Here is a 52,399-nt window from a genome sequence, read left to right as displayed (position 1 = left end):
ACTCCGCCTGCATCATCCCGCCGGTGACCATCACCAAGGAAAACCTCGCGACCATCAAGGATTATACCCGCAAGATTGCCGAAGCTCTCCACGTTTGCGGCCTCATGAACATGCAGTACGCTATCGAAGACGGCAAGGTGTTCGTCCTCGAAGCTAACCCGCGCGCAAGCCGCACGGTGCCTCTGGTCTCCAAGGTTTGTAACACGCAGATGGCCCGCCTCGCTACCCGCCTCATGCTCGGCGCGAAGCTCGAAGACCTCAAGCTCAAGGACAAGAAGTTCAACCACCACGGCGCCAAGGAAGCCGTGTTCCCCTTCGACAAGTTCCCGAAGGTGGACCCGGTTCTCGGCCCCGAAATGCGTTCCACCGGCGAAGTGCTCGGCCTCTCCGACGACTACGCCCTCGCTTACTACAAGAGCCAGGAAGCCGCAGGTTCCTTCCTCCCGAACGAAGGTGCCGTGCTGATTAGCCTCTCCGATAAGGTTAACTTGTCTGAACAGGCGATTGAAATCGGTAAGGAATTCCAGAAGCTCGGCTTCAAGATCTACGCCACCGAAGGAACCGCCAAGTTCTACGAGAAGGCCGGCGTCAAGTGCGAAGTGGTGAACAAGATTGCCGAAGGCCGCCCGAACGTCCTCGACATCATCCTGAACAAGCAGGTGAACCTCATCATCAACACGCCGTGGGCAAAGCGCGACGCCATCAAGGACGAAAGCGCCATCCGCAAGGCCGCCATCAAGTACAAGGTGCCTTACATCACGACCCTCGCCGGTGCCTACAACACCGTGAAGGGCATCGCCGCCGCTCGCAACGGCCACGGTGCTGTTAAATCTCTTCAGGAATATCACGCTTCTATTGAAGAGATTTAACTGAAGAGTCTGCAGGAGTAGCGTGCAAGGCGAATGCCGCGACAGAGAGCTTGCTCTCTGGCATGGCTGAGCCGAAGCCGCTGACGCCGTAGGCGTCAATATCACGCGAGCATCGAAGAGATTTAACTGAATTCCAGACTGACATTGGATATTTAAAAAGGTATTCCCCCGTGGAGTACCTTTTATCAATGGTGCGGATATAATTTTATTGGTATATTTGCCTTGTATGAAGAAAACATTGAAAGAAACTGAGCCTTTCAGTTTTGTTGTCGATGTGGGCAACTCCCACACGGTACTCGGTATTTTCAAGGGAGACAAGGTTGTTGACCATTGGCGACTGACCACCCGCAAGGAAACGACTAGCGACGAGGTGATGAACCGCATTGGCGGTCTCGTACGCTTCTCCGAAATCAAGCCCTCGGCGATTACGCACGTGGGTCTCTCGACTGTGGTTCCCGCGCTCGAACGTCCGTGGATCAAGGCCCTCCAGACATTGCTCAAGCGCCCGGTGCAGGTGGTGAGTTCCAAGAACTGCCTGGGATGCCCGATTGCCTACCCGAACCCGGCGACCCTGGGCGCCGACCGTCTCTGCAACGTGATAGCGCTGCGCGACCGCGGCTACAAGGATGCCATCGTAGTGGACATGGGTACGGCTACGACTTTTGACGTGATGAAGGACGGCGGATTTGCCGGCGGTATAATCATCCCCGGAATCAGTGCTAGCCTGGACGTGCTGACGGAGAAGGCGGCACGCCTGATGCCGGTAAGCATCGAATGGCCGGACCATGTCATTGCGAACAATACCGATGACGCTATCCGTGCGGGCCTTTTGTACGGGTTCATGGCGGAACTCGAAACCCTTGTCGGGAAAATCAAGGCCGAGATGGGCAAGAAGAAGGTTCCCGTTTTTGCAACGGGCGGTTGGGGCCGGATGGTCATGGGACACAGCAAGGTGATTGATACCTACGACCCGTACTTGACCTTGAACGGGGTCCGTCTAGTGGCTCTCCGCGGTAACGGTGCCGCCGAACTGGAGAAGGACTCGGATGAATAAAGCTATTCTTTCGTCTAGGAGGAACCGATGCGTTGCTTAGTTACTGGTGGTGCAGGATTTCTGGGAAGTCACCTGTGTGAACGTCTGCTGAACGACGGCCACGAAGTGATTTGCCTCGACAACTATTTTACGGGCCGCATGGCGAACGTTGCGCACCTGCGTGACAACAAGAGCTTCGAATTGATTCGCCACGACGTGACGGAACCGATTCTGTTGGAAGTGGATCGCATCTTCAACCTCGCATGCCCCGCAAGCCCCATCCATTACCAGTTCAACCCGGTAAAGACCATCAAGACGAGCGTGATGGGCGCTATCAACATGCTCGGCATGGCGAAACGCGTGAAGGCCCGCATATTGCAGGCGTCTACGAGCGAGGTCTACGGCGACCCGGCAGTGCACCCGCAAACGGAAGACTACTGGGGAAACGTGAACCCGATCGGTATCCGCAGCTGCTATGACGAAGGCAAGCGCGTCGCCGAGACGCTCTTCATGGATTACCACAGACAAAATAACGTGGATATCCGTATCGTGCGTATTTTCAATACGTACGGTCCGCGCATGTTGCCCAACGACGGCCGCGTGGTCAGCAACTTTATTGTGCAGGCGCTCAAGGGTGAAGACCTCACGATTTACGGTGACGGCAGCCAGACGCGCAGTTTCTGCTATGTGGACGACCTCATCGAAGGTTTCGTGCGCATGATGAACCAGGACAAGATTATCGGCCCCGTGAACATCGGGAACCCCGGTGAATTCACGATGCTTGAACTTGCGAAGGAAGTTTTAGACCTGACGGGTTCCAAGAGCAAGATCGTGTACAAGCCGCTGCCCGGTGATGACCCGAAGATGCGTCGCCCGAATATCGACCTCGCCAAGTCTGCACTCGGCTGGGAACCGACAATCCCGCTGCGCCAGGGTCTCGAGAAGACGATTGTCTACTTCGAGGAACTGCTCAAGGGCAACGACTAGCGCCCCGCGACGCTGCAAATCGGACATTCCTCGGGCTTGTGCCCGCGGGCCTTGCAGTATGTGCGCCCGAAGTAGATAATCTGCAGGTGGCGTTTTTCCCATTCGTTTTCGGGGAAGATTTTTTTCAGGTCCTTCTCCGTCTGCTCCACGGAACTGCCGTCGCTTAGTCCCCAGCGCATTGCGAGCCTGTGGATGTGCGTGTCGACGGGGAAGGCGGGAATCTTGAAGATATGGCTCATTACGACACTGGCCGTCTTGTGTCCCACGCCGGGCAATGCTTCAAGTTCTTCGAACGTTTGCGGAACATTGCCGTCGAACTTTTCGACGAGTTCCCTTGAAAGGTTGTAGATGTTCACGCTTTTGGTGTTGAAGAATCCGCACGGCTTGATGATTTCGGCGATGCGGTCTACGCCGAGCTTGACCATCTTTTTCGGGGTGTCTGCCTTCTTGAACAGAACCTTGGTCACCTGGTTTACGCGGATGTCGGTACATTGTGCGCTGAGGACAACGGCCACGAGCATCGTATAGGCGCTGGTGTAGTCCAGCGGTATGGGCGGGTTCGGGAAAAGTTCGTCCAGCTTTTCGCCGATAAACTTGATTTTTTCAGTTTTTTTCATGTCTGCGCCTCCTTTCGTCTTTCGTCTGTAGCGAGCCGCATTGCGGCGCAGCGTTCTTTCGTCTGTTCTAGTCGCAGTCGCGCGTGAAGTCCTGCTGCATGTTGAAACTCGGCGTTTCGTCGGTCGGGTGGCCGACTTCGACGGCGGGGACGCCCGCATACGTCGTGTGCGGAGGCACGTCGCCGAGCACTACGGCTCCTGCGCCAATCTTGGCGCAGTCTCCGATATGGATGTTGCCGAGCAGCTGGGCGTGTGCACCGAGCATCACGCCGTTGCCGATTTTCGGGTGACGGTCGCCGACTTCGTTGCCGGTACCGCCGAGTGTCACGCCGTGCAAGAAGCTCACGTTGTTCCCCACGACGGCCGTTTCACCGATGACGATGTTCGTCGCATGGTCGATCAGGAGCCCGTGACCGATTTTTGCGGCCGGATGGATGTCCATGCCGAACTTGCGGCTGATGATGCTCTGGAGCATCTTGGCGGGGAAGGACCGCCCTTCTTCCCATAGGATATGGGCGGCACGGTAGGCCTGCAGTCCCTGGAAGCCCTTGAAGAACAGGAGCGGTTCGAGGTGGCTGGTGCAGGCGGCGTCGCGGAGCACCGTCGCCTTGAGGTCCTTGGCGGCCCAGAGCAAAAGGTCTGGGTACTTCTTGTAGATTTCGCGGAACATCTTTTCAAGTTCTTCGCGGTTGATAATCTCTCCGGCCAGCTGACAGGCGAGGGTAACGCCGAGCATATCCGCAAAATCCTTGCGGTTGAGTACCTGTTCCTCGAGCATCAGCTTGGAGAGCGGTTCTTTTTCGACTTGGGCTTTCGCCTCGTCGCGGAGCAACTTTTCCATTTCTTCGACTGTCATAGCGGCTGCAAATATAGAAATTTGTGGTGTCGGCGGCCTAGCCGGCGTATTCGAGGAGCGCTGTCGCCGGGATGCGGAACCACCCGGGCCTGAATTCGAGTTCGTAGCAGGCTTCGTAGACCGCCTTGGCGATGGCGTAGGGGGCGCAGGCTTTCTGCAGTTCGGCCACGGTGGTTCCGGAGCGCCGCGCGTAGCCTTCCAGGAAGGCGCTCTCGCAGCCGCCGTAGCTGTCGCTTGCCCCGTTGGCGGAACCGGCTACGCGGCAGGCGCTCGCGTAGCTGAAGCTACGCAGCATCCCGGCGACGTCGACGAGAGGCGAACGCTTTGCCCTGCGGTAGTCGAGCGTACGGGATGGCTCGCCTTCGAAATCGAGAATCTTGAATGCCGGCGCACTATCTGCGGCGTTTGCGAACGGGGATACCAAAACTTGTCCCAGGTGATAGTCCCCGTGGACGCGCTGCGGTGCGAACAGGTCCGTTGCGGCGTTGTCGAAGGCTTTTGACGCAAGTGCGCGGAGGGATGTCAATTTCGATGCGATTTTTTCCATGAGTTCGCGGGTGGAATCGTCTGCCGCCGGGTGGCGCAGCAGGTTTTCCAGCTTGTCGAAGGGGATTTCTACGGAGTGGCCGCATGTTCCGGGCATGTCTTTCAGGGCGGCATGCATCCTTGCCGTGGCTTCTCCCAGGGCTTTTGCGGTTTGCACGGGCGAATATGCCGGTTCCCCTTGAGTGAATACCTTCCACGCGTCACGGGCGCCCTGTACATGGCCTTCGAGGATTCCCAACGTGTATTGTTCGCCGGAGTCGGCGACATAGCGGCATGAGCCGTAGTATTCCGGGATGTCCCCGAATCCCGCATTCTTCAGGTGCGAAAGGATCTCCGCTTCGGGATGGATTCCCGCTTGCAGACGGCGGTAAAGCTTGAAGAAGAACTTTCCGGGATTGACGAACGAGGAATTGCTCTGTTCCGCATCGACAGGCGCTATGGAACGCAGCGCGTTTGCGAAGGGATTTTGCCCGTTCGGGGCGGGAGACTCGAAAACGAATTGCCCTTTTTGGCCGCGGAACATAACTGTCCCGGATTCGCTCCCGAATCCGGCTTCGAGAATTTGGCCGATGCCGTTTTCGCTTTCGACTGTGGCATAAAGTTCGGGGGCGTGGCCGTCGGCGAAGGAAACCTGGATTACGGAAAGGGTGTTGCCCGCGATTTTGGAGCGGTCGAAATCCTCGATATGGGCAATCGGGAGGTCCTTGCCCATGAACCAGCGTTTTTGGGCGATATCCTGCATGCTTTCCATGTAGAGAATATTAGCTATTTTCGCGCAGACAGTGCGGAAAAATACCCCTGCTTGCGCAGGGTGGCGAGAACCTTGAGCTTGTTTTCCAGGGGCTCGCTGCCGATGCCGTCCAGTACGAATTGCGGAACGCGCTTGACGGGTCTGAATTGCGGGGGAACGTCGGAGTAGTCGGCGAGTTGCCAGGCGACGAGCATCTTGGAAATGAAATCATCCCATGGGAAGATGTCCTTGGGCTCGAGATAGAAGCGGGCGGGCTTTTGGCCGTCACGGGCATCGAGCAGGAGCGAACCGTCCTTGAAACATGAAAAAAGCGCGGCCTGCCGTTTCTTCATTTTCGTGGCAGACTGCGCTGGGATATCTAGAATGAGTTGCACTTGAACTACGCCTTACGCAGCGAGAAGTTCACGCTGGATTTGCGCATACTGGTAATGAGAAATCGCGGTGATTCTCAGAATAAGATCCTGCGTAATGCCGGCTCTGATGAGAGCTCTAGCGTAGTTGAGCTTGTTCATGTCCGGTGTCGTCATGGTAACCCCTTATACTTGACTTTAATACTCCCTTCTTTTATAAAAAGTAGATTTTTTTTTGTGCAAAAGCATGTTTTTTTTTAACATAGCTGTTAAGTGTTGAGTTGCTCACAAAGGGATATTTTGTGGATAAGTAGTTATTTTGTTGATGAATATAGTTTTACGCATAAAAGCGGAAAAAGCATATGGATTGACTCCAAAAATGCGTGTGATTAATATCACTCGATTGGAAGGTTTACTGGCGGAATAACGGAAAATCCGATCGACACTTGTTCACGGAATTGATGTCGATTTCTCCGCTTACGACGTATTCCTTGCCTGCGTCAGCTTGTACAATTACGTTGCCGAGCGGGTCTATAATCCGGGAATCTCCGGTATACAGGCCGTCTGTGCTGACGCAGTTGACTGCGGCGACGTACGCTTGATTCTCAATGGCCCGCGCCTTGAGTAGGGCTTCCCAGTGGTCCTTGCGCTTGGCGGGCCATGCGGCATGCACCGTAAAGAGCTGCGCTCCCTGCAGTGTTGCATCGCGGTACTGTTCCGGGAACCTCAAGTCGAAACAGATGGTTGTTGAAACGCAAAAATCCCTGATTTTGAACAGACTAATTTCACGGCCTGCAGTGAAGGTCTCCAGCTCCGGGAAGAAAAGATGGTTCTTGTCGTAGCCCGCTGTTTCGCACGTCTTGCCGGGAGCGTATATGCCGACGTGGTTCGTCACTCCCGCCTCTTGACGGCGCATGCCGCCTCCGCATACGAAACAGTTCGTGTCGTCAGAAAGTTTCTGCAGGAACTCCGGAGTATCCGGCCGCGCGTTTTCCTGGCTCAGCTGTTTTGCCAGCTGGGGAACGTATCCGGTATCGAACATTTCCGGGAGCAGTACGAGGGATTGCGGAGCAGGGGAGGCCTCAAGGACCATTTCCCGAGCCTTGGAGAAATTTTTTTCTTTTTCTCCCGCGAGCGAACCCATCTGTACCAGGTATACTTTTAGCATGGTTTAAATCTAGTATATTCTTTTTGAAGCGTTAGTTTTCTAAATTATTGTATATGAGTTCCCGTATTTTATGGTTTGTGGCATTGTTTGCTTTGTCGGCTTTTGCGGCGACGCCTACGGATATTGTGGGTGTCGTGCTGGAATCGGAGTCCGATTTGCCCCTGGATGGGGCGACGATTACGTACCGTTCCGGCAAGGCTCTTGGAAAGACGAATGCAGACGGCCGTTTTGAACTGACTGTGGAATCGAAGAACGCCGTCCTGGTTTTCTACAAGGAAGGCTTTGACAGCGTTGTCGTGGAACTTCAGGATTTTGCCGATTTGCGTGATATGGTGGTGACCCTTTCCAGCAACCTGCGTGATTTGGGTTCCAGCACGGTTATCGGAGGTGGCGAGCCCGAAAAATGGGTGCCGGAACGCACGGTTTCCGTGGACAAGCTGGAAGATGCTGCCGGCATGCGTTTCGACTTGACGGAACACCTGAGCCAGATGCCCGGTATTTCGGGACAGAAGGATTTTAGCAGCGCTCTTTACTACGAAGGCTCCCGAGCGGGGGATGTGGCGTACCACCTGGGTCGCTTGCGTATCCCGAACATGCGCCACCTGGATGTAGGATTTCCCGGAAACCTCTCCGTGGTCAATCCGCATATCTTGAGCGGTATCGAGATTCACGACCATTACGGCAACGGCCCTATCGGGCAGGGACTTGCCACCTCGGTTCAGTACATCCCGGAACAGACGGACGGCAAATGGGGCCTGAAGGGCGCCGCGGGCCTTACGGTGCAAGAAGTTGTGCTGGACGCCCCGTTCTTTATCTGGGATAGTTTCCGTTTTGCGTTCCGCAGGCTTGACGAAGAAATGCTCAAGAACCTGGGCGAGAAGTTCTTTACGGAATTCAAGAAACGCGATGGCGACTGCACGGAAGATTGCCGTGTGAAATCCTCCGACCCGTTCGACCTTTCTGCGTTCGATGTCTATGCCCAGCTGAACGGTTCGGATTCCATGGGCAACACGTGGGCGTTGAGGACTTTGTACAGCTCCGACGAATATTCCATCAAGCAGGATACATCCACCTCTTATGACCAGGTGAATTCCATCGATATCATTGAAGGCGAACAGACGTACCTGGTGGTTGGCGCCGAATATGCGAGCAAGTTCGGGACAAGCGCCCATGCGGGATTTGTCCGTGAACACCAGGGAGATACGCTTCGCGACACGACCGGGTTCCGCAATACGGCAAGCACCAAGGAAGGCGCGGCCTTTATTGACGGTTACGATTACACGCATACGACGATTAGCGGTGGCCTCGACAAGGATTTCAAGGGGAGTATTCTCGGATCTAGGCTGAGCGGTGCCATCTTGTACGAACAGCATTTCGTGGAACGCGACTATCCTGAATTCGGCGGGACGATTTCGGACGACTACAAGACGGGCGTCCTTTCCGGAACGGGCCGCTTTGACTGGAAGCAGGATTATTCCGAATACATCCTTTCTGTGGGTGGCGTGGCCGACGCTGTCGATCACAAGGCCCAGCCGACGGCTTCCGTGGATATGGAACGCAATCTTTCCAAGAAGGATTCCGCCTACTGGAGACTTTTCGGAAACATCGCCTACCGCAGCGACTGGAAACCGTTCTATGACGCCGGCGACCTGACCGGCCGTCTCGAAACGGGAACCTCGGGCAAGGCGGGTTTCGGTTACCGTTCCAAGTATTTTGACGGACAGGCTAGCGGCTTCGGACGCTACTACTTCGATCCGCTTTTGCCTATGCCCAAGGCCTATGCCCAATACAAAGACGTGACGGGCGTGGACTATGCGTGGGTGATGGGCGCGAACGCCAAGATGGAATGGAAAACGTCGCACCATTTCTCGATGTCTACGAACGTGAGTTCTGTCTACGGTGAATACGAACTGGACGGCTCCGGCTCGTTGCCGTGGGAAGCGAATTCCCGGCTGGACGTGATTTCCCATTTCCGCTACTACCCGCGCAAGGATTCCCTGATTTCGGTAATTCTCACGCACCATGCGGCCTGGCATCGTCCCCTGTATTATTACCAGATTATGCCGTCGGTTCCTTCGACGCAAGAAAACGGGACGCGCTGCCTTAGGGATTACAACGAGTTCACGGACCTGTTCCGTACGGATATCCGCGTGAATCTGGACCTGCACCGTGACAAGGGCTTGTTCCGCGATGCCCGATTCTACCTGGAACTTGACAACTTCCTCGCGAAACTGGATGTAGACGCGCTGAAGTTCCTCGGTTCGCAGAATGCCCGTGAACGCTCCTGGGTGTCCGAGGATAACGACGGGAAGTCCGACAACGGGTTCAACCTGGTTCCCTTCATGGCGAAGGGCATGGGACTCTACCTGCAGTTCGGTGTCGAAGTCCAGCTAGGACTTTAATTAGACGAAAGACGAGAGACGAAAGACGAAAGATGAGAGAAAATATTCTGATGGACATCCCCGCTGTGGAGCGGGGTTCTTTCTTGTTCTTGTCGTAAGCCTATTGACGTCGTCTTTGGCGCAGGGGACAGATTCCCTTTTCGTCCCTCCGAAGCCGGCGAAACCGTTGCGGTTCTGCTTGGCGGCAAAGCAGTGGATCGATTATGCGAGTCACGATTCCAGCTTGGTCGAGATCACGCGTATGCATGGACTCCGCATGGACCTGCGCTACGGTACGTTCAATAACGTCACCGGTCATGATCTGTATTGCGGTATCCAGCGGGCTTTCTTGCATAGGGATGCCCTGCCCAAGCTCAAACGCGCCCTGGCGCTGCTTGCCAAGGAACTGCCCGGCTACAGCATTGTCGTCTTTGACGCGGCTCGGCCGATGTATGCGCAGGCCGCCCTCAAACGTACGGTGGCGGGGACTCCGTATACGAACTACGTATCTTCCGGGACGACCGGCGGGCTGCACAATTACGGCCTGGCTCTCGACATCGGCCTCGCCGACAGTGCAGGCGTCTTGCTCGACATGGGAACGGACTTTGACTCGTTCGAGAAATGCGCGGGCGAGGTGGGCGAGGCAGCCGCGCTTGAAACCGGACGCCTCACGCAGCAGCAGATTGACAACCGCAACCTGTTCCGCAATATCATGAAACGTGCGGGCTGGGTGACCCTCCCGAGCGAATGGTGGCATTTCAACGCCTATACGCGTGCGTATACCAAGGAACACTACCCGCTGTTCCCGATGTGAAGTGGGAAGTAGGAGGTAGGCAGTAGGAAGTCGGAAGTCGGAAGAGTCTTCCTTGGCTATGCGTTCGTAATAGCCGCTCGGTAACCGCGACCATCATCCCACACTTCACGTTCCCCCCATACCCCAAAGGCGCACGCGCCGAGCCCATACCCCAAGTACATCTACAAGAGTGATGGATGGGGCAATGCCCCAACCTTTGCGGCTCGGCTATAGCCATGCGAGCATGGCTTGCAGCGCTCGCCTTGCAAGGTTGTCCCCTCCGCACTGCTCGGGGGATGACTCGGTAACCACTTTTTTACGGCAGCGTCTTGATGCTGGCGCGCTTGAGGCGGTCGTTCAGGGCGATGCCGATTCCCTTGTTGGGTATCGGGTCCACGAGAATCAAGTCGTAATCGGGCGTATCCAGGTCGTGCATGTAGGCGTATAGCCTTGCGGTCGCCTCGGTCATGTCACCCGTTGCAGACAAGTTTACTGTGGCAGGAATCGCTCCGGCTTGGTTCCCGAACGCGATGCGTGCGGTATGCTCCGGCAGTTTGTAACCTGCGGGCACTTCTCCGAAGTACAGCGGCACCTGCGGGCGGTAATGCGTGTCGCACTGGCCCGGCGCCTGCATAGCCTGCCCAGGCTTGCTCGTGGATTCCTTGATGGCGACTTCGCCGAGCACCGCCTTGAACATCTCGGGCGTAATCGCCCCCGGGCGGAGCACTGTCGGCACGTCCCCGGCAAGCGAGATGATGGCGCTTTCGACTCCTACGGAGCACGGCCCGCCATCGACGATTCCCGCGATGCGGTCCGCAAGCTGTGCGGCCACGTGCTCTGCGGTCGTTGGGCTCACGTGCTTGAACAGGTTTGCGCTCGGGGCTGCAAGCGGGAGTCCCGATTCCTTGATAATCGTCTGCGCTACGGGGTGGCTCGGGAACCTTACCGCCACCGAGGGCAGCCCGCTCGTACACAGGTCGGGAATGCAGTCCTTCTTCGGGAGGATGATGGTCATCGGGCCCGGCCAGAAGGCTTCCGCCAGCCGGTATGCAGCATCGGGAATATCGCGGGCGACATTCTCCAGTTCCGCGATGTCGGCAATATGCACGATAAGCGGGTCAAACGTCGGGCGCTCCTTGGCGGCAAAAATCTTCGCGAGCGCTTCGGGGTTGTACGCGTTCCCCGCAAGCCCATAGACGGTCTCTGTCGGGATGGCGACGACCTCGCCTTCCTTGAGGAGCCTTGCGGCTTCCGAAACGCTTGTCCAAGGAGGGAATTTCATTATGGCACAAAAATAAAAAAAAGGGATAGAAATTTCTATCCCTTTAAATGCGATGCCGTGCGCAGCGCTTTATGCTTCGGCGGCAGGTTCCTTCTGTTCGTCCTTGCGGCCGAAAGCGAAAACCTTGTCGCAGGCTCCATTGAAGCGCTTCCAGATCTTGTCGGACTGGTCACGCGGAACGGCTCCGACTTCTTTCCACAGGCGACGCAGGTGCTTGACCTTGTTCATGGCTCCGCCGACAGTGGCTTCGCTCAGGTCGCTGAGGAGGTCTTCGGCCTGTTCGCAGAGCAGCACCTTCTTCTGCAGGTTGTTCTGGCGGGCCTGTTCCTGGATGTCGAGCTGGTCGCGACGGCGCGTAAAGAAGTCGTCGCAGACTTCGCGGAAGTTCTTGTACAGCAGCAGGTCGTCGACACCGCAAGAGCCGAGCGTGCGCCAATCCTTCTGGAGGTCGCGTACGGCGTCGGCCAGCTGGTTGGAGCCGGCGCTTTCTGCAAACTGCTTGACCTTCTCAATAATGTCCTGCTTCTGCTTCTTGATTTTTTCAAGCTGCTTGCGGAGGTTCTCGTCGATTTCGGCGCAGCGTCCCAGGAACTGGTTGATCGTTTCGCTGAAGCGGTCGTTGATGGCGTCGACGGATTCCTTCGGAACCATGCCGATGGTCTTCCATTCGGCTTCGATGCCCTTGACGGCTTCGATCAGTTCTGCAGTGACGTTGTTGATGTCGAGAGCTTCGAGCTTTTCGCAGAGGCTGGTCTTCTTGGCGAGATTTTCCTTTTTCGCTTCGTCCATTTCTTCGAAATGGCTACGCTTCTTTTCGAAGAAGGAGTCGCAGGCCGTGCGGAAACGCGTCCAGATTTCGTCGGACTTGCTCTTGGGGACCGAACCGACCGATTTCCATGCGTCTTGCAGCTGCTTCAGCTTGTTCGACGTAGAATTCCATTCGGTAGAATTGGAAAGCGCCTCGGCTTCTTCGCACAGCTTCACCTTCTTTTCGTAGTTGGCTTCGCGGTTGGCGTCTTCTTTCTTCTGGTTCTCTTTATGCTGGGCATAGAAGGCGTTTGTAGCCGCCTTGAAGCGGTCCATCAGGGCGGTGATGTTTTCCTTGGGAACCATGCCGATGCTCTTCCACTGTTCCTGGATTTCTTGCATGGCCTTGAACTTGTCCTTCCAGAACAGTTCAGTGTTGGCAACGAGGTCTTCGATTTTCTTGCAGAGCTCTTCCTTGCTTTCGAGGTTCTTCTTGCGTTCGGCAAGCTGTTCTTCGATAAAGGGAGCGCAGTTCTGCTTGATCTGTTCGAACAGCGTCTGGAATTTTTCCCTGAATTCGGTAAACTTGGCGGCAGATGTGGGGCCACAGTTCTTCCACTTGTTGCTGAGGTCCTTGAGCTTGTTGAGAGCGTCTTGGCTACCCGGTTCCTTTGCGAGAGCTTCCATCTCGGTGAGGATTTCGGCGCGGTCGTTCTCGTTGTGCCAGGATTCCCACTGGCGCATTTCCTGGAAGCGTTCCGTGGCGGACTTGTATTCGAGCCAAAGGTCGTGGTACTTGAACTTCTGTTCGCCGACGATGTTCTTCCATTCGTTGTAGGCGTTGCGCAGCTTGATGCTGAGTTCCTTGAAGTCCTCGTTTTCGTCGAAACCCTTGACGCGTTCGATGAGCGCCTTGAGCTTTTCGGAATTGGCTTCGAAGATCTGCTGCGCCTTGTCGTTGAACGCGCTGATTTTTTCGCTCAGCTTGTTGCGGAGGGCGTTGTAGGCCTGGAGCTGGGGGTCTTCGCCTTCGAGCAACGGCAATTTTTCCCATTCGCGTACAATCGTGTGCAGGTGCTTGGACGTCGTCTCGTTCGCGTCGGTGTCGGCGAGGGCCTGAAGGCGTTCCAGCAGTTCAGGACGGACGGATTCGTCGGAGGGATCCTTGTTTTCTTCGTCGGTGACAGGAGCTTCCTTTTTCTTGAAATCCTGGGCCTTGAAGAAAGCCTGGTTGAAACGCTTGATTTCGGCGGCGTCCATGATGGACTTGTTTTCGGCCCATTCGCCGATAATGGCGTCAATGCGTTCGGAACTGGATTCGGCTTCGCCGCTAATCAGGATGCCTTCGAGTTCGTCGAGAATTTCCGTGAGATGGCGCTTGCGGTCCTGTTTTTCGACTTCGGCCTTTTCTGCCGCGATGCGGTTGGATTCCGTCTCGTCGCAGAACTTCTTGAAGCTCTCGTAGATTTCTTCGAGCGTTGTCTGGGCAGGGCCCATGCCGAGTTCGGAGGCTTCTTTCATGAGGGCCTCGAAGCGGGGCTTCGTGGCGATGGGGTCCTTCTGGGCTGCCAGATGGTGGGCTTGCTGAATAAGGGCTTCGCGCTTGCTGATAAGGAGGGCTGCGGCCTTCTTGCCGCCGTCGGCGGCTTCTTTCTGTGCGCGGATTTTTTCGGCGGCAATCTTTCTTGCCGAAGTATGCTTGGAATTCTTGGCGATGTCGGCGAGCAACGATTCGGAGTCAATACGGTTGACGGCTTCCTTGGCGATGTCTTCCTTGGCGTCCCTGGTGGCGGCCAGGGCGAGTACGTTCGCCTTGCTGGTCCTCTTCACGAGTTCCTGGCGGAGTTCCGAGCTGGGCATCGACTTGATGAGCTCTTCGGCGTAGCGCGTATCCTTGATGGTATCGATATAGGTGATTACATCGTCGTTGGCGGGTTCGCGGAAATTCTTGAGAGTCTTGGCAATTTCTTCGAAATAGCGGTTCTCGGCGAGACGGCGGATGCCCGCTTCGCTGTCATTCTTGGAAATCTGGAGCAGTACTGGTATTTGCGTCAGTTTTTTGACGGCGGCCGTTCTCACGTCGCCACTCTCATCGGAAAGGGCAATGCGTTCGAGAGTGTCTTGCGCTTCCAGTTCCTCGATGGCCTCGAGGCGCTTTTCGGGGTTGGAATTTTGCCATTTCGGTCTAAATGTATCCAGTAAGCTCATAAGTATCTCCAAATAGGTAGACGTCCCTTGCGGGAGCGTATAACATAATCTAACTAAAAAGATTTGGAATCGTTTCGAAAAATACCGGATTATTACCTATCTTTACCCTGAAAATGGCAAAACGGATACCCAAAACGGCCGCTCCCGAGCAGATTCGGGCCAAGTTCAAGGCGGAAAGTCTTGAAACGTTTTGCGAAGTATACATCCCGCAGGCCCCATCCGAGTACACTTACGGCATTCCCGTGGATCTCCCGGAGGGTGTCGAAATCCGTCGGGGTAGCGTGGTTTGGGTTCAGTTTGCGACCCGGAAAAAGCCTGCCTTGGCTGTTGTTTCGAAGATTGTCGAACGTCCCGGCTTCGACGTGCGTTGTGTCTATCCGCATGCTTCGGGGTATGTCTTTTCCGAACGTTACATGGAAATGCTGGAATGGGTGGCCCGCTATTATGTGAGTACGCCCATGAAGGCGCTGGACGTTTTTTGGCCGTCGGATTTCGAAAAATACCTGGACGCCCTGGTTGCAAACAGGAACAGCGCCGAGCCAGGCGAGAAGAAAAGTCCGGAAACCATAAGGACTCCGGGAATCGAAATGCCGCCCCTGACAGAAGAACAGCGGGTGGCTCTCGACTCCCTCGTAGAAGACTTGACGAAGGACGGGTTCCGCGGAACGCTTTTGCACGGCGTGACCGGATCGGGCAAGACCCGCGTGTACCAGGAACTGGTCCGCGAGGCGCTGCGCCTCGGGAAGAAGGTGCTGATCCTTGTGCCGGAAATCGGGCTTACTCCGCAGACATCCAAGCGGTTCGAGGATTTTTTGCAGGAAAGCGTGCAGGTTATCCATTCTGCGCTTTCGGCGCCGAAACGCCGCGAAGCCTATGTCGCCGTATTGGAAGGCCGTGCCCGTGTCGTGTTGGGTACGCGGAGCGCCATATTGGCCCCGTTCGATTTTGACGTGGTTATCTTGGACGAAGAGCATGATTCTTCTTTCAAGCAGCAGGATCCTGCACCGCGTTACCATACCCGCGAACTGGCGTTCCATTTGGCGTACAAGCATGGAGCGTTGGTTGTTTTGGGAAGCGCGACCCCGTGCCTGGAGACGTTCTACAATGCGGGTGCGAACAAGTTAAAGACCCTGAAACTGGAAAAACGTGCTACGGCGGTCCCGCTGCCGTCGGTAAAGATCGTGAACATGACGACGGTCCGGCAACAGAAGGGAATCCTGATGTCGCCGGATTTGCGCGAAGCCCTTGTGGAATGCATTGCATCGGGCGAGCAGGCGATTGTCCTGATGAACCGCCGCGGGTATTCCAAGATCCGCGTTTGCGGAGAATGTGGAGAAACACTTTATTGCAAGCATTGCCATGTCCCGTTAGTTTATCATAAACAATACAAGTCGTTACTGTGCCATTATTGCGGAATGCTTTATCCTGTCGATACGCCTTGCCATGCCTGTGGTGCTGGAACATATGATTTTGTCGGTGGCGCTATCGAGAAGCTTGAAGAAGAAATCGCGGAATGGGTGCCCAATGCAAAAATTGTCCGCATGGACCGCGATACCACGCAGAACGTCGGCTCGGTAGAAAAAATCCTCGATGCCTTCCGCAATCGCGAATACAACATTTTGCTCGGAACGCAGATGGTGGCGAAGGGCCATGATTTCCCGGGAGTCCGCCTTGTCGGAATCGTGGGTGCCGATTCCGGTCTTGGGATGCCCGATTTCCGCAATACGGAAAGGCTGTTCCAGCTGCTGAGCCAGACGGCGGGCCGTGCCGGTCGTGCCCAGGGCGGTGGCAAGGTGATCATACAGACGCAAAAGCCGGATGAACCCGTGATGCAGTTTGCCCTGCACCATGATTTTGCCGGTTTTGCCGCCAGGGAACTGCAGGACCGCAGGGAAGCTTTCTACCCGCCTTTCTGCAAACTGGTGGAGGTTTCCTTTGGCAGCAAGAGCGAATCCTTGCTGACCGATGCGATAAAGCGGGTGGAATCGATTTGCCGTGCAGAAAAGACGTTGATGGTCCTGGGACCGGTCGATGCGTTCGTGCCTGTGGTACAAAACGTCCATTGGGCCAAGCTTTACCTGAAAACGAACGAGCTGGCTGTTGTCCGCCGTATCCTGGCGCCAATCGTAAATAGCCCGAAACCATGGGTTCCGGGCGTAGAAATCAAGATAGAGATAGAGTAGGTTATTTCTGCTTCAAGATGGAGCGGAGTTCGTCGGCGGCCTTTTGCAGGTCGTCGTTTACGATGACGTATTCGTACTTGCCCTTCGTCTTTGCAAATTCCATTTCTTTCTTGGCGTTGGCGAGGCGCAGCTGGATAACCTCCTCGGGGTCGGTGCCGCGTCCACGCAGGCGCTGTTCCAGGACTTCTTCGCTAGGCGGGAGGATTAGGATGCCTGTCGCTTCGGGATAGACCTTGTCGAAATTCACCTTGCCGAAAACGTCGAGGTCGAACAGGACCCGGTTCCCTTGTGCGAGCGTGTCTTCTACGAAACTCTTCGGGGTCCCGTAGTAGTTGCCGTGGACCAGGTTGTATTCGACCAGGGCGTCGTCCTTGATCATCTGTTCGAACTCTTCCTTGGTCTTGAAAAAGTAGTGGACTCCGTTCACTTCGCCTTCGCGCGGGGCGCGGGTCGTAGCCGAAATGGAATACTTGATATCCGGGAAATCCTTGATGACCAGGTCCTTGAGGGTGGTTTTGCCGGCGCCGCTGGCGGCACTCATGACGAAAAGCTTGTTTTTCATGGGACGAAATGTAGTAAAAGTGCTATCTTTGTGCCCATGAAAAAAATTTCCCTTACGGGCATCAAGCCCACCGGCACGCCGCATTTAGGCAACTACCTGGGCGCTATCCGCCCGGCCCTTGAACTTTCCAAGACCTACGATACGGTCTACTTTATCGCCGACTACCACGCCCTTACCACCGTGCAGAACGGTGCAGAGATGCGCGCGAACATCTACAAGATTGCGGCGACGTGGCTTGCGCTGGGACTCAACCCCGAAGAGGGCCTGTTCTACAAGCAGAGCGACATTCCCGAAATTTTCGAACTCAGCTGGGCACTCAGCTGCTTTACGCCGAAGGGATTCATGAACCGCGCCCACGCCTACAAGGACAAGGTCGCGAAGAACGAAGCCGCCGGCGAGGACCCGGATGCGAACGTGAACATGGGCCTCTACTGCTACCCGTGCCTGATGGACGCCGACATCCTGATGTTCAGCGCCGACATCGTGCCTGTGGGCAAGGACCAGAAACAGCACGTGGAATTCGCCCGCGATATCGCCATCAAGTTCAACAAGCACTTCGGTGAAGACGTGTTCACCATCCCGGAACCGGTGTTCCAGGAAACGACGGGTATCATCCCGGGTCTCGATGGCCGCAAGATGAGCAAGTCGTACGACAACGTCATCGACATCTTCCTCGAGAGCAAGGCCCTCAAGAAGAAAATCGGCAAGATCGTCACGAACTCCCAGGGCATCGAGGAACCGAAGGATCCCGAGACCTGCAACGTGTTCAAGCTGTACAAGCTGTTTGCCACTCCGGAACAGACCGAGGCGCTCGCCGCCCGCTACCGCGCCGGTGGAATGGGTTGGGGCCACGCCAAGCAGGAACTCCAGAACGTTCTCGAAGAACACCTGGGTGCCGCCCGCGAAAAGTACTTCTACCTGCTGAACCATACCGAAGAAATCGACAAGATTCTCGCGTACGGCAAGGAGAAGGCCCGCGTGAAGTCGAAGGCCATGATGGAGAAGGTCCGTTCCTTATTGGGAACGTATTAAAGGCCGAGAGCTTTTTTGAAGGCTTCGGTGCTGAACATCCTGTTCGTGACGAAGTTGTCCGCAAGGATGTTCAGGTTTTCTTCGCTATACTCAATCTGCTTGGAAAGCAGCTTGATGGCCGCGATTCGCGAATTGGCGTGCGTCGAGTCGGCGGAGAGTTCCTTGCCGAAACGTTTCAGGGTAAGCCAGAAGAAAATGGCGAGCTGCACTTTGCCCAGGCTGTCTCCGTCGAACAGGGACTTTGCGTAGTAACGGAAGAGCATGTAGGCGACAATGCGCGCCCCGTCTTCGTCAGAAAAAATGGCAGGGATGTTTTCTTGCTCGCCATGGATAATCCTGTCTAGCGCCTTGTCCCAGGCGGTCCCGAAACTTTCTCCCTTTCTCAATATGGCCGTCCACGCGTCTGTCAGGGCTTTTGGGGAAATGCCTGTGATGTCGGCGGGCTCGGCTCCGGCAACGTCTTGTACGTAGTCCAGCAGGGCGGCCAGTCGCGTGTTTAAGGGAACGCCGCTTTCGGCAAGGATACGGAACATGTTCTCGCGTTCTTGGAATATGGCGTCGCGGGCTTCACGGACTTCTTCTGGCAGGGCGTCTTCCGGATCGTCGGTCTCGCTTTCCACGAGGTTCAGGATGGGGGAGGCGTTCTCTTCGAGCAGCAGGCGGGCCGCTTCTTCGCAGCAGAGTCCGAGTCCGCGTTCTTCGATATCTCCGTAGACTTCTACAAAGCGCGGGTGCTGCGTGCAGATGGCGCACAGCGATTTTTCTCCCAGTTGCCTGTATATTTCGCAGAGTCCCCGGTTGTCCAGGAACGGGCAATGGTCTCCGGGGCCGAGTACAAAATGTCCGTCCTCAATGTTTGCATGGAGCTTCTCGCCGAATGTTCCCGTGACGGCCGCGTATCTTGCTTGTGTCTGTTCGTCGATGTCTATTTCCCATCCGATGCAGCAGGTATCGGTGCATTTGCCTGCGGTGCAGTGGAATTTTGCATAGAAATCGGGTGTACGGAGTAGCATGCGACAAAGCTAGTTATTTATATTGTGAATGTGAAAAAGGCCGTTTTATGGATTTGCTGTATGGTGCTGTCGGCGTTTGCGGCCGAAGCGTCCGAATCCGTACAGTCCCCGGATTCTTCGCAGAAGGCGGATAAGGAAGTGCAGAGCATTGCGCTCCCGCGTCAGTCCGCGTATCTGGGAAAGGGTATTTCCGTGGGTATCGCGGGCGGCGTTTTCAAGCCGTCGGGCGACTGCGACTGCCTAGGCGTATGGCAGGGACAGCTCGAGTATTATTATTCGCCATGGATCAGTGGCGGTATTGATGTCCGCTTTTTTGGAGGCGACCTGGATTCCGACGTGATGGTGCTCTATCAGCGCTACAGGATGGATGTGCGCGGACACTTCCAGTACAAGTCGTTCGACGTTTTCCTCGCACCGGTACTCGGCCTCGAGACTACCGACCTCCAGGAGTTCCGCGAGGAGTGGGACAACCGCCAGGATGAATGGTGGAAGCCGGGGATGGACCTGGATTCGGTGGTCTACCAGAAGGACTGCGAGAAGATGTTTTCGCTCGACGGGTTCTCGGGCGGTGTGGAACTCGGCGTGGGCTGGAAGTTCACACGGCTTTTCGGCGTCACGGGAGACTTCTTGTACGAATACAACTTCTCGGGAGCGCACCTGCTTACGCTTACGCCGGGTTTGGCCTTCAGCCTCAAGGATGTGTGGCCCTGGGCAAACCGCACTCTCGCCTCGCTGTGGATTTCGGTGGAGGCTTCGTTCCAGCGCTACTTCAACAGGGGGGTGCCCGACTGGGCGTCCACTGGGTTCCTGGGGCTGCAGGTCGGCATTTGAAATACTATATTTGTACCGTCTAAAATTTTCCTAAAGGACATTCAAAATGGCTAAGAAAGAATCCAAGAAAAAAGTGGTCCTCGCCTATAGCGGTGGACTCGATACCAGCATCATCATTCCCTGGCTCAAGGAAAACTACGATTGCGAAGTGATCGCTTTCGCCGCCGACCTCGGTCAGAACGACTTCCCGGACGCCAAGGCCCTCGAAGACAAGGCCCTCAAGACTGGCGCTTCCAAGTGCTACGTTCTCGACCTCAAGAAGGAATTCCTCGAAGACTACGTCTGGCCGACCGTCCGTGCCGGTGCAAAGTACGAAAGCACCTACCTCCTGGGCACCTCTTTCGCCCGTCCGCTCATCGCCAAGTACCAGGTGAAGATCGCCGAAAAGGAAGGCGCCTACGCAGTTGCCCACGGTGCTACCGGTAAGGGTAACGACCAGGTCCGTTTCGAACTGACCTACGCCGCCCTGAACCCGAAGCTCCAGATCATCGCTCCGTGGAAGGACCCGAAGTGGCACTTCCACAGCCGCGAAGACGCTATCGACTACGCTGCCGCCCACAAGATTCCGCTCAACGGCATCAGCAAGAAGAAGATTTACTCCGAAGACGGTAACCTGTGGCACCTTTCCCACGAAGGTGGCGTCCTGGAATTCCCGGAACAGGAACACAAGTACGAATTCCTCAAGCATACCGCCACGTACGAGAAGGCCCCGAACAAGGCCGACCACGTGACCATCGGCTTCGAGAAGGGCAACCCGGTTTCCATCAACGGCAAGAAGATGGGCGCCGTGGAACTCCTCGAATTCCTGAACAAGATCGGCGGCAAGAACGCTTGCGGCCTCCTCGACATCGTCGAAAACCGCCTCGTCGGCCTCAAGAGCCGCGGCGTGTACGAAACTCCGGGTGGCACGCTCCTGTACAAGGCTCACGAATGCCTTGAGCAGCTCGTGCTCGACAAGGAAACCTTGTTCGAAGCCCAGAAGATGTCTATGACCTACGCGAACCTCGTGTACAATGGCCAGTGGTTCACTCCGCTCCGCCAGGCCATGGACGCCTTCTTCGCTGAAGTCAACAAGGTCGTGACCGGTGAAGTGACGCTCAAGCTCTACAAGGGCAACATCATTCCGGCCGGCATCAAGAGCCCGTACAGCCTCTACGACATGGGCCTCGGTGGATTCACCGACGTCGACATGTACGACCAGAAGGATGCCACTGGCTTCATCCGCTGCTTTGGCCTGCCGCTCAAGACGCGCGCCCTGTTGCTCGGCAACAAGACGAACGTGGACTTCGGCAAGCCGGTCGTGCTCCCGAAGAAGTAATGAGACCGCTCGCGAAAATCTTTCAATAAAAAATCCTCGGTTCAACCGAGGATTTTTTCATTCCATACCCGACACCCCTCATCATCAATTATCAATCATCCATTATCAATTAATCAAAACTCCACCATATACCCGGCGCGCCAGTTGATGGTCGGGGCATCGTGATCCATGAAGTGGTAAATGGGGTAGCCAATCTGGGTGAAAAATCCGAACAAATGAACACGGATTTCTGCGGAGATGTCCAACACTTCGACATAATTGTACGGGTAGAGGATTATGGCCCCGTTGGCATCGTTTACGGCCTGGTGCATTTTGTTGGGGGCTTCCGCATATTCATAGCCGCCGCTGAATCCCAGGTCAATGGAAAAAGGGTGTTTCCAGAAAAACGTCCAGTCGAGACCTCCCCTTGCACCGCACCAGAAATCGTTCGGACCATTGTGCGCCCCCAGGCCTTCGACATGTAACAGGATGGATTTGTACCCTATCCCGGCGACAAGCGCCATGGGGGTGGGATTGCCGACAGAAACGCCCGTGCTGAATCTCCAGGGGGACTTTCCTGAGTCGTTGCTTTCGCTTGCGAATACGGTCGCTGCACAGCAGAAAAGGAAAACAAATAGGAATTTTAGGGGAGAAAACCGTAGCATAGGCATAATTATAGCTTTTTTTGTTATATTATTTGGCATAATTTACAACCGTGCTTATGGTTTGGACATAGGCCGCAAAGAGAGGAAAAATGATGAAAATCAAATCCGTGATCATGGCTTGCACAGCCGCTTGTGCTTTTGCCGCTCCCGCAATGGCGGAAGGTGGCATGTTCGAGGGTGCGCTTCCCGAAAACTGGACGGCTGACGTAGTTGCCGCCGTCAAGTATAACTTCTACAATTTCCACAACTGGCAGAAGGACGGAACCTCCAACTACACCTGGTTGGTGACATACGATGCCGACGTGCAGGGCAAGTGGAAAGTCGCCAACTGGCGTAACCTGGTTGATATCGACCTCGGCCAGACCTGGGTCGAGGGCTTCGGCAAGCGCAAGTCCGCCGACAGGCTCTTCTGGGAATCCATGCTCGACTTCAACATGACCGAAGTACTCAAGCCCTATGTCGGCAACCGCTTCGAAACCCAGATGATGGCGGGTTACGAATATGTCGAAGACGAAGTGACCGGCGAAGAAATCAAGATTCCGGTTTCCAGCTTCATGGACCCGGCCTACGAAACGCAGGTTGCCGGTCTTGCCTACATCCCGAACGACATGTTCAGCCAGCGCCTCGGCTTTGCTAACCGCATGACCATTTCCAATGGCTACGGCTACGCCGATGACAAGGATACCGAAAAGTTCGAGAAGTTCAAGGATGAACCGGGTCTTGAATCCATTACGGAATTCAAGTACGCGTTCTCCGACATCGTGTCCTTCAAGACCCGCCTGTGGGCTTTCTGCAACTTCGAAGGCGTCGAAAAGATTGATGGACTTTGGGAAAACCTGCTCTCCGTCATGATCGCCCCGCTTATCGAACTCCAGGTCGGCTACGACATGGCCTACGACTACGACCTCGACGAAGATGCCCAGTACAAGACGATGGTGCTCTTCGGCATTACCTGGCGCTGGTTCTAAAGAGACCGCTCGTGCTAGAATTCGAATGACAAGTACAGGGCTGGCACTCGCTCTCGCCTGCGACGACTCGTTAATACGAGTCGCCTACGGCTCACGGGAGACCGCTCTTGGATGACAACAGTCCGCAAGTGTAACGATAGCCTCCGCTTCGGCGGGGGCTTCTTTTATTCCGGCTGGCTGGCGTCGAAGGCGAGCAGGTCTGCGAGCCAGGCTTCTTTTTGTTTGCGGAGGATTTCCAGGGATTTCTCGTCGGCGCCACTGGCATCGCAGGCCTTGGCGAGCTCAGCGTATTTTTCGCGGAGCGAGGATGCTTTGGGATAGTGCGGTTCCAGGGCGGCAAGGGCGCTGTCGATGGCCTTGTCGGAATAGAGCCTGGACACCCCTTCCAGGACAAGCTTGTTGGCGGCGTTGTCGTCCCCTTCGCTGCGCTTCTTTTCTGCCTCTGCAAATTCTAGGGGAAGCGTCTTGTCGATGAACTCGCATTCTTCCACGTATAGCTTGTCGCATTCGACGTAGTTCGCCATTCTCTTGGCGAGCTCCAGCTGCCTTCCGATAAACGGACGGTATCCTTCCGCATCGAACGCGATGTTTTCCGATTCGCAGAACTCCTTGATATTCAACAAGTTACATTCGGCCGGATTGTTCAGCAGGCATTCCTTGAGAACGGCCAGTTTGTCTTTCGGGAGCAGCTTCTGGAACGAGGCCGTCTTGGCGTTGTTGGCCTTGATGCGAAGGTGGAAAATACGCAGGAGAAGGGCGAGTACGGCAATGGAAAAAAGGACGGTTGTCATCATGCGTAAAATGTACCCAAAAAAGAGTTGGACTATGCCCCCAGGTCGGCCTATTTTATTGCGTTTTATCACCTAAAAACTGCAAATACCGCTTTTGGGGGGCTTTTTTGAAAAAAGGAGTTTTGGTTTTCAGATTTTTGGTTTATATTTAGGTTGTAACCTATTATATATATAGGTCGGAGATTGGATTATATGAAACTAAAAATGATATTGGCTGCCGGAATGGCTCTTGGCTCAACTGCTGTATTTGCGGGTACTGTGAATTGCACGTCGGACCCCACTAAGCAGTGTGCGGAACTTGATATTATCGTCCGCGATTTCCAGGTGACACACCCGGACTTTGAGAACTTCCAGGAAGAAGCGTTTAACAGTATTAACAACAAGCATAATTTCCAGACTTGGACATATCCCGGTTATGTGGACAACCCTGCTTGGCAAGCTCGCCGTAATGACTACGCTACCTGGGGTTGCGGAAACTCCCAGACTCCGTCATACGGTATTCCTATCGGTACCGATGGCTATCCCAAGAGCATGTTGACCGCAACCAATGTCCATTCATCGTTGCCGGATTATTTGATGTTGATGACCTCTAAGAGAGGTTATACATGGTACGGAGAATTCAAGGATTGTAAATACGATGCCCAGAAGAACCCGAAGAGCTTGAAGGTGATGCGCGGCTATGCCCACGAACTTTGCACGAGCGAGGCGGTGACCAGTACCTGGAATGCGAATACGGCTGACGGAAACAAGAGCTGTGGCGGCAGCATCTGTAACCAGCACAGTTGGTCCCAGATCGTGTACGTGACTCCGGGCATGGTGCAGCAGCACCTGGTGTTCAACCCGGATTTGGGCGAAGACATGATGTACGAGCCGATTATCCTCACGGCCAGAGCCGCTTGCGATAACGAGCACTTTGACCAGTGGTATGCGGATTATGAACCTACGACAGGCCAGTCTCTCCAGGGACAGGGCGTCAATGCGCGAATGAATACTGTCTTGCAGCTGCCTCTGGTTGCCGGAACCAAGAATACTTTTGAAATCGACTACAACTGGAACAACGGCGGCTATTTCCCGCTGGACGTTGTCGATGCGAACAATAACTGGACCGACATGTTCAACGGTGGCCAGTGCCAGTTTGGCGCTCCCTGTAACTACGGCCCCCAGTCCCTCTCCATTTTCTGCCCGCCTTATGTCTATGAATGGGCTGCGAACCAGGAAGACTATGCCGGTTCCAATACGAGCACCCTCTGCAAGAGCTGGCTTGGCGGCGGTGGCCCGAGAACGCCTACCGCAGCCTTGAATGCGGCTAGGGCCGATGCTTCAATTGGACTTCGTCACCTCCGCAACTACGGCTTTACCATGATGGGTTATGCCAAGTTCAAGTACAACAAGGGTGCCGGAGAAGTGTTCGAATTCGCCGGTGACGACGACATGTGGATTTACGTGGACGGTGTCCTGGCCGTGGACCTCGGCGGTACCCACCTGGCCGCTCCGGGTAAGGCAGAAATGGATACCCTTGCAAAATATGCGCATGGTTGCCATCCTGGCGATCCGCTGGTCGGCTACACGGGCGAAAATGAAAACTGCAATCTCGATCCGGACCTCACCTGGAAGAACGGCTCCTGGCACCATCTGCACTTCTTCTATGCAGACCGCCAGACTGACGGTTCCAACATGAAGATCCACTCGACGCTTTCTGAACTTGCCAAGTCCCGTTATGGCCAGCCCGCCGTGGGCGAGGCCGTGGTGAAGGTGGACGAAGACGGCCATGTTACGAACAGCATTTTCTTGAACACTCCGCTTGACGAAGCTACGGCTACGCAGATGCAGTGGGCCGGTGATCCCGCCTCCGGTGTTCCTTCTATTCTCGTGCTCCGCGAAGTGACCGATCCGGCAACGGGTGCGACGACTACGGTTGTCTACGGTTTCGTGGTCAACTCTCTGCAGGGGCCGACGGACAAGGGTGCCGACGGTATCCTCTACAACTTTGAAGGTACGCTGATCGATGCTGCTGGCAACACCATTTCTGGAGGCTTGCTCGGTGGCGACAAGATTGCTTTCAACGTCATGTACGATGACGGTCTCCGTGATGACGGTAACGACGGTAGCTTTACTTCTGCGGAATGGGAACAGCTGATAGCCTGGTCCAAGAAGATGCCGTTCAAGGTCACTTCCCAGTCCGGCAAGCCTGTCGAAGGCTTTGACGGCAAGGACGAATGGGCCGACATCCAGTACACCGCTGTGGCTGTGGTGGACATCATTCCGGACGATCCGGGGATTTCCCGCCCCGACTTTACCAAGCAGGCCGATATGCTTACTTCTGCCGCCGGTAGTGACGGCCTCAAGGAAGACATGACTGCCGACCTGGTGCTCACGTCCATTCCTGCCGTTGTCGGTTCCAACCCGCTGACCTGGGCTGCCGACAATGCCGAAAAGTTGATGAAGTCTACGGGTGGCGCAGTGCCGACTTCCGTGGACGGTGTCCCGGTGATTTCGTCGAATGTTACCGGCCTGATGCAGGGCACCAGCCAGACGCTTTGCTATAACGATGGCAGCAGTGCCTCGGGCAATTCTAGCAGCGAAAGCTGCACGAGCTTCGCCTTCGCGACGACCCAGCCGTTCCACGTGAACATCCGCGTGTTCGACCACCTGGGCAACTTCGTTAGCCAGTTCAACAAGAGCGTCACCAAGGATGACTTTACCAAGGCTCTCGGCCAGGGTCAGGTCGTTGCCGGTTGCGATGCGGATCACCCGCTGTACGGCGGTACCGGTGCCATGTTGGCTAACATCAAGATGTATCCGGTCTCCCAGAGCGGCCGTCAGCTCGCTACTGGCCCGTACATCTACCAGGTCGCCATCGTGATGGAACAGTATGAATACTGCTACATGAGTAGCGGTGCCAGCCCGACCATCATGACCATGCCCTACATGCGTACGGCAGAAACCTACCGCCGTGGCTACCGCCGCGCCGGCAAGAAGTAATCGCTAGAAACATCTTGCAAAAAGGCCTCGCGACACGCGGGGCTTTTTAAATTTTGGGATTTCGGAAAAAAGCTATTCCGTTTTGGCGATGAGCGCGAAGGGCTCGGCGCCAGTAATGTGGACTTGGACTTCTTGGCCCGCGGCAAGAATCCCCGGGATGGCGACAGGACGGTACGCCCTGTTGCGGGCGATGGACGTGCCTTCGCGGTAGCCCGGCTTCTCGATGAAAACGGTCTCCCGCGTACCTATCCAACGGCGGTTGTTTTCTTCGGCGATTTGCTTGAACGTCTCGAAAAGCGTTGCGGAACGTTCATGCTTGATGGCGTCCGGAATGGAGTCGTTCCTGGCGGCGACGGTTCCCGGCCGGGCGACGTAGCGGGTGATATTGCATACGGTAGGGCGGGTTTGCCGGACCAGGCGCAGCGTTTGTTCAAAGTCGTCCTGTGTTTCGCCGGGGTGCCCGACGATGATGTCCGTGCTGAGCGTAAAGCGGTCGAATCGTTCCGTGAAGGCGTTGGCGAGTTTGACGTAATCTTCGACGGAGTGCCTGCGGTTCATGGCGCGGAGCACGTTGTCGCTGCCGCTCTGTACGGGCAGGTGGATGAATTGGTAGAGCCTGTCGTCGGTAAAGCAGTCCAGTAACGGTTCCAGGTACGCAGCCATGTGGCGCGGGTTTCCCATGCCTAGCCTGATTCTGTATTTTCCCGGGACCTTTACGAGAATGGCCTGGACGAGTTCCGCGAGGTTCGTTCCCGTGTCGAATCCGTAGCAGGCGCAATCCTGCCCGGTCAGCTGGATTTCTTGACAGCCGTCATGGACCAGGGTGCTGACTTGCTCGACGATATGCGCTTGCGGAAAACTGCGGAGCCTGCCTTTGACTAGGTGCGTGCTGCAGAACGAACAGGCGTCCAGGCAGCCTTCTTCGATGTTCACGATTCCTACGAAAGGGGACTCGCGCAGCGAGGATCCTTCACGTTCCACGTCATTCCGGGCCTCGACCCGGAATCCAGCAGCAATTTCTTCGCGACTCGTATAGATTACCTTGTCCGTAATCTTCGCGATTTCTTCGCGCAAGTCTTTCGGCGCGCATCCCGTGATGTAGATTTTGGAGTCGGGGTATTCGTCAAGCACGTGACGCAAAAGCTTGATGGCGCCTGCATTCCCCTTGACGGTACATACGTTCAGGAAGATGGCCTCGGGGTATGATTGAACGCCTGTTTCGGGAAGATTGAATCGCACCTCGTGATTCTTTGAAAGGATTCTCGCGATTTTTTCCCCGTCGCCGAAGTTCGCGGCACAGCCCTGGTTCAAGACGGAAATCATCGGACGAATTTTTCCAGGGTGATTCCCGGATAGTAGTGGGTGAGGATTGTCTTGAAATCTTGCCCGGCGGCGGCCCTGGCGCGGACTCCCATCTGGCACATGCCTACACCGTGCCCGAATCCCTTGCCGCGTATGACCCATCCATCGTTGTCATGGCCGATGCGGAAAAAGCTGGAAGGCAGTATGGATCCGTTTTTCTTGAATAGCCAGCGGACCTTGTCGCCAATGACCTGGAATACGCCCTTGTCGGTACAGACTTCCAACGTGAGGATTCGTCCGCTGGGGAGCGTGTCGAGGATGGATATGGACTGCACTTCGCTGAAGTTCGTTATCTTGGATTTGACTTCCTTCGCGTTTTGCTTGATCAGGTTTACGGTTTCCTTGTCGCTGAACTTGCGTTCCCATGCGGAATAGCTCGATTCGCTGCACCATGGCGTTCCGTCGGGACTCAGGTCGGGCTTGCTCTGTAGATAGGGAAGGTCTTCGCGGCCCCATGTCGCCAGGGTTTCCGTTTCGCCTCCGCAGGTGGAATGGTAGTAGGCGATGATGAATTCCCCGTTATACGTCATGACGATCCCGGCCGTTTCCTTGACGGCTTTGTCGGTAAGCGGAGTTGCGCTGGAAAGGCCCTTGTACACCTGGTCCTTGGTGTCGGCGAATACGTCGAAGCCCATGGCGTCGCGGCTGTTGTAATGCTTGTAGGCGTAAGTGCGTGCCGCGATGGCTTGTGCTTCCAATGCGCTGAAGCGGTCGCTGTCCAGCTTGCCGATTTCGTATGGGATGACGCCGCGCAGGTACTGTTCCACGTCGACGGTGTTGACGGCGGTGATGCTCCCGCCCCTGGCCGTGAGTCTTATGTCTCCCGGAAAACAGCTGTAGGCCAGCGATTTCTTGTCCGGTGCGACGGACGTGCAACGCCCGATTTGCTTGAAGCTTTTCTGTGCCACGGTTTCGGCTTTTGATTTTCCCTTGGAAACTTTCAGCTTGTCGCCAGCCGCCGTGATATGGAATTCTTCCTTGTCGCTTTTGACAAAGACTTCCTTTGCGCCGGTAATGATTCCTACGCGTAGGGGGCGGTTCAATGTCGAAGGAATTTTCTTTTCGACAATTCCTGCATCGGTATTGTCTGCTTGCGGCTTGTCAGAAACGGAACTGGCTTCTATCGGGGCGAAATTGATCGGCTGTTCTGCCGGTTCGGCCTGTTCTTCTTGCTCGGGCAGCGCCTGCTTTTCCGGAAGGTCGGGCAGGTCAAAGCCGTCGTCGGCAGCGAAAGTGGCCGAAATGGCAAGTGCACAAAGCCAGATGAGTTTGTTCATTACCGCTTCTTCAGCTTGGACTGCGTTTCCTTGGCCATCTTGCGGAGCTTGGACTGGTTTAGCGTGCGGTCCGCTTGCGAAATCTTGTCCACGAAAAGGTCTCCGTTCAGGTGGTCCGTTTCGTGTTGGATGCAGCGGGCAAAAAGGCCTTCGCAGTCATGGATTTCTTGCGGTTCCCCGTTGATGTCGAAGAATCGGACGCAAACCTTGTCTGGACGGACGACATTGCAGAAGATTTCCGGCAGGGAAAGACAGCCTTCGTCGTAGTCGACAGGCTTGGCCCCCTGTTCGGGTTCCCACTCCGGATTGAACATGATGTAGGGACGCGGATCTTCTTCGCCGGGAATTGCCGTGTCGATGACGACTAGGCGGATGTTCCTGCCGATTTGCGGCGCGGCAAGCCCGCATCCCGGAGCATCGTACATGGTTTCCAGCATATCTTTCGCCAACTGGCGGAGTTCGGGCGTAATTTCGGTGATAGGCTCGCTCTTCTTGCGAAGAACTGGGTCTCCGTAAATGCGGATAGGGAGGATTGCCATGGTTTACCTTTGTTCCAACTACTTCTTTTCTTCAGGCTTGGCTTCGGCATTCAGCACGCGGAGGATAGCCTGCTTTTCGAAGTCGATGAGAGTGGTCGAACCGGTACGGACGGTAATGATGTTGGAACCTTCTTCCATGTTGGTGATGGTCCCGATAATGCCGGCAGAGGTCATGACCTTGTCACCCTTCTTGAGCGCCTTGCGCATTTCTTCCATCTGCTTCATTTCCTTGCTCTTCGGGCGGATAAAGAAAAGCCACATCACGCCAAATAGGAGAATCAGCGGGAGGAAGCTGGCGAGTGCGCTCGGCTGTTCGGGGGCAGCTTCTTCGGCAAAAGCGGCGATGGAGGAAAGAGTCACGATAAGGGCAGTGAGTTTCATAATAGGCCTTGTTTTAAGGTGAATTTTTGTTACAGGGAAAAATATAGAAAAGAATGTGGGATGACTGATGATGTGGGGTATGGGCTCGGCGCGTTGCTAAACAAGGTTCTTGTCTAGCAACGGGAAAATGCGGTTGAGTTCCAACAGATCCAGAATCTTCTCGAAATCGGCGAAGAAAAAGCTGACCTGTTCCAGCGGGGCATGGATGTCGAAGGCGTTGGAAGGTTCCAGGAGATTCTTTTCTACGAGCGGGGCGATTGTCCTGGAGGTGAGCGTAAGCCCGTGCATGGATTTTTTCGCCTCGGCCTTGAGCTGCTCCGTGGTAATGGTGCAGAGGCCGTTGTGCTGGGGCACGTTGCTGTCGCGTGCGATTTTTACGAACGTGGAAAGGACCATCTGTTCGGTCATCGAAAGGATATTCGGCGAGACCTTCTGGTTCAAGGCTCTGTAGCGCAGCGTCTCGTAGAGAAGCGGAATTGTCTGCAGGCTTTCGGCCCGGACAACCTTGTCCTGTTCCCCGGAGACCTTCAGAAGGCCGAGGTTTTGCAGCGATGCGAGGAGCCGGTCTGTTTCTTCGGCGGGCGAATTGTTCAACGCGATGACCTTCTTTTGCAGGAGTTCCAGGGGCATGGAATCCGAACCCGTTTCCTGGATGTGTGAAGAAAGAATATACAACAGCGAAGGAAGCGCCTGTATCATGTCGCTCTTTTTCTTGTTCTCCTCGGCGATATGGCAACGGCTGGTCAAGAAGGTAAGGATAGACCTGAGCCAGTTCGGGTGCTTGTCGAGTGTGGATTGCAACTTGCCCTGTTCGATGACCTCGATGACGGTATCTTCTGCCGCGCGGAGCGTCAGCTCGTGAGCCGCGCTTTCGAGCAGGCTGAACTCGCCGATGATGCTGCCCGGTCCAAAGTTCTGCAGGGGCGCACCTTCGGTTGCCTTGGAAAAGCCGACCAGCATCCCCGACTTGACGATGTAGAGCGAATTCGCCTTGTCGCCTTCCAGGCAGAGGTATTCTCCGACGGCAATCTGCATTACAGCACCCCCCGGATATTCGTCTCGAAATGCAGCGCCGCCAGGTAGTACTTTATGTTATCTGTACAGGGCGAGAACGTGTTCCCGCTGTCGGGCTGGAACCAGCCGAACTTCTGCAAGCGGATCCACTCGGCGACATTGATGTTGATTTTCTGTTCCGTGAAGAAGGCTATCCATGCCGGGGCGTCCATTTTCTGCGACTGGTCGATAGAAGAAAGCTTCACCAGTACGCGTTTCTGGTCGAGCGTCAGCATGAACGGCGCCCAGGTTTCGCCCTTTTCCGTGGCAATCTGGTAGTCTACGAAAATCTGTAGCAGTATAGGGGAGGCGATGCGGATGGACGAAGACTTCTCTCCCTTTTGTATCAGGAACTTGCGGCGCACGAGCGTCTTGATGTCTTCCTGGATGGTCGCCTTCGAAATCTTGGTCAGCCAGTGGAATTCCTGGATGAATTCGTCGAGGGGGTAGTCCTTCTTGGCTTCGAGGTGGCTGCAGTATTCGGCGAGGCTCTTGAGGGTGTTCTCGCAACGGGTCTTGAACAGGGCTTCCTTGAGCTTGCGCGTCTTGGAAGAAAGGTTCTTGATGACGGCGAGCATCCAGACAGGGAGGGTCTTGAGCTCCGATTCCATGCATTCTTCGGTGACGATGCTGATCGTGGAATCGCGGGTCGCTTCGATGGGGTACTTGAAGCTTTCGTGTTCCAGGAGGGCTGCTACGCCGATCAGGTCTCCCGGCTGCATCTTGAAAACGGTGGAGCGGATTCCGTTACTGCGGTCGACGGCGGCCAGTTCGCCTTCTTCGAGAATGATGATGTTGCGCTTTCCGGAGTCCGGAGAGTATACAACAAAACCCGCCTTCACGTGAGACCGCGTAGGCGGGATAACTTGTTGCTGGGAATCCCCCGTGATCATCGGGAAATAACCCCTCCAGGCCTTTAATTAGGCTTCGCGCTCGTCGATACGGGCGGCCTTGCCACGGAGCTTGCGCATGTAGTAGATGCGAGACTGGCGGACCTTGCCGTTACGATCGATGACAATGGAGTCGATGCGCGGGGAGTTCACCGGGAAAATGCGTTCGACGGCAACGGCGCCGGACATCTTGCGGACGGTGACGGTCTTGGAAATACCGGTGTTCTTCTGCTGGATGACAACACCCTTGAACGGCTGGATACGTTCCTTGGTGCCTTCAATGACCTTGACATTAACGGTAACGGTGTCACCGGCGCGGAATTCCGGCATGTCGGTCTTCACGTTTTCGTTATGGATTGCTTCGATGTTCAGGGACATAATGTGTACCTCTTATTATTTGTCGCCAAATTTAGTATTTAATTCAAGTTTTTCAAAGATGTCCGGACGTCTTTCTTGCGTTCTTTTTAGGGATTCCTGCCTCCGCCACTCGGAAATGTTCCTGTGATGGCCCGAAAGCAGGACTTCGGGGACCTTTTTGCCCTCGAATTCCTCCGGACGGGTGTAGACCGGCCATCCCAGTACGCCCTGCGCAAAGGAGTCCGTATCGCCGCTTTCCCGGTGCCCGAGGGCGCCGTCCAGCAGGCGGACCACTGCGTCGGCAACGATCATGGCGGGCAGTTCGCCGCCGCTGACCACGAAATCGCCTATGGAAATCTCCATGTCGACCTCGGTCTGGCGGATGCGGTCGTCGATTCCCTTGTAGTGCCCGCACACGAGCACCAGGTGGCTTTCCTTGGAAAGTTCCTCGGCAATCTTGTGCGTGAAGGGGACCCCGTCGGCGGTCAGGTAGATGACCTTGCCTCCGTCCTGCTTGACCCCGGTACTACGGATGGCTTTCGCCAGCGGTTCCGGCCGGAGCACCATGCCCGGTTCGCCCCCGTAGGGGACATCGTCCACCTGGCCGTAGTCGTTGATGGCGAAGTCGCGCAGGTAGACCGTATTGAAGTCCAGCAGGCCCTTGGTCTGGGCCCGGCCCATGATGGAACTTTTCATCGGGGCGAACATCTCGGGGAAGATGGTGATGCAGTCGATTCTCACTATGCACCCCCGTCGTTGGCCGAATCCGCCTCGGAGCTGTGGTCCTCGGGGCAGAGCGCCCGCAGGTAGCCGGCATCGCAGACGATGAAGCGGCCCTCGTCGTTGATTTCGAGGACGCAGTCGTCTATCCACGGGGCGAGGATGCGCTTGTTGCTGAATTCGGTCTGGTATTGCGGGTCGAACTTGATGTCGAAGGCGTCCACCGTCGGGAGTTCCTCTACGGAGACGACTTCTCCGATGTCACGACCGTCTTCGGTATGAACACGGAAACCTTCCAGGTCGTCGAGGTAGTACTGCCCCTCGGGGAGCGGTAGCCTTTCGGACTTGGGAATCATCAGGTCGCCGTTGACGAAATGTGCAATGGATTCGGGGGAATCGTAGCCCTTGAATTTCAGGAGCCAGATCGTGTTCGCAAGCTTGGAATCTTCCAGTTCCAGTTCCAGCACTTCGCCGTTCGTCTTCTTGAGACGGACTGCCTTGAGGCTCTCGTGACGCGTGAGGTCGTGGGTCAGGGGCATCGCCTTGATGTACCCTTTCACGCCATGCGTACGCATGAGCTGGCAGACAGTGATGTACTCTTCGGATTCAGGCATGTGGAGTGTGGAATGCGGCATGTGGGGTGTGGAATGTCATCCTTGGCCAAAGGCCGAGGATCCATCACGTTCATATAGGCTCTTGGCTGGTCGCTTAAGATCGGGACAAAAAAAGTCCCGTGCGCGGGCACAGGACCTTTTTAAAGCTATATGATTATGCTTCGGCCGGGGCTTCGGCAGCGGCTTCGGCCGGAGCTTCGGCGGCAGCGGCAGCTTCAGCAGCGGCAGCTTCCTTGGCAGCCTTTTCAGCTTCGATCTTGGCGAGAGCCTTCGGACCGAGCTTGGCCTTCTTGGCCTTTTCCGGACGCGGAGTGGCGACCTTGCCTTCGATGGAACGGCCGGCGCGGATTTCGTGGAAGAGGTCCATGATGCCGACCTTCTTCAGGAGGCTACGGACGGTGTCGGACGGCTGGGCGCCGGTCTGGAGCCACTTGAGAACCTTTTCCTGGTCGAACTTGATGTCCGGGGTCTTGGTGTTCGGGTTGTAGAAACCAACCTGTTCGATAAAGCTATCGTCGCGGGCCTTGCGGGAGTCGATGACCACTGCGCGGTAGATGGGGTTGTGACGCTTGCCGAAGCGGGCGAGACGGATAACGGTTGCCATTTTAACCTCTTTGGGTTTTCCCCGGGATTCGGGGGTGGATGTTTAATTTTTTGCCAAATATAACAATTCACATCTTGTGTGTAAAGGACGGAATGTAAAATTTTTCCGTCTTTTGCGTACAAACTAACGTGAAAAAGCGGGTTTTTACACCCGCTTAACCATAAAAATTGGCGAATTCTGCCTAAAAAAGGCGTTTTTACTCGATGGGCTCAATCTGCGGTCTTATCCTGCAGGGGGAGATAACCATCTCGGCGAAAGGTCTCCAGTACGGGTCGCTGTAGGTGCGGGCTATGTCTTTCGGACAGCCTTCACATTCCAGGGGCTTCGTCTTGACCTCGCATTCAAGGGCGTCTTCGTTAGTATCGATGAATGTCCCTCCCTCGGCTTCGCAGGAATCCCGGAATGCTTCCTCGATACCGGTGACGTATTTGGCCGCGTTGCGGCTCAACGTTTTCGATACGGTACTATCGTCCATGGAGAGGTGCTCGCGATAAGTAAGGGTATCTTCAGCCAGTTCGCAGCGGATGTAGTCACTTGTTCCCCAATACATATTGGTTACTGTCCCGCTTTCTAATTGGACCCTTGGCGGGAAGCACCACATGGGATTATCCGGATGTTCTGGGCTTTCGACACACCAGTGGTCGACCATGATCATTTGGCTGAGCGTGTAGCCTTCCAGCCAGCTTTCGGGGATGGAATCCGTTTCGTCCGTCGGATCGATGCGTATGTGCTGTTGCTCCACGATATTGTTGGATGCTTGCGAAATGGCCTGTTCCGGGGCGGACGCGTTGTCGCTTGAACAGGCGTACAGCGCGAGCGCGGCGAGCCCGCAGGCGATTGTCTTGATGTTGTTGTTCATAGGTTTCCTCCTAACGGTTTATGGTTTTAATCGCGGCAGATGCCGACGATAAGTTCTACGTACTTTTTCCAGTTCGGGTCCACGTACTGCCTAGCTTGGGACAGGTGTCCGGCGGTTTCCAGGTCGCAGGTGTGGAGGTGCTGGCCGGCGGCTTCGCTTGTGGTGTCCGTATTGAACGAGCCTCCTTCGGCGATGCAGTCCGTTTCGAAATCATCCGCGCTCAGGGAATCCGGCAGGGTGAGGTACTTCCGTATCAGCGTGTCGCCTGCATTGACGGAATAGGCGAACCAGTTAGAATCGGTTCCGCAGGCGAGCGATTCGAAATCGGTGTCGACATTTTTGTACAGCGTCCCGTTCTTCACCTTTACGCCCGGGTTGCGGTTCGGGTTGTCTGGATCCGTAATGATGAGGTCGTATGACGAGTGAACCGGCGGGTATTGCGGTTCGGGGGCGACAAGCGTATCGGTTACAAGCCATTCGGCAAGCGCGCTGTCGAGGGCGGTTACGGAGTTCGCCTGCTCGTCGGTGCCGGCGGTGTTGTCTTTGCCGCAGGCGGCAAGCGCTACGAACAGGGCCAGCATGGCGAAAGTGCTTACAATCTTGAGTTTCATCATGGCCGATTCTCCTATACATTGTCCGTAAGCGGGAAGAGTTGCAAGTTCAGACGGTACACGCGGTCGATTTTCCGGCTGCTGTTCGCGAGCGCGATGATGCGGCGGCGGCACTTGTTCACTTCGTCGTTGATCCTCGCGAGCGTCCAGGCGTCTACGCCCATGGTGACGCCCGAGATGTTCCTCTCGCGCACGTCGACCGTGTCGATGGCCTCTTTCGCAAGGTCGGTCATTTCACGGTTCATGCTGCGCAGCGCAAGCGGGATGGCCTCGGTTGAGCCGGTGATGGCCTTGTGCGTCTGGCGGTAAACGTTCTCGCCGGTCTCCTCGAGGAACTTTGCGCGGGTGAGCATCGCAAGCGAATCGCGCACCTGCTGCGCGGTGTAGATGTGCTTGATGCGCTTCGCTATCTCGTTCGGGAGCGCACCCGGCATCAGGGGAGCGAGCTCGCGCACGATGGAGTTGATGGCGGAATCGTAGTAGGCGAACGTGTCGGAATCGATGACGCGGGCCTTCTGCTCCTTGGCGATGCGGGTGAGTTCCGCGAACGCGGCCTTCTTCTTCGTGTCGTTCTTCGCGTTCCCGAATTCGACCATCTTCTCGAAGTAGGTGAGCTCGTAACCCGTAAGCCCCATCGCGTTGGCTACGCGCGGCAGCCCCACGCGGCTGAGGGAGCTCTTGCCTTCGCTCACCAGCTTGAGGTACGACGGCGACGCGAACCCGGCGACCTTCGAGAATTCACGCCAGGTGAATCCTGACTTCTTCTTCTCCTCGTAGAAGTCGCGCATGTAGCGTCGGTAATCCTGGTAATCGGTAATCGGCTTCATATCGTGTTTCCTTACGCTTTTAATATAACTTCAAAATTTTCAAAAGTCAATAAGGAATGATACAAAAATCGTGTTTTTATGCTGAAAATACAGAAAAGTGTGATGTATGGAAAATTATTTTCTGTGAATGAAACAAAAGGGGCGCTATATGATACGGGCGGGAAAACCATAGTCGTCCCGCCCTCGTAAAAATGCCTACTTCTTCTTCTTTTTCTTCTGCTTGGGCGGTGTGTAGTTGCTGCCGATGGTCCCGCCGTTGTTCTGTTTCTTGGCGAACGCGCCGACCTTCTTGAACATTTCCTTCATGCCCTCGTACTGCTTGAGCACGGCGTTCACGCGTCCGATTTCGGTGCCGGAACCCTTGGCGATGCGGGCCTTGCGGCTGCCGTCCAGGATTTCGGGCTTTTTCCTTTCCTTGGGCGTCATGGAGCTGAGCACCGCTTCCACGTAAACGAGCTGCTTCTCGTCAATCTGGTCGAGCGGAAGCTTGTTGAGTCCCGGAATCAGGCTCAAGATGTCCTTGATGCGGCCGAGTTTCTTGATGGTGCGGAGCTGGTTCAAGAAGTCGTTCAGGTCGAACGTGTTGTTGAGAATCTTTTTCTTGAGGTCCTTCGCGTCCTTCTCGTCGATAACCTGCTGCGCCTTTTCCACGAGGGAGACCACGTCGCCCATGCCGAGAATACGGCTTGCCATGCGGTCGGGGTGGAACAGGTCGATGTCGGGGAGCTTTTCGCCCACGCCGATAAAGCATATAGGCACGCCCGTCATCTTCTTGATGCTGAGTGCCGCACCGCCGCGGGTATCGCCGTCCATCTTGGAGAGGCAGACGCCCGTGAAGCTGAGTCGCTGCCAGAAGGTCTCGGCGACGTTCACCGCTTCCTGGCCGATCATCGCGTCGGCCACGAACAGGATTTCGTCGGGGTGGACGGCTTCCTTCGCCTTCTCGAGTTCCTGCATCAGTTCTTCGTCGATCTGCAGACGGCCCGCGGTATCGTAAATTACGAGGTCGAAACCGTTGTCTTTCGCATACTGGTAGCCGTGCTTGATGATTTCCACCGGGTCGCCCTGGCCTTCGTCGTAGACCGGGATGCCGATAGACTTGCCGAGCACCTGCAACTGCTTGATGGCTGCAGGGCGGTACACGTCCGCCGCCACGAGGAGAGGCTTCCTCTTCTTCTTGCTGCGCATCCAGAGGGCAATCTTGCCCGCGAAGGTCGTCTTGCCGGAACCCTGGAGGCCCGCCATCATGATGCCGACCGGAGCGGGGCCGGAGAGGTTGATTTCCTTGGTTTCTCCACCCATCACGGCGACGAGCTCGTCGTGGATGATTTTCACGATCTGCTGACCGGGGGTCACCGAGTTCAGGACTTCGCTCCCGAGGGCCTTTTCCTTGACGGCCTTCACGAAGTCGCGGGTCACGTTGAAGTTCACGTCGGCTTCGAGGAAGGCGCGGCGCACTTCGCGCAGCGATTCGGCGACGTTTTCTTCGGTGAGCTTGCCCTGTCCGCGCAGGTTCTTGAGGGTAGATTCTAGAGAGTCGGTCAGCTGTGAAAACATAGTGAGCGCAAATATAGAATATTAGACGAAAGACGATAGACGAAAGACGATAGGGTTGCCGGTATAAATGCTAATTAGACGAAAGACGATAGAGTTGCCGGTATAAATGCTAAATTTGCCTGCCATGAAACCCCTAAGCCAGCGCACAGAGACCTTTACCGATTCCGTTATCCGCAGAATGACCCGCATAGCGAACGCCTGCGGGGCGATAAACCTTTCGCAGGGATTCCCGGATTTCGACCCTCCGGAGTCGCTGACGAGGCGGCTGGCAGAAATCGCCCCCGTGGGTCCGCACCAGTATGCGATTACGTTCGGTGCGCAGAATTTCCGCGAGGCGCTGAGCGACAAGCAGTTCCATTTTAGCGGATTGCGCTACGACCCGCAAAAAGAAATCGTCATCACCTGCGGCAGTACCGAGGCGATGATGGCCTCCATGATGTCCGTCTGCAACCCTGGCGACAAGGTCGTGCTGTTCTCGCCGTTCTACGAGAACTACTCCGCCGACACGATCCTCTGCGGTGCGACTCCGGTTTACGTGCCGCTATCCCCGGTGGACTTGAGCTTCGATGCCGACGTTTTGGAAAGCGCCATGAAGCAGCCGGGCGTGAAGGCTCTCGTGCTGTGCAACCCCGCGAATCCGAGCGGGAAGGTCTTTACCCGCGAGGAACTCTCGGTGATTGCCTCCCTGGCGGTGAAGTACGACCTGTACGTGATTACGGACGAAGTGTACGAGCATATCATCTACGCGCCTCACCGTCACACGTATATCTCGACGCTCCCGGGGATGTTCGAACGCACCATCGAGTGCAGCAGCCTGAGCAAGACTTATTCGATTACCGGCTGGCGTCTCGGATACGTGCTTGCCGCGGAACCTGTCATGGACCGCGTCAAGAAAGTCCACGACTTTTTGACGGTCGGCGCCGCCGCCCCGCTCATGGAAGCCGCCGTGACGGCGCTCCGCTTTGACGATTCGTACTACGCGGACCTTCAGGCGCACTACACGCACATGAAGCAGTTGTTTACAAGCGGTTTGCGGAACCTGGGACTTCGCTTTACTGAACCGCAAGGAGCTTACTTTGTCCTAATTGACATCTCCGAATTCGGCTATGATGGGGATGAACAGTTCTGCATCGACATGGCGCAAAAAGTGGGCGTTGCCGCGGTGCCTGGCTCCAGCTTTTTTCGCGAACCGATAAATCATCTGGTGCGTCTCCATTTTGCGAAAAAAGATGAAACGCTAAACGATGCGCTGAACCGCCTCGAAAACCTCAAAAAACTCAAACGTTGATTTTTTAGTCTTTTTTTCTATATTTGTCGCCCAATATGGTCGACGCGATACTCGATAAGTTCTACAGGCCGTCAAAATTCAAGAAAAACGGAGATGTGAAGGATGTGCTCGTGGTGGCGCTCCCGATGCTTCTGTCGATGTCTTTCGATACCTTCATGACGTTTATCGACCGTCTGTTCCTCTCGAAGCTCGGACCCGCCGAGATGAATGCCGCGCTTGGTGCGGGCGCTGTACAGCTTGCTCTCACGACGTTCTTTACCGGCGCCATCAGCTACACGACCGCGATGGTGGCGCAACGCCTGGGTGCAAAGAAGAAGGCCGATTGCGCCCGCGTCTTTATGCAGGCCCTGTATGTTTCGCTTGTGAGCGTGCCGATTTTGTACCTGACGATTCCCTTGGGCCATTTCGTTTTCGGTCTCGAACACCTGCCTGCCGACCAGCTGGAATACCAGAAGACATATTTCAACATACTGATGTTCGGCGGGGTCATAAACCTGGTGCGCAATGCGGCGCCGTGCTTCTTTAGCGGCATCGGTGAGACCAAGATTGTGATGAAGGCCGCGTTCGTGGGCATGATCGTGAACGTGGCCTGCAATTTTGTGCTGATATACGGCCTGGGGCCAATCCCCGCGCTGGGCGTGGCGGGTGCCGCGTACGGGACTCTCATCGGGAATCTCGTTTCGACCGTCATCTTGTTCGTGAAGTTTTTCGGGCGCGATTGTGACGCTCGGTTCGGTTCCCGCAAGTCGTTTGCGTTTAACGGCTCGCTTACCCGCGAACTTTTGCGTAAGGGCATACCGTCGGGTGTCGAGATGTTCCTGAATATGAGTGCGTTCCAGATGCTTATCCTCATGTTCCACGCGCTCGGGCCCGAGGCGGCAACGGCATCTTCGATTATGTTCAACTGGGACATGGTGGCGTACGTGCCCCTGATGGGATTGGAAATTGCGTCTACTAGCCTGGTGGGGCGCTATGTGGGGGCAAGGGATGGCGCTGCCGCGAGCCGCTCCACTTACTCGGGGCTCAAGCTCGGGTGGGGTTACTCGCTTATCATGGGAATTTTCTTCGTGTTTTTACCGGGTGTGTTGACGGATATCTTCAAGCCCGATGTGGCGGAAGCGGCTGCCGACGCAGTTGCGATTTTCGATGCGGCACGGCCCATGAGCATATTCATGCTGCGGATTGCGACTGTCTACATATTCGTGGAAGTGCTGCTCGTGGTGTATGCGGGGGCTTTGCGCGGCGCGGGCGATACGGTGTGGGTGATGTTCACCTGCGCTATAATGAACTGGTGTGTTGCGGGTGCATTGTACGTAGTCGCATACGTGTTCCACCTGCCGGCGCATTACGCCTGGATTGCCATCGTTGCCGTGTACGGGACAGCCCCGATAATTTTCTGGATGCGGTGGAAAAGCGGCAAGTGGCGCCGCCACGTGATGGACGTGTAGTTTCCGCTGCGGACAATGTCGCAGGAGCTATGCTTCGCTGCAGTATGTCGCGATGAACTTCTTCTGGTATTCCGGGTCTTCGTACAGCCAGTGCTTTTCTTCCATGGCCTGGTATTGCCAGCTTATGGCCTGCATGAATCCGTCCGGCTCGCAGAGCTTGTCGAATAGCGCGTCCAGTTCCTCGTCGGTACCGGATTGCGGCATGAGCTGTTCCTTGGGCGCGTAGCTGTAGGGGCTTCCAGCGAAATTGCTCCCGATGAACACGGCCCCGAGTGCTGCGGCTTCCTTGAGCTTGAGGTCGCTTTTCGCCTTGTTGAAGTTGTTGTTGGCGAGCGGGGCCAGGTAGAAGTCCGGCCGGTAGCTTGCCGCGATGGCGGGAAATGCGGAAACGCTGGTGTAGGGAATGTTCGTGTACTTGTCTTCGAGCCCTTTCAAGAAGTCCGGCTGTCCGAACATGGAAAATTCGATGCTGCCGTCTTCGACATGTCTACGGATCCACTTGGCCCAGGGACCTTCCAGGTCGCCCAGGTTTCCGTCGACGAAGTGGCCGAGATTTCCTGCATACATGACTTTCGGCTTGCCGCTGAACGGGACGTTTGTCCGGTGAGGTCCGAACAGGGACTTGGAAACCCCGTTCGGCATCACGACGGCGTTTATGCCGATATCCGACTTGATTCTGCTGGCCAGGTACCTAGTGGAACACACGACGGTATCGAAAAGCGGGAGCATCTGCTTGAGGCTGTTGAGCATCATCTGGTCGTGGTTCGGAATGTTCTTTGCGTAGCTCGCGATGATAGGCGAGAGATCCCACATCAGGTCGTCGATGTCGGTTACCAGCTTGAATCCGCATTCCTTCTTGATCTTGGAATACATCACGGCCAGTTCAGCCCTGCCGGGAGCGTTTGGTTTCTGCATGATGACGGAACGCGTCTTTTTGAGTGCGTCCTTGCTTGTGCAGGGCATGCGCGTGATAGAGGGCGATACCTGGAATGCGTTCGGGCACATGAACTGCATCAGGGGCAATATGCACCGGACCCAGTCGGATTGCGCCATGTCGTAGGGGTGATAGATGACGTGTGGTTTGGTCATGTAACGAAATTTAAAATTTATTTGCCGTCATCGGACAGGAATCCGAATATTTCACTTTTAACAAGCCAGCTCACGGCAAAGAACGTGAGTGCGACAGCTTCGCCAATAAAGGTGTGTGCGGAGATGCGTTCAAAACACGGAAGGACTAGAATCAGTGCGCAAAGCATACCTACCGCACAAACCCTAAAAATAATGTTCTTGATCTTCTTGTTCTTGGTGTCGCTCTTGCCGAGCGTGAACAGGAACATGCTGTTGACCGATAGGAGGACAAAGAACATCACCGCGGAGACGCAATGGATTATATGCGAAACGTTTACGGGTAGTTGGAAAAAACCGACTAGGTCTCCCGATATGGCGCATTTGCACGGGAAAAGGACGATCATTGCCCCGAATATGCCGGAAAGGGTCGTGACGAGGTTGTCGCGCCAGTCGTAACCCTTGTAGCACATCAGAATAATAGCTGCTGTCGTGAGGACGCCGACCAGCGGTGGCGTTATGTAGTAGGTCGCCGAGATGGACAGGTTCTGCCAGAATTCGTCCGGAAAACTGCTCGTTTTGGCTACGAGAGCGGCTCCGAGTAGGGATAGCCAGGGGAGAATCATTCCTAGGATTCCGATAAAGGCGCGAATTCTTTTCAGCCAGGTCTTTTCGACATCGTTTACGTTGCTTTCGCTCATAAAAAACCTCTGTACAAAGTGTATGAAATAATATACTTTATTTTATGAGGTTGTACTATCAAGGTGGCGGAAACCCAAAGGAGGTTGGCAATGAAATGGACATTGAGAATCGCGGCTCTCGTCGTTCTCCTGTGTGTGACGGTGGCTATGACCGTCTATGTCATGAAAAAGCTGGAACCTGCCGAACCCGATGGGCCGCAAATTACGAGCGCGTTTGTAGAAAACCAGATTAGGGAAATTTCCGAACTGGCGACACTCCATCACCACTACCGCAAGAATGCGAATTACCAGGATGCCAAGAAACTCCTGGAATACATGCCCGATTGGCGCATCAACAAGTCTATCAAGGAATTCATGCTGATATATCAGGGCGATGTCAAGCTGGGCTACGACCTGAAGGAAGTCAAGGTCCTTGTCGAACCCGTCACGAAGACGATTTCCGTTTCGCTGCCCGAACCGAAGATCCTGAGCCACAGTATCGATTTCGAGAGTATCCAGGTCCTATGGGAAAAACAGGGCTGGTTCAACGACATCAAGTTCGAGGACTTCAAGCAGTTCTTTGTCGCCGAACAGAAAAAGTACGAAGAAGAAAATAACGAAGAATTGAAGTCCCGTGCGCGTGAACATGCCAAGAAAATAATCCGGCTCGCCTTGGCTGCGGTCGCCAGGGACGGTTACCAGGTAAACTTAGAATAAAAGATAAACTGTAAAAATGGCTATGTCTGCCGGACAACACCATCACGCCGGAAACAGGAACGGCCTTGAACTGCAAAGTGTCGAGCGCTAATCCGTAATCAGGGACTTGTCGTAAATAAAGTCGACTTCTTCGGGCGTGATTCCGCCCGGGACGAGGTCGAGCTTGGAGCGGTTCACCTTCATGGCGGCGGCGAACTGGCCGCGTATTTCGCGAGAAACCTTGCATTTGCCGATGAGCTTGTCGAGCATCGCGGCGAAATCGGCAGTGCTTTTGAGGCCTAGGAGTTCCAAGATGCACCTGACATCTTCGGGAACTTTCTTTTCGCAGACTTCCACGTAGGCAGCGAGAAAGTAACCGACGGCTGGGCCGTGCGGCACGCCCTGATGCAGCGTGAGGTCGTAGCTCATGCCGTGCGGTACGGCGGTACTCGTGTGCGCGATGGACATGCCCGCGATAGTCGAGGTGAGCATGAGCTTTTCGTAAAGACTTTCGCTTACGGGAGCGTCGGAAAGAAGCGCGTCCTTGAATTCGCCCCAGAGTTTGAGGCCGTATTCGGGACACATGCGGTTGAATGCATTGGAATAGACGTTCAGGATGCTTTCGACCATGTGGGCGAGCGCATCGACCGCGGTGTTCACGATTAGCGTTTTCTTGGCCGAGGCGAGGTACTTGCCGTCGACAAGCGCGAGTGCCGGGAAAATCTTGTGCGGGATGCTCTTCCTCAGGTGAATCTTGTGGTTCGTGATGATGGCGACCGGTGTTGCTTCGGAACCTGTTCCGCAGGTAGTCGGAACGGCGACGACGGGCATGTGGCCTAGCGGTTTTTCGGGAGCCTTGTGCAAGTTGTCTGCGTCAACACTCGGGTTTGCAAGGAGCAATGCAACTGCTTTTGCTGCGTCGATGGCGGAACCGCCCCCGATGCCGATGATGTAATCGGCGCCGAATTCGCGGGCCTGCTGTGCGGCGTTCCCCACGGTATCTGTTGACGGATTTTCTTCGACCTGGTCAAAAACTTGGTACGGCACGTGGCCTGCATCCAGAACGGCGGTGACATCGTTCAAGGAACCGTTCTTCTTGGCGGAAGTTTTGCCCGTCATGATGAATGCGCGCTTCCCCATCGCAAGCAAGTTTTTCGCGTGGTTCTTCACGCAGTCCTTTTCAACGTAGATGTCCGTGGGCACATAGAAACGCATAGAATGGTCCTGAAGTTATGAGAGTATGCAAAAAAATAGTAAATCGAGGTTGGAAAACTTTTGCCGGCTAGAACCTGCGCACCACAAGGATCTCGAAGGCCGCTACGTATTTTTGTTCCAGGTGTTCGCCAAACGCGATGGCAGAATACTCGCTTTTAAGAACGATGTTCCATGCCCATTTTTCGCCGATGTAGCCAAAAGCGGTCTTTATGTCCGATTCGGGTAAGAGCAGGTTGCCGTCGTCTGCGTGTTCGCGGCCGTACGCGATGCCTACAACGCCCCAGAGGTTCCAGAAATACCCGTTGCTGAAAACGAAGGTGTAGGTGTACCCGACGTCACCCCAGATGGAGGTGATGTCGCGCTTGTCGTTTTCGTAGCCGAGAACCCCGTCGTTGTCTTCGGCAATGTTTCGCTGCAGGCGCCCGCCGATAATCAAACTCCCGGCAGATTTCTTTTGACGGCGATCCAAAAAGTAGGCACTCCTGGGGGCGAAATTTCCTTTCGCAGTCGCCATCCAGAGCATCGAGAAATACATGTCCGCAAACCAGAGGTCTATGAATTCCTGCTCCTTTTCGCCGTCGCGTTCGACTTCCGTGGTAAAGCCGCTGTAAAAGCGGAGCTTTGCCGCAAGCCACCAGTTTCCCGGGAAAAAGTCAAGCCCCGTCTCGAAAGCCTGGGTGTTCGATTTTTCTTTTGAAGTGGTAAAAGGGAGGCTGTACTTGAAATCGGCGGACACGTCCCACGAAATCCCGAATGTGGTAAACAGACTGTCGTAACCGACGCCGATGCCCACATCGACCGGGCGGTTCGAATTGAGCATCGAGTTGTTGTAGGCGGAATTCCAGATAGCCACGAAATTGTAATCGCACAAGAAACGCAGCGAGAACCGTTCACGGAACTTGGAAACCGAAGGCTCGTCGCCGTCTTGCGCTTCGGCAAAGGCAAACCCCGCGAATACCAGGGCAAACAGGAATATTTTCAGGACGCACTTCATCAGGGACCTTGAAAAGATAATAACAAAAAGAGCCCCTAGCGCATTAGCCTGTTCCATAGCGCATCTTCTAGATCGCGTCTGGAATCTACGACGGCGACAACGAAAACCTGATTGAGGAGCTTCTTGTAGAATACCCGCCAGGGTGAAATGGATAATTCCCGGTAGCCCCCTATTTGCAGGGCTTCGAGTTCGGCAGGGACTTTACCCAGGTTCGGGAACGACTCAAGCATTTTACATTCGCGTTTGATTCTTGCCAAGACGTCTCGGGCATTTTGGGGGCTGTCTTTTGCGATGAACGTGACGATGGATTTTAAGTCGAATGCGGCCGATTTCGACCAGATAACCTGAAATTTTTTACTTGGCATTCAGTTCACGCTCCAGGGAATCAAAAAGGTCTTTTTGCGGAACGACTTCGCCTTTGGCGATTTCGGTTTCGCTCTGCGCGAACAACTTGAAGAGCTTGAGCCCGTCTTGCATGGTCTGGAATGTTTCAACGTCCAAGATGACTCCGCGAGCCTCCCCGTTCTGCGTGACCACGTAAGGCGAGTGTGACTCGCATACGTGATCCAAAACCTGTGCGGCATTCGCCTTGATGTATGAAATCGGCTTGATGTTCTTTATCGGGTTCATGATGAGCCTTTCTTGTTTAAATCGGACTGAATTTGGTATTAAATATAGTCTTTTGTTGCTAGATAGGCAACAGGGGCGGGCGTTAGTTTTGGATTTTTTTTCTCAGCTCAAAAAGAGCCCCTATAAGTTTTTACGGGTATTTCGCTCCGGGGACGTTCTTCAGGATTTCTTTCCAGAAGTCGCGGAATTCTTTTTCGTTGACAGTGCCGCCTGCGCTGAGTAGCCGGTAGTGTTCGCCTTGCCAGACGTAATCGACGGGGGAGGAGTCAAAGCCGTTGCGGGTGTAAAATTCGCGGCGGCGGTTCCTGCGTTCGAGTTCTTCGGCGTCCTTGGAATCTTCTTCGACTTCGATATCGACGACGATGCGCGTGTCGGGGTGTTGCCTGCGGATGGCCTGCAAAATTTGCGAGCCGTATCCGCGGCTGCGCAGTTCGGGCACGACGGCGAAATAGACGATGTTCGTGATGCTCCCGTGTGAAATGGAATTTGAAAACCCGCAGAACCTAGAAACCGCGTCGTTCGCACCATCCTCCTTGTCGAAAAACGCCCAAAATTCCCGCTTGATTTTATCGTCGAGCAAATGCTTTATCGGGATGCGCTCGTTCGCCGGGAACGCCGATTCATACAGCGCCTTGACCTGCGGAAACCAGGGGGCATCTCTTGTAACATCGAAAAACTGGAGCATTTGCGGAAAGAATAGGATAATGCGGCTTGCGTGTCAAGTTGTTGAACGCGCTTCGGTGTGTTTTAGTGTATATTTTCTCTCATGAAATCGTTTGAAGATAAAGTGGTCGTGGTGACGGGCGGGGCGCACGGAATCGGTGCGACCGTCGTGAGTGAATTCGAGAAAGAGGGCGCGAAGGTCGCCTACATTGACATCCGCGAGAATCCCTGCTTTGTGGGGGACTTGTCGAAGAAGGATGTCCTCGAAAAGTTTGCGCAGTTCGTCATTGAAAAGTACGGGCACGTGGATGTGCTGGTAAATAATGCGCTACCGCTGATGAAGGGCGTTGACGAATGTAGCTACGAAGAATTCAGCTATGCGCTGGCTGTCGGCGTGACTGCCCCGTTCTACCTCGCGAAACTTTTTACTCCGCATTTTGTGAAGGGAGCAAGCATTATAAACATTTCCTCGAGTCGCGACCGCATGAGCCAACCGCAAACAGAAAGCTATACGGCGGCGAAGGGCGGGATTGCAGCCCTCACGCATGCGCTTGCTGTAAGTTTTGCAGGCTGCGTGCGCGTAAACTCGATTTCGCCGGGCTGGATCGATACGGATTTCAAAACCTACGAAGGCCCCGATGCCACACAGCAGCCCGCAGGCCGCGTCGGTAACCCCTTGGACATCGCGAACATGGTGCTTTACCTCGCAAGCGAAAAAGCCGGATTCATTACCGGCGAAAACATCTGCATCGATGGCGGCATGACCCACCAGATGGTCTACCACAACGATTGCGGCTGGAAATTCGAAGGCTAGATGGTGTTTTTTACTCGTTTTTAACATAAAATTTGCCGATATCGGCAAATTTTATGTATATTTTGGTGTATGAAAGACCAAAATTTGCCGATAGATGCAATTTATATTTCCGTCACCCGCTTTGCGGAGAAGTACGGAGTTAGCGAGCGTACGGCCCGTAACTATTGTGCTACGGGCAAGATTGAGGGGGCTTTCCTTACCGGCAAGACTTGGAGTATTCCTGCCGATACAGTCCTACCCAAGAAGGGGAAGGCGAAACTGTCGCCTCTGCTGGAGCGCCTGCGTCAAGAAAAGCAGGGCCGCCTCAAGGGGGGCATTTATCATCGCACCCAGATTGACCTGACCTACAATTCGAACCATATCGAAGGGAGTCGCTTGACCAAGGAACAGACGCGGTTCATTTTCGAGACGAATACGCTGGGGGCGACTTCCGAGAACACGCGCATCGACGACATCATGGAAACTGTCAACCATTTCCGCTGTATTGACTATGTCATTGACCATGCGACGGACAAGGTGACTGAGGCGCACATCAAGCAACTCCATCGGATTCTGAAAGCGAATACTTCGGATAGCCAGAAAGACTGGTTTGTGGTGGGGGATTACAAGAAATTACCCAACGAAGTGGGCGAGGAAAAGACCGTGGAGCCCAAGGCCGTGCACAAGCACATGGCAAAATTGATTTCGGACTTCAATTCGAGAGGCACGATTTCTTTGGACGACGTGATCGATTTTCATGTGAAGTTCGAACGGATTCACCCGTTTCAGGATGGTAATGGCCGCGTTGGTCGACTGCTTATGCTCTGGCAATGCCTGCAAAACAGGATTGTCCCGTTCATCATTAGCGAGGAACTGCGGCTGTTCTATTACCGCGGAATCCAGAAGTGGGGCCGCGTGAACGAATTCATGCAGGACACTTGCCTTACGGCGCAGGACAACTATAAGGCCCTGCTGGATTACTTCAAGATAAAGTACTGAAAAACGAAGGCGCAATATTTTTGAACTTGATGAAAAAATGAAGAAGCTTGTTATTTACGTGCACGGCAAGGGCGGGAACGCTGACGAGGCGCGGCATTACAAGAACCTGTTCCCTGATGCCGATGTACTCGGATTCGATTACAAGGCGGAAACGCCGTGGGATGCCAAGAAGGAATTCCCGGTATATTTTGATTCTGTCGCGGCGGGCTATGACGAAGTGACCCTTGTGGCAAATAGCATCGGGGCGTTCTTTTCGATGAATGCGCTGGCCGATAAACCCGTCAAACAGGCGTACTTTATTTCGCCGATAGTCAACATGGAAAAGCTGGTTTGCGACATGATGACGTGGGCGGGAGTTCCCGAAGAGGAACTCCGCGAAAAGAAAACCGTGCCGACGAATTTTGGCGAAACACTCTCGTGGGAATACCTGTGCTACGTGCGTGAAAATCCGATCGAGTGGCGCGTCCCGACAAAAATTCTGTACGGCTCGAACGACAACCTGACCTCGCTAGACACGATGCGTGATTTCGCCCGGAAAATCGGCGCGCCCCTGACCGTGATGGACGGCGGCGAACACTGGTTCCACACCGCCGAGCAGATGGCTTTTCTGGACAAGTGGATTAGAGCGGAGGCTTTATGAAGAAGTTTCTTGAACTGTCCTTTTCGGATTGTAAATTTTTCGTGCTCCCCTTGCCACGGTTGTAAAATATAGGTACAATTACTGCATCCCCGAACGCATCTCGTCTAAGGAAAGGCGAGATGCGTTCTTTTTTTATCCTGAATTTTGGATTGAAGGGAGCGCCTCTAACAATAAACTGGCCGCAAATGCGACCACAAAACGGAGGCTGTATGAATAACAACATCGAAAAATGCAAAGAGGATTTCCCGTTTAGGGTTATATCCGAAACACCAACTGGTGATGGCTTTGTTGATTGTGTTTGGGAAATGCCTGTGTGGGTTGTCGAAAAACTTGAGGCTGAAGCGAAAAAGCGGGAAATTACGGTTTCTGAATTGGTAACGCTCATATTTAAAGCTTGCTTGAAGGAGTATGGCGAAAAAAAAGAGATAAAACTTGACAAATAATCAAAAATTGATTATATTCAACTATGTACAATGTAACTATAACCAAAAGAGCGCAAAGAAGTGCTGCGACGATGCCGAAGGCTGTGCAAAATAAGCTTAAGGCTCTCGTCCAGTCACTCAAGGTCTCCGGGCCGATTCAACCATTGTTTTGGCATTACTCCAAGCTCGGAGGCGACAGGTACCATTGTCACCTGGCTCTTAACTGGGTGGCGTGCTGGACTTGTAGAGATGGCTCTATAGATATCGAGGTGTATTATGCTGGCAGTCGTGAAAAGGCCCCGTATTGAAATCAGGGCGAAGCATATCCCCGCTCCGCTTGTCAGGTTCTTGAAGGACACCTATAAACCGGAGAATGTGATCGTCAGCGATGAAGATGTTGCCGTTCCTTTTGAGGAGTCGGAATGGTTCAAGTCTTTGGAGACGACGCCTGCAGAGATGATTGTCGCGAATAGGGATTTGCGCAACTGGTCGCAGGTGACTTTGGCCGAGAAACTTGGAATTCAGGTGCAAAATCTGTGCGCTATGGAAAATGGGCGCAGGACGGTTTCCCGCAAGATGGCCGTAAAACTCGGCAAAATCTTCGGAACGGATCCCGCTGCATTTTTTGATTTCGGGAAGTAGAGCGGCTTTGCCTCTAATAATTTAACTGCTCGCGCGGAGAGAAAGAAACGGCATGGAACGAACGGATGAGCGAAATTACGGAAAAAGATGTAAAAAGGCTTTGGGTCGAAAAGGATGCCGTTTGTGTCGAACTGAAAGATGGCCGAATCGGGCGTGAACTCATCCGAGATTACGAACCGCTGCGGAAGGCTACGCGAAAACAGTTGGAGAACTGCCGCGTTGATTGCGATGGCGTGTGGTTTGACGATCTGGACGAGGGGTTGGAACTTTCGGGATTCTTTTCGCCGAAAAAGACAAATCCCATTGGCCGCATATTCTGGCTGTTCCCCGAACTGAACGCATCGGCGTTTGCCCGCCGATTGGGAATCCCGCAACCCCTCTTTGCTGCATACGTAAATGGTACGAAAAAGCCATCTTCGGCAAGAAAGAAACTCATTGATGAGGAACTCCGCCGTATTGGCAGGGAGTTGCTGAAAACTGTGGCATAGTTTTTTGGCCAACAATTTGGCCGTCCGTGATGTGCGGGCGGCTTTTGTGTTGATGCTTTGGGCTTGTTTTGCTGTTTCTGGGTGAAAATAAATTAAATTATCCATTGAATAAACTTTATTTGGGGGCTTTTATGAAGAAGGTTCTTGTTGCGATGAGTTTGGTGGCGTTTGCTGTTGTCGGGTGCGATGATGACGATTCGTGGTCCCCGTCCGACGCCGACAATTCCCGTTCTTCCTCCGTCATTCCGGGCTCCGACCCGGAATCTAGCAGTGCAGAAAAGAACAAGAGTTCGTCCTCCTCGGCAGACAAGGAGGAGTCTTCGTCAAGTTCTGTAGTGTTGGCTGTTCCTTGTAAGACGGAAACAGAAGATAACTGTGAGTATGATTCGTTGACTGACGAACGTGATGGTCAAACATATAAAACTGTTAAAATAGGTAGTCAGTGGTGGATGGCAGAGAACCTGAATTACGAGACGGGGAATAGCTACTGCTACAACAACAACTCCGCCAACTGCACCAAGTACGGTCGCCTGTACACCTGGGCGGCAGCCATGGACAGCGTCGGCACATTGACCACAAACGGCAAGGGCTGCGGTTACAAAAAGACTTGCTCGCCGACATATCCTGTCCGTGGTATTTGTCCCGAGGGCTGGCACCTGCCCAGCAAAACGGAATTCGAGACCCTGTTCACGGCGGTGGGCGGCCAGGATAGTGCCGGTACGGCCCTTAAATCCACCGGTGGCTGGTTTAATGACGGCAACGGCACGGATGCTTTCGGGTTCTCGGCGTTGCCTGCCGGCGACAGGGGCAGCAATGGGGGTTGCAACTACGAGGGCCTCAACGCGTACTTCTGGAGTTCTACGGAGTACGATAGCAACTACGCGTACAACGTGCTCTTGTACGTCAACTTCGACTACGCGTACCTGAACTACGGCAATAAGGACTACGGGTTTTCTGTTCGTTGTCTCAAGGACTAGCAGTGAGGCGAGTGCAGCGCAGAAATGCTTGCATTTCTGCATTGTCGAGCCGAGCGGCGAGGGACTCCGTAGGAGTCCCCTAGCAGGGCGAATGGATTGCTTCACCCCTGCTTGGGGTTCGCAATGACGTAATTCGGGGTTTTAGGGGCGGAGCCCCTAGGCGTAGGGGTGTATGGAAGACGCGGCTAGATCCTTC

Annotated in this window: 53 protein-coding genes and 1 pseudogene; 21 read left to right on the top strand and 33 right to left on the bottom strand. The window is 54.7% G+C overall.

Going from position 1 to position 52,399, the window contains the following annotated elements; translation table 11 throughout:
* The 3 genes and pseudogenes from B3M32_RS07195 to B3M32_RS07185 all read left to right on the top strand — a co-directional run.
* Window positions 1-869, top strand: a pseudogene (locus B3M32_RS07195) (carbamoyl phosphate synthase large subunit); the annotation flags it as partial.
* 226 nt (window positions 870-1,095) lie between these two features.
* Window positions 1,096-1,923, top strand: coding sequence for a type III pantothenate kinase (locus B3M32_RS07190; RefSeq protein WP_290744658.1), 828 nt, complete (start codon window positions 1,096-1,098; stop codon window positions 1,921-1,923).
* Window positions 1,924-1,950: 27 nt separating this feature from the next.
* Window positions 1,951-2,889 (top strand): UDP-glucuronic acid decarboxylase family protein, encoded by a 939-nt coding sequence (locus tag B3M32_RS07185; protein WP_290744656.1) that lies wholly within the window; start codon window positions 1,951-1,953, stop codon window positions 2,887-2,889.
* Here B3M32_RS07185 and nth read toward each other — a convergent pair.
* From nth to B3M32_RS07155, 6 genes are all read right to left on the bottom strand, one after another.
* Window positions 2,886-3,506 carry an endonuclease III gene (gene nth, locus B3M32_RS07180; protein ID WP_290744654.1) on the bottom strand — a complete coding sequence of 207 codons (621 nt, stop codon included), beginning with the start codon at window positions 3,504-3,506 and terminating at the stop codon, window positions 2,886-2,888. The two genes, B3M32_RS07185 and nth, sit on opposite strands and share 4 nt — an antisense overlap.
* Before the next feature lie 67 nt (window positions 3,507-3,573).
* Window positions 3,574-4,362 carry a serine O-acetyltransferase gene (cysE, locus tag B3M32_RS07175; RefSeq protein ID WP_290744652.1) on the bottom strand — a complete coding sequence of 263 codons (789 nt, stop codon included), beginning with the start codon at window positions 4,360-4,362 and terminating at the stop codon, window positions 3,574-3,576.
* A gap of 37 nt (window positions 4,363-4,399) precedes the next feature.
* On the bottom strand, window positions 4,400-5,659 hold the full coding sequence (locus B3M32_RS07170) for a phosphotransferase (protein ID WP_290744650.1): 1,260 nt from the start codon (window positions 5,657-5,659) through the stop codon (window positions 4,400-4,402).
* Between the two features lie 14 nt (window positions 5,660-5,673).
* Entirely contained in the window at window positions 5,674-5,991 is a 318-nt protein-coding gene (locus tag B3M32_RS07165; RefSeq protein WP_290744647.1) for a hypothetical protein, read from the bottom strand.
* Window positions 5,992-6,045: 54 nt separating this feature from the next.
* Window positions 6,046-6,186 (bottom strand): hypothetical protein, encoded by a 141-nt coding sequence (locus B3M32_RS07160; RefSeq protein ID WP_290744645.1) that lies wholly within the window; start codon window positions 6,184-6,186, stop codon window positions 6,046-6,048.
* 235 nt (window positions 6,187-6,421) lie between these two features.
* Entirely contained in the window at window positions 6,422-7,177 is a 756-nt protein-coding gene (locus B3M32_RS07155) for a nitrilase-related carbon-nitrogen hydrolase (RefSeq protein WP_290744642.1), read from the bottom strand.
* A 77-nt stretch (window positions 7,178-7,254) separates the two neighbouring features.
* On the opposite strand from B3M32_RS07155, the gene B3M32_RS07150 reads away from it, so the two are divergent.
* Together B3M32_RS07150 and B3M32_RS07145 are read left to right on the top strand one after the other, a co-directional pair.
* Window positions 7,255-9,579: a hypothetical protein gene (locus B3M32_RS07150; protein WP_290744640.1), complete on the top strand. Its 2,325-nt coding sequence runs from the start codon at window positions 7,255-7,257 to the stop codon at window positions 9,577-9,579.
* Window positions 9,580-9,682: 103 nt separating this feature from the next.
* Window positions 9,683-10,372 (top strand): M15 family metallopeptidase, encoded by a 690-nt coding sequence (locus tag B3M32_RS07145; RefSeq protein WP_290744638.1) that lies wholly within the window; start codon window positions 9,683-9,685, stop codon window positions 10,370-10,372.
* Between the two features lie 295 nt (window positions 10,373-10,667).
* Here B3M32_RS07145 and B3M32_RS07140 read toward each other — a convergent pair whose 3' ends face one another.
* Window positions 10,668-11,633: an L-threonylcarbamoyladenylate synthase gene (locus B3M32_RS07140; RefSeq protein WP_290744636.1), complete on the bottom strand. Its 966-nt coding sequence runs from the start codon at window positions 11,631-11,633 to the stop codon at window positions 10,668-10,670.
* Between the two features lie 69 nt (window positions 11,634-11,702).
* Window positions 11,703-14,588: a DUF349 domain-containing protein gene (locus tag B3M32_RS07135; RefSeq protein WP_290744634.1), complete on the bottom strand. Its 2,886-nt coding sequence runs from the start codon at window positions 14,586-14,588 to the stop codon at window positions 11,703-11,705.
* Between the two features lie 113 nt (window positions 14,589-14,701).
* Here B3M32_RS07135 and priA point away from each other — a divergent pair, with 113 nt between their 5' ends.
* The gene (gene priA, locus B3M32_RS07130; protein WP_290744631.1) at window positions 14,702-16,771 is read left to right on the top strand and encodes a replication restart helicase PriA; all 2,070 of its coding nucleotides are present in this window, start codon (window positions 14,702-14,704) and stop codon (window positions 16,769-16,771) included.
* Between the two features lies 1 nt (window position 16,772).
* Here priA and gmk read toward each other — a convergent pair whose 3' ends face one another.
* Window positions 16,773-17,333 (bottom strand): guanylate kinase, encoded by a 561-nt coding sequence (gene gmk, locus B3M32_RS07125; RefSeq protein WP_290744629.1) that lies wholly within the window; start codon window positions 17,331-17,333, stop codon window positions 16,773-16,775.
* Between the two features lie 36 nt (window positions 17,334-17,369).
* Between gmk and trpS the strand changes: the two genes are divergently transcribed.
* Complete coding sequence (gene trpS / locus B3M32_RS07120) at window positions 17,370-18,365, top strand: tryptophan--tRNA ligase (RefSeq protein ID WP_290744626.1); 996 nt, start codon at window positions 17,370-17,372, stop codon at window positions 18,363-18,365.
* Here the strand turns inward: trpS and fliB are convergent.
* Entirely contained in the window at window positions 18,362-19,378 is a 1,017-nt protein-coding gene (fliB, locus tag B3M32_RS07115; protein WP_290744624.1) for a flagellin lysine-N-methylase, read from the bottom strand. The genes trpS and fliB overlap by 4 nt on opposite strands.
* A 30-nt stretch (window positions 19,379-19,408) precedes the next feature.
* Between fliB and B3M32_RS07110 the strand changes: the two genes are divergently transcribed.
* The gene (locus B3M32_RS07110; RefSeq protein ID WP_290744622.1) at window positions 19,409-20,209 is read left to right on the top strand and encodes a hypothetical protein; all 801 of its coding nucleotides are present in this window, start codon (window positions 19,409-19,411) and stop codon (window positions 20,207-20,209) included.
* A 46-nt stretch (window positions 20,210-20,255) separates the two neighbouring features.
* Window positions 20,256-21,527: an argininosuccinate synthase gene (locus B3M32_RS07105; protein ID WP_290744620.1), complete on the top strand. Its 1,272-nt coding sequence runs from the start codon at window positions 20,256-20,258 to the stop codon at window positions 21,525-21,527.
* A 113-nt stretch (window positions 21,528-21,640) separates the two neighbouring features.
* Here B3M32_RS07105 and B3M32_RS07100 read toward each other — a convergent pair whose 3' ends face one another.
* Window positions 21,641-22,171: a hypothetical protein gene (locus B3M32_RS07100; RefSeq protein WP_290744618.1), complete on the bottom strand. Its 531-nt coding sequence runs from the start codon at window positions 22,169-22,171 to the stop codon at window positions 21,641-21,643.
* An 89-nt stretch (window positions 22,172-22,260) separates the two neighbouring features.
* Here B3M32_RS07100 and B3M32_RS07095 point away from each other — a divergent pair, with 89 nt between their 5' ends.
* Entirely contained in the window at window positions 22,261-23,139 is an 879-nt protein-coding gene (locus B3M32_RS07095; protein ID WP_290744616.1) for a DUF3078 domain-containing protein, read from the top strand.
* A gap of 164 nt (window positions 23,140-23,303) precedes the next feature.
* Here the strand turns inward: B3M32_RS07095 and B3M32_RS07090 are convergent, their stop codons facing one another.
* A complete protein-coding gene (locus B3M32_RS07090) occupies window positions 23,304-23,933 on the bottom strand; it encodes a hypothetical protein (protein WP_290744614.1) in 630 nt (209 codons plus the stop codon).
* 189 nt (window positions 23,934-24,122) lie between these two features.
* Here B3M32_RS07090 and B3M32_RS07085 point away from each other — a divergent pair, with 189 nt between their 5' ends.
* Window positions 24,123-26,912 carry a fibro-slime domain-containing protein gene (locus tag B3M32_RS07085; protein WP_290744612.1) on the top strand — a complete coding sequence of 930 codons (2,790 nt, stop codon included), beginning with the start codon at window positions 24,123-24,125 and terminating at the stop codon, window positions 26,910-26,912.
* A 72-nt stretch (window positions 26,913-26,984) separates the two neighbouring features.
* Here B3M32_RS07085 and B3M32_RS07080 read toward each other — a convergent pair whose 3' ends face one another.
* The 14 genes from B3M32_RS07080 to ffh all read right to left on the bottom strand — a co-directional run bounded on the left by B3M32_RS07080 (window position 26,985) and on the right by ffh (window position 38,563).
* A complete protein-coding gene (locus B3M32_RS07080; RefSeq protein WP_290744610.1) occupies window positions 26,985-28,235 on the bottom strand; it encodes a tRNA (N(6)-L-threonylcarbamoyladenosine(37)-C(2))-methylthiotransferase in 1,251 nt (416 codons plus the stop codon).
* Window positions 28,232-29,551, bottom strand: a complete 1,320-nt coding sequence (locus B3M32_RS07075; RefSeq protein WP_290744608.1) for a SpoIID/LytB domain-containing protein — start codon at window positions 29,549-29,551, stop codon at window positions 28,232-28,234. Before B3M32_RS07075 ends, B3M32_RS07080 begins: the two co-directional genes overlap by 4 nt.
* On the bottom strand, window positions 29,551-30,090 hold the full coding sequence (def, locus tag B3M32_RS07070; protein ID WP_290744606.1) for a peptide deformylase: 540 nt from the start codon (window positions 30,088-30,090) through the stop codon (window positions 29,551-29,553). Before def ends, B3M32_RS07075 begins: the two co-directional genes overlap by 1 nt.
* A gap of 18 nt (window positions 30,091-30,108) precedes the next feature.
* On the bottom strand, window positions 30,109-30,471 hold the full coding sequence (gene yajC, locus B3M32_RS07065; RefSeq protein WP_290744603.1) for a preprotein translocase subunit YajC: 363 nt from the start codon (window positions 30,469-30,471) through the stop codon (window positions 30,109-30,111).
* Window positions 30,472-30,567: 96 nt separating this feature from the next.
* Window positions 30,568-31,506: a Crp/Fnr family transcriptional regulator gene (locus B3M32_RS07060; RefSeq protein WP_290744601.1), complete on the bottom strand. Its 939-nt coding sequence runs from the start codon at window positions 31,504-31,506 to the stop codon at window positions 30,568-30,570.
* On the bottom strand, window positions 31,506-32,417 hold the full coding sequence (locus tag B3M32_RS07055) for a cyclic nucleotide-binding domain-containing protein (protein WP_290744599.1): 912 nt from the start codon (window positions 32,415-32,417) through the stop codon (window positions 31,506-31,508). Before B3M32_RS07055 ends, B3M32_RS07060 begins: the two co-directional genes overlap by 1 nt.
* Window positions 32,418-32,444: 27 nt before the next feature.
* Window positions 32,445-32,792 carry a 50S ribosomal protein L19 gene (gene rplS, locus B3M32_RS07050; RefSeq protein ID WP_290744597.1) on the bottom strand — a complete coding sequence of 116 codons (348 nt, stop codon included), beginning with the start codon at window positions 32,790-32,792 and terminating at the stop codon, window positions 32,445-32,447.
* 15 nt (window positions 32,793-32,807) lie between these two features.
* Window positions 32,808-33,512: a tRNA (guanosine(37)-N1)-methyltransferase TrmD gene (gene trmD, locus B3M32_RS07045; RefSeq protein WP_290744595.1), complete on the bottom strand. Its 705-nt coding sequence runs from the start codon at window positions 33,510-33,512 to the stop codon at window positions 32,808-32,810.
* A complete protein-coding gene (gene rimM, locus B3M32_RS07040; RefSeq protein WP_290744593.1) occupies window positions 33,512-34,126 on the bottom strand; it encodes a ribosome maturation factor RimM in 615 nt (204 codons plus the stop codon). The genes trmD and rimM overlap by 1 nt, the downstream gene beginning before the upstream one ends.
* Before the next feature lie 133 nt (window positions 34,127-34,259).
* The gene (rpsP, locus tag B3M32_RS07035; RefSeq protein ID WP_173341579.1) at window positions 34,260-34,709 is read right to left on the bottom strand and encodes a 30S ribosomal protein S16; all 450 of its coding nucleotides are present in this window, start codon (window positions 34,707-34,709) and stop codon (window positions 34,260-34,262) included.
* 196 nt (window positions 34,710-34,905) lie between these two features.
* Complete coding sequence (locus tag B3M32_RS07030) at window positions 34,906-35,568, bottom strand: hypothetical protein (RefSeq protein ID WP_290744590.1); 663 nt, start codon at window positions 35,566-35,568, stop codon at window positions 34,906-34,908.
* A 26-nt stretch (window positions 35,569-35,594) separates the two neighbouring features.
* The gene (locus B3M32_RS07025; protein WP_290744588.1) at window positions 35,595-36,182 is read right to left on the bottom strand and encodes a hypothetical protein; all 588 of its coding nucleotides are present in this window, start codon (window positions 36,180-36,182) and stop codon (window positions 35,595-35,597) included.
* 11 nt (window positions 36,183-36,193) lie between these two features.
* Window positions 36,194-37,006: a TIGR02147 family protein gene (locus B3M32_RS07020; protein WP_290744586.1), complete on the bottom strand. Its 813-nt coding sequence runs from the start codon at window positions 37,004-37,006 to the stop codon at window positions 36,194-36,196.
* Between the two features lie 195 nt (window positions 37,007-37,201).
* Window positions 37,202-38,563, bottom strand: a complete 1,362-nt coding sequence (gene ffh, locus B3M32_RS07015; protein ID WP_290744584.1) for a signal recognition particle protein — start codon at window positions 38,561-38,563, stop codon at window positions 37,202-37,204.
* A 124-nt stretch (window positions 38,564-38,687) separates the two neighbouring features.
* On the opposite strand from ffh, the gene B3M32_RS07010 reads away from it, so the two are divergent.
* A complete protein-coding gene (locus B3M32_RS07010; protein WP_290744582.1) occupies window positions 38,688-39,851 on the top strand; it encodes a pyridoxal phosphate-dependent aminotransferase in 1,164 nt (387 codons plus the stop codon).
* Between the two features lie 35 nt (window positions 39,852-39,886).
* The gene (locus tag B3M32_RS07005; RefSeq protein WP_290744580.1) at window positions 39,887-41,299 is read left to right on the top strand and encodes an MATE family efflux transporter; all 1,413 of its coding nucleotides are present in this window, start codon (window positions 39,887-39,889) and stop codon (window positions 41,297-41,299) included.
* Window positions 41,300-41,326: 27 nt separating this feature from the next.
* Here the strand turns inward: B3M32_RS07005 and B3M32_RS07000 are convergent, their stop codons facing one another.
* Both B3M32_RS07000 and B3M32_RS06995 read right to left on the bottom strand, forming a co-directional pair.
* Complete coding sequence (locus B3M32_RS07000) at window positions 41,327-42,388, bottom strand: hypothetical protein (RefSeq protein ID WP_290744578.1); 1,062 nt, start codon at window positions 42,386-42,388, stop codon at window positions 41,327-41,329.
* Between the two features lie 17 nt (window positions 42,389-42,405).
* Entirely contained in the window at window positions 42,406-43,065 is a 660-nt protein-coding gene (locus tag B3M32_RS06995) for a hypothetical protein (protein ID WP_290744576.1), read from the bottom strand.
* Window positions 43,066-43,155: 90 nt separating this feature from the next.
* On the opposite strand from B3M32_RS06995, the gene B3M32_RS06990 reads away from it, so the two are divergent.
* Complete coding sequence (locus B3M32_RS06990) at window positions 43,156-43,761, top strand: DUF4230 domain-containing protein (RefSeq protein WP_290744574.1); 606 nt, start codon at window positions 43,156-43,158, stop codon at window positions 43,759-43,761.
* 87 nt (window positions 43,762-43,848) lie between these two features.
* Here B3M32_RS06990 and B3M32_RS06985 read toward each other — a convergent pair whose 3' ends face one another.
* From B3M32_RS06985 to B3M32_RS06965, 5 genes are all read right to left on the bottom strand, one after another.
* Entirely contained in the window at window positions 43,849-44,955 is a 1,107-nt protein-coding gene (locus B3M32_RS06985; RefSeq protein ID WP_290744572.1) for an iron-containing alcohol dehydrogenase family protein, read from the bottom strand.
* Between the two features lie 67 nt (window positions 44,956-45,022).
* On the bottom strand, window positions 45,023-45,949 hold the full coding sequence (locus B3M32_RS06980; RefSeq protein ID WP_290744570.1) for a DUF4421 family protein: 927 nt from the start codon (window positions 45,947-45,949) through the stop codon (window positions 45,023-45,025).
* A gap of 35 nt (window positions 45,950-45,984) precedes the next feature.
* Window positions 45,985-46,314, bottom strand: a complete 330-nt coding sequence (locus B3M32_RS06975; protein WP_290744568.1) for a type II toxin-antitoxin system RelE/ParE family toxin — start codon at window positions 46,312-46,314, stop codon at window positions 45,985-45,987.
* Window positions 46,304-46,579, bottom strand: a complete 276-nt coding sequence (locus B3M32_RS06970; RefSeq protein WP_290744565.1) for a type II toxin-antitoxin system Phd/YefM family antitoxin — start codon at window positions 46,577-46,579, stop codon at window positions 46,304-46,306. Before B3M32_RS06970 ends, B3M32_RS06975 begins: the two co-directional genes overlap by 11 nt.
* Before the next feature lie 130 nt (window positions 46,580-46,709).
* Window positions 46,710-47,264, bottom strand: coding sequence for a GNAT family N-acetyltransferase (locus tag B3M32_RS06965; protein ID WP_290744563.1), 555 nt, complete (start codon window positions 47,262-47,264; stop codon window positions 46,710-46,712).
* A gap of 81 nt (window positions 47,265-47,345) precedes the next feature.
* Between B3M32_RS06965 and B3M32_RS06960 the strand changes: the two genes are divergently transcribed.
* From B3M32_RS06960 to B3M32_RS06930, 7 genes are all read left to right on the top strand, one after another.
* A complete protein-coding gene (locus B3M32_RS06960) occupies window positions 47,346-48,056 on the top strand; it encodes an SDR family oxidoreductase (RefSeq protein WP_290744561.1) in 711 nt (236 codons plus the stop codon).
* Window positions 48,057-48,125: 69 nt separating this feature from the next.
* Window positions 48,126-49,034, top strand: a complete 909-nt coding sequence (locus tag B3M32_RS06955; protein WP_290744559.1) for a Fic family protein — start codon at window positions 48,126-48,128, stop codon at window positions 49,032-49,034.
* A gap of 37 nt (window positions 49,035-49,071) precedes the next feature.
* On the top strand, window positions 49,072-49,674 hold the full coding sequence (locus B3M32_RS06950) for an alpha/beta hydrolase (protein WP_290744557.1): 603 nt from the start codon (window positions 49,072-49,074) through the stop codon (window positions 49,672-49,674).
* A gap of 209 nt (window positions 49,675-49,883) precedes the next feature.
* On the top strand, window positions 49,884-50,117 hold the full coding sequence (locus B3M32_RS06945) for a hypothetical protein (protein WP_290744555.1): 234 nt from the start codon (window positions 49,884-49,886) through the stop codon (window positions 50,115-50,117).
* Between the two features lie 267 nt (window positions 50,118-50,384).
* Window positions 50,385-50,738 carry a helix-turn-helix transcriptional regulator gene (locus B3M32_RS06940; protein ID WP_290744553.1) on the top strand — a complete coding sequence of 118 codons (354 nt, stop codon included), beginning with the start codon at window positions 50,385-50,387 and terminating at the stop codon, window positions 50,736-50,738.
* A 65-nt stretch (window positions 50,739-50,803) separates the two neighbouring features.
* Window positions 50,804-51,226: a DUF2442 domain-containing protein gene (locus tag B3M32_RS06935; protein ID WP_290744551.1), complete on the top strand. Its 423-nt coding sequence runs from the start codon at window positions 50,804-50,806 to the stop codon at window positions 51,224-51,226.
* 131 nt (window positions 51,227-51,357) lie between these two features.
* Window positions 51,358-52,203 (top strand): fibrobacter succinogenes major paralogous domain-containing protein, encoded by an 846-nt coding sequence (locus B3M32_RS06930; protein WP_290744549.1) that lies wholly within the window; start codon window positions 51,358-51,360, stop codon window positions 52,201-52,203.
* The last annotated feature ends 196 nt before the right edge of the window (window positions 52,204-52,399 follow it).

The organism is Fibrobacter sp. UBA4309 (assembly GCF_002395745.1).
GTDB lineage: Bacteria > Fibrobacterota > Fibrobacteria > Fibrobacterales > Fibrobacteraceae > Fibrobacter.
The sequence above is the reverse complement of the archived record's forward strand: the minus strand, read 5'-3'. Positions and strand labels throughout refer to the sequence as shown.

What these genes read in the sequence shown, in the direction of transcription:
- B3M32_RS06980 (WP_290744570.1), bottom strand. Translation starts at nt 45,949, where the DNA reads ATGAAGTGCGTCCTGAAAATATTCCTGTTTGCCCTGGTATTCGCGGGG.
- def (WP_290744606.1), bottom strand. Translation starts at nt 30,090, where the DNA reads ATGGCAATCCTCCCTATCCGCATTTACGGAGACCCAGTTCTTCGCAAG.
- B3M32_RS06930 (WP_290744549.1), top strand. Translation starts at nt 51,358, where the DNA reads ATGAAGAAGGTTCTTGTTGCGATGAGTTTGGTGGCGTTTGCTGTTGTC.
- B3M32_RS07160 (WP_290744645.1), bottom strand. Translation starts at nt 6,186, where the DNA reads ATGACGACACCGGACATGAACAAGCTCAACTACGCTAGAGCTCTCATC.
- B3M32_RS07165 (WP_290744647.1), bottom strand. Translation starts at nt 5,991, where the DNA reads ATGAAGAAACGGCAGGCCGCGCTTTTTTCATGTTTCAAGGACGGTTCG.
- ffh (WP_290744584.1), bottom strand. Translation starts at nt 38,563, where the DNA reads ATGTTTTCACAGCTGACCGACTCTCTAGAATCTACCCTCAAGAACCTG.
- B3M32_RS07170 (WP_290744650.1), bottom strand. Translation starts at nt 5,659, where the DNA reads ATGGAAAGCATGCAGGATATCGCCCAAAAACGCTGGTTCATGGGCAAG.
- cysE (WP_290744652.1), bottom strand. Translation starts at nt 4,362, where the DNA reads ATGACAGTCGAAGAAATGGAAAAGTTGCTCCGCGACGAGGCGAAAGCC.
- B3M32_RS07060 (WP_290744601.1), bottom strand. Translation starts at nt 31,506, where the DNA reads ATGCAGATTGCCGTCGGAGAATACCTCTGCCTGGAAGGCGACAAGGCG.
- B3M32_RS07005 (WP_290744580.1), top strand. Translation starts at nt 39,887, where the DNA reads ATGGTCGACGCGATACTCGATAAGTTCTACAGGCCGTCAAAATTCAAG.
- gmk (WP_290744629.1), bottom strand. Translation starts at nt 17,333, where the DNA reads ATGAAAAACAAGCTTTTCGTCATGAGTGCCGCCAGCGGCGCCGGCAAA.
- B3M32_RS06990 (WP_290744574.1), top strand. Translation starts at nt 43,156, where the DNA reads ATGAAATGGACATTGAGAATCGCGGCTCTCGTCGTTCTCCTGTGTGTG.
- B3M32_RS07105 (WP_290744620.1), top strand. Translation starts at nt 20,256, where the DNA reads ATGGCTAAGAAAGAATCCAAGAAAAAAGTGGTCCTCGCCTATAGCGGT.
- B3M32_RS07085 (WP_290744612.1), top strand. Translation starts at nt 24,123, where the DNA reads ATGAAACTAAAAATGATATTGGCTGCCGGAATGGCTCTTGGCTCAACT.
- B3M32_RS07090 (WP_290744614.1), bottom strand. Translation starts at nt 23,933, where the DNA reads ATGATGACAACCGTCCTTTTTTCCATTGCCGTACTCGCCCTTCTCCTG.
- nth (WP_290744654.1), bottom strand. Translation starts at nt 3,506, where the DNA reads ATGAAAAAAACTGAAAAAATCAAGTTTATCGGCGAAAAGCTGGACGAA.
- B3M32_RS06935 (WP_290744551.1), top strand. Translation starts at nt 50,804, where the DNA reads ATGAGCGAAATTACGGAAAAAGATGTAAAAAGGCTTTGGGTCGAAAAG.
- rimM (WP_290744593.1), bottom strand. Translation starts at nt 34,126, where the DNA reads ATGCCGCATTCCACACTCCACATGCCTGAATCCGAAGAGTACATCACT.
- B3M32_RS07185 (WP_290744656.1), top strand. Translation starts at nt 1,951, where the DNA reads ATGCGTTGCTTAGTTACTGGTGGTGCAGGATTTCTGGGAAGTCACCTG.
- B3M32_RS07140 (WP_290744636.1), bottom strand. Translation starts at nt 11,633, where the DNA reads ATGAAATTCCCTCCTTGGACAAGCGTTTCGGAAGCCGCAAGGCTCCTC.
- B3M32_RS06970 (WP_290744565.1), bottom strand. Translation starts at nt 46,579, where the DNA reads ATGAACCCGATAAAGAACATCAAGCCGATTTCATACATCAAGGCGAAT.
- B3M32_RS06995 (WP_290744576.1), bottom strand. Translation starts at nt 43,065, where the DNA reads ATGAGCGAAAGCAACGTAAACGATGTCGAAAAGACCTGGCTGAAAAGA.
- B3M32_RS06945 (WP_290744555.1), top strand. Translation starts at nt 49,884, where the DNA reads ATGAATAACAACATCGAAAAATGCAAAGAGGATTTCCCGTTTAGGGTT.
- B3M32_RS06975 (WP_290744568.1), bottom strand. Translation starts at nt 46,314, where the DNA reads ATGCCAAGTAAAAAATTTCAGGTTATCTGGTCGAAATCGGCCGCATTC.
- B3M32_RS06965 (WP_290744563.1), bottom strand. Translation starts at nt 47,264, where the DNA reads ATGCTCCAGTTTTTCGATGTTACAAGAGATGCCCCCTGGTTTCCGCAG.
- B3M32_RS06960 (WP_290744561.1), top strand. Translation starts at nt 47,346, where the DNA reads ATGAAATCGTTTGAAGATAAAGTGGTCGTGGTGACGGGCGGGGCGCAC.
- trpS (WP_290744626.1), top strand. Translation starts at nt 17,370, where the DNA reads ATGAAAAAAATTTCCCTTACGGGCATCAAGCCCACCGGCACGCCGCAT.
- B3M32_RS07080 (WP_290744610.1), bottom strand. Translation starts at nt 28,235, where the DNA reads ATGATTTCCGTCTTGAACCAGGGCTGTGCCGCGAACTTCGGCGACGGG.
- yajC (WP_290744603.1), bottom strand. Translation starts at nt 30,471, where the DNA reads ATGAAACTCACTGCCCTTATCGTGACTCTTTCCTCCATCGCCGCTTTT.
- B3M32_RS07135 (WP_290744634.1), bottom strand. Translation starts at nt 14,588, where the DNA reads ATGAGCTTACTGGATACATTTAGACCGAAATGGCAAAATTCCAACCCC.
- B3M32_RS07030 (WP_290744590.1), bottom strand. Translation starts at nt 35,568, where the DNA reads ATGAACAACAACATCAAGACAATCGCCTGCGGGCTCGCCGCGCTCGCG.
- B3M32_RS06985 (WP_290744572.1), bottom strand. Translation starts at nt 44,955, where the DNA reads ATGCGTTTCTATGTGCCCACGGACATCTACGTTGAAAAGGACTGCGTG.
- B3M32_RS06950 (WP_290744557.1), top strand. Translation starts at nt 49,072, where the DNA reads ATGAAGAAGCTTGTTATTTACGTGCACGGCAAGGGCGGGAACGCTGAC.
- B3M32_RS06955 (WP_290744559.1), top strand. Translation starts at nt 48,126, where the DNA reads ATGAAAGACCAAAATTTGCCGATAGATGCAATTTATATTTCCGTCACC.
- fliB (WP_290744624.1), bottom strand. Translation starts at nt 19,378, where the DNA reads ATGCTACTCCGTACACCCGATTTCTATGCAAAATTCCACTGCACCGCA.
- rpsP (WP_173341579.1), bottom strand. Translation starts at nt 34,709, where the DNA reads ATGGCAACCGTTATCCGTCTCGCCCGCTTCGGCAAGCGTCACAACCCC.
- priA (WP_290744631.1), top strand. Translation starts at nt 14,702, where the DNA reads ATGGCAAAACGGATACCCAAAACGGCCGCTCCCGAGCAGATTCGGGCC.
- B3M32_RS07100 (WP_290744618.1), bottom strand. Translation starts at nt 22,171, where the DNA reads ATGCTACGGTTTTCTCCCCTAAAATTCCTATTTGTTTTCCTTTTCTGC.
- B3M32_RS07055 (WP_290744599.1), bottom strand. Translation starts at nt 32,417, where the DNA reads ATGATCACGGGGGATTCCCAGCAACAAGTTATCCCGCCTACGCGGTCT.
- B3M32_RS07155 (WP_290744642.1), bottom strand. Translation starts at nt 7,177, where the DNA reads ATGCTAAAAGTATACCTGGTACAGATGGGTTCGCTCGCGGGAGAAAAA.
- B3M32_RS07075 (WP_290744608.1), bottom strand. Translation starts at nt 29,551, where the DNA reads ATGAACAAACTCATCTGGCTTTGTGCACTTGCCATTTCGGCCACTTTC.
- rplS (WP_290744597.1), bottom strand. Translation starts at nt 32,792, where the DNA reads ATGTCCCTGAACATCGAAGCAATCCATAACGAAAACGTGAAGACCGAC.
- B3M32_RS07025 (WP_290744588.1), bottom strand. Translation starts at nt 36,182, where the DNA reads ATGATGAAACTCAAGATTGTAAGCACTTTCGCCATGCTGGCCCTGTTC.
- B3M32_RS07020 (WP_290744586.1), bottom strand. Translation starts at nt 37,006, where the DNA reads ATGAAGCCGATTACCGATTACCAGGATTACCGACGCTACATGCGCGAC.
- B3M32_RS07095 (WP_290744616.1), top strand. Translation starts at nt 22,261, where the DNA reads ATGATGAAAATCAAATCCGTGATCATGGCTTGCACAGCCGCTTGTGCT.
- B3M32_RS07190 (WP_290744658.1), top strand. Translation starts at nt 1,096, where the DNA reads ATGAAGAAAACATTGAAAGAAACTGAGCCTTTCAGTTTTGTTGTCGAT.
- B3M32_RS07000 (WP_290744578.1), bottom strand. Translation starts at nt 42,388, where the DNA reads ATGACCAAACCACACGTCATCTATCACCCCTACGACATGGCGCAATCC.
- B3M32_RS07010 (WP_290744582.1), top strand. Translation starts at nt 38,688, where the DNA reads ATGAAACCCCTAAGCCAGCGCACAGAGACCTTTACCGATTCCGTTATC.